The 57,671-nt window shown below is 54.6% G+C and carries 53 protein-coding genes and 5 pseudogenes (2 of these 58 only partly in view); 45 read left to right on the top strand and 13 right to left on the bottom strand.

The window, feature by feature from the left end; genetic code table 11:
* A protein-coding gene (locus tag OMP40_RS32585; protein WP_338131299.1) for a ketopantoate reductase family protein crosses the window boundary here: on the top strand, nt 1–639 show its 3' portion. The gene continues 306 nt to the left of window position 1, outside the view; only the last 639 of its 945 coding nucleotides appear in the window; its start codon lies off the left edge, out of view; the stop codon is at nt 637–639.
* Nucleotides 640–690: 51 nt separating this feature from the next.
* On the opposite strand, the gene OMP40_RS32580 is transcribed toward OMP40_RS32585, so the two are convergent.
* From OMP40_RS32580 to OMP40_RS32570, 3 genes and pseudogenes are all read right to left on the bottom strand, one after another.
* Nucleotides 691–840: an ATP-binding protein gene (locus OMP40_RS32580; protein WP_277538179.1), complete on the bottom strand. Its 150-nt coding sequence runs from the start codon at nt 838–840 to the stop codon at nt 691–693.
* Nucleotides 841–1,017: 177 nt separating this feature from the next.
* On the bottom strand, nt 1,018–2,196 hold the full coding sequence (locus OMP40_RS32575; protein ID WP_420872100.1) for a histidine kinase dimerization/phospho-acceptor domain-containing protein: 1,179 nt from the start codon (nt 2,194–2,196) through the stop codon (nt 1,018–1,020).
* Nucleotides 2,197–2,429: 233 nt separating this feature from the next.
* Nucleotides 2,430–3,166: pseudogene (locus OMP40_RS32570) on the bottom strand (response regulator transcription factor).
* A gap of 172 nt (nt 3,167–3,338) precedes the next feature.
* On the opposite strand from OMP40_RS32570, the gene OMP40_RS32565 reads away from it, so the two are divergent.
* The 22 genes and pseudogenes from OMP40_RS32565 to OMP40_RS32465 all read left to right on the top strand — a co-directional run bounded on the left by OMP40_RS32565 (nt 3,339) and on the right by OMP40_RS32465 (nt 25,910).
* Nucleotides 3,339–6,332: an efflux RND transporter permease subunit gene (locus OMP40_RS32565; protein ID WP_277537487.1), complete on the top strand. Its 2,994-nt coding sequence runs from the start codon at nt 3,339–3,341 to the stop codon at nt 6,330–6,332.
* A 12-nt stretch (nt 6,333–6,344) separates the two neighbouring features.
* Nucleotides 6,345–6,668 carry a YbjQ family protein gene (locus tag OMP40_RS32560; protein WP_277537485.1) on the top strand — a complete coding sequence of 108 codons (324 nt, stop codon included), beginning with the start codon at nt 6,345–6,347 and terminating at the stop codon, nt 6,666–6,668.
* A gap of 176 nt (nt 6,669–6,844) precedes the next feature.
* Nucleotides 6,845–7,330, top strand: coding sequence for a cupin domain-containing protein (locus OMP40_RS42615; RefSeq protein WP_420872065.1), 486 nt, complete (start codon nt 6,845–6,847; stop codon nt 7,328–7,330).
* A complete protein-coding gene (locus tag OMP40_RS32555; protein WP_277537483.1) occupies nt 7,240–7,803 on the top strand; it encodes a helix-turn-helix transcriptional regulator in 564 nt (187 codons plus the stop codon). The genes OMP40_RS42615 and OMP40_RS32555 overlap by 91 nt, the downstream gene beginning before the upstream one ends.
* 71 nt (nt 7,804–7,874) lie before the next feature.
* A complete protein-coding gene (locus OMP40_RS32550) occupies nt 7,875–9,023 on the top strand; it encodes a Gfo/Idh/MocA family protein (protein WP_338131349.1) in 1,149 nt (382 codons plus the stop codon).
* 395 nt (nt 9,024–9,418) lie between these two features.
* A pseudogene (locus OMP40_RS32545) lies at nt 9,419–10,445 on the top strand (glycoside hydrolase family 130 protein).
* Nucleotides 10,446–10,593: 148 nt separating this feature from the next.
* Nucleotides 10,594–11,916, top strand: a complete 1,323-nt coding sequence (locus OMP40_RS32540; RefSeq protein WP_277537481.1) for an extracellular solute-binding protein — start codon at nt 10,594–10,596, stop codon at nt 11,914–11,916.
* 127 nt (nt 11,917–12,043) lie between these two features.
* Nucleotides 12,044–12,424 carry a carbohydrate ABC transporter permease gene (locus OMP40_RS32535; RefSeq protein WP_277537480.1) on the top strand — a complete coding sequence of 127 codons (381 nt, stop codon included), beginning with the start codon at nt 12,044–12,046 and terminating at the stop codon, nt 12,422–12,424.
* A complete protein-coding gene (locus tag OMP40_RS32530) occupies nt 12,414–12,923 on the top strand; it encodes a carbohydrate ABC transporter permease (RefSeq protein ID WP_277537478.1) in 510 nt (169 codons plus the stop codon). Before OMP40_RS32535 ends, OMP40_RS32530 begins: the two co-directional genes overlap by 11 nt.
* A 299-nt stretch (nt 12,924–13,222) precedes the next feature.
* Nucleotides 13,223–13,765: a carbohydrate ABC transporter permease gene (locus OMP40_RS32525; protein WP_277537476.1), complete on the top strand. Its 543-nt coding sequence runs from the start codon at nt 13,223–13,225 to the stop codon at nt 13,763–13,765.
* Nucleotides 13,766–13,806: 41 nt separating this feature from the next.
* Nucleotides 13,807–14,232, top strand: coding sequence for a hypothetical protein (locus OMP40_RS32520; protein WP_277537474.1), 426 nt, complete (start codon nt 13,807–13,809; stop codon nt 14,230–14,232).
* Between the two features lie 226 nt (nt 14,233–14,458).
* Nucleotides 14,459–15,610 (top strand): histidine kinase, encoded by a 1,152-nt coding sequence (locus OMP40_RS32515; RefSeq protein ID WP_277537472.1) that lies wholly within the window; start codon nt 14,459–14,461, stop codon nt 15,608–15,610.
* Entirely contained in the window at nt 15,588–17,159 is a 1,572-nt protein-coding gene (locus OMP40_RS32510) for a response regulator (protein WP_277537470.1), read from the top strand. The genes OMP40_RS32515 and OMP40_RS32510 overlap by 23 nt, the downstream gene beginning before the upstream one ends.
* Before the next feature lie 26 nt (nt 17,160–17,185).
* A complete protein-coding gene (locus tag OMP40_RS32505; RefSeq protein WP_277537468.1) occupies nt 17,186–19,516 on the top strand; it encodes a glycoside hydrolase family 3 N-terminal domain-containing protein in 2,331 nt (776 codons plus the stop codon).
* On the top strand, nt 19,513–20,298 hold the full coding sequence (locus OMP40_RS32500; RefSeq protein ID WP_277537466.1) for a Gfo/Idh/MocA family oxidoreductase: 786 nt from the start codon (nt 19,513–19,515) through the stop codon (nt 20,296–20,298). The genes OMP40_RS32505 and OMP40_RS32500 overlap by 4 nt, the downstream gene beginning before the upstream one ends.
* A gap of 192 nt (nt 20,299–20,490) precedes the next feature.
* Nucleotides 20,491–21,171, top strand: a complete 681-nt coding sequence (locus OMP40_RS32495; protein ID WP_277537465.1) for a response regulator transcription factor — start codon at nt 20,491–20,493, stop codon at nt 21,169–21,171.
* On the top strand, nt 21,164–22,537 hold the full coding sequence (locus tag OMP40_RS32490; protein WP_277537463.1) for a sensor histidine kinase: 1,374 nt from the start codon (nt 21,164–21,166) through the stop codon (nt 22,535–22,537). Before OMP40_RS32495 ends, OMP40_RS32490 begins: the two co-directional genes overlap by 8 nt.
* Before the next feature lie 41 nt (nt 22,538–22,578).
* Nucleotides 22,579–23,478: pseudogene (locus OMP40_RS32485) on the top strand (efflux RND transporter permease subunit); the annotation flags it as partial.
* Nucleotides 23,447–23,842, top strand: a pseudogene (locus OMP40_RS32480) (efflux RND transporter permease subunit); the annotation flags it as partial. The pseudogenes OMP40_RS32485 and OMP40_RS32480, both read left to right, overlap by 32 nt.
* A gap of 58 nt (nt 23,843–23,900) precedes the next feature.
* Nucleotides 23,901–24,578, top strand: a complete 678-nt coding sequence (locus OMP40_RS32475; RefSeq protein ID WP_277537462.1) for an efflux RND transporter permease subunit — start codon at nt 23,901–23,903, stop codon at nt 24,576–24,578.
* Nucleotide 24,579: 1 nt separating this feature from the next.
* Nucleotides 24,580–25,593 (top strand): efflux RND transporter permease subunit, encoded by a 1,014-nt coding sequence (locus OMP40_RS32470; protein ID WP_277537461.1) that lies wholly within the window; start codon nt 24,580–24,582, stop codon nt 25,591–25,593.
* Complete coding sequence (locus OMP40_RS32465; protein ID WP_277537459.1) at nt 25,590–25,910, top strand: hypothetical protein; 321 nt, start codon at nt 25,590–25,592, stop codon at nt 25,908–25,910. The genes OMP40_RS32470 and OMP40_RS32465 overlap by 4 nt, the downstream gene beginning before the upstream one ends.
* A gap of 199 nt (nt 25,911–26,109) precedes the next feature.
* Here OMP40_RS32465 and OMP40_RS32460 read toward each other — a convergent pair whose 3' ends face one another.
* The 5 genes from OMP40_RS32460 to OMP40_RS32440 form a co-directional block, all read right to left on the bottom strand.
* Nucleotides 26,110–26,346: an aldo/keto reductase gene (locus OMP40_RS32460; protein ID WP_277537457.1), complete on the bottom strand. Its 237-nt coding sequence runs from the start codon at nt 26,344–26,346 to the stop codon at nt 26,110–26,112.
* A 49-nt stretch (nt 26,347–26,395) separates the two neighbouring features.
* A complete protein-coding gene (locus tag OMP40_RS32455) occupies nt 26,396–27,076 on the bottom strand; it encodes an aldo/keto reductase (RefSeq protein ID WP_277537456.1) in 681 nt (226 codons plus the stop codon).
* A gap of 233 nt (nt 27,077–27,309) precedes the next feature.
* Nucleotides 27,310–27,504, bottom strand: a complete 195-nt coding sequence (locus OMP40_RS32450; protein WP_277537454.1) for a hypothetical protein — start codon at nt 27,502–27,504, stop codon at nt 27,310–27,312.
* A 592-nt stretch (nt 27,505–28,096) separates the two neighbouring features.
* The gene (locus OMP40_RS32445; protein WP_277537452.1) at nt 28,097–28,282 is read right to left on the bottom strand and encodes a TetR-like C-terminal domain-containing protein; all 186 of its coding nucleotides are present in this window, start codon (nt 28,280–28,282) and stop codon (nt 28,097–28,099) included.
* A gap of 155 nt (nt 28,283–28,437) precedes the next feature.
* On the bottom strand, nt 28,438–28,674 hold the full coding sequence (locus tag OMP40_RS32440; RefSeq protein WP_277537451.1) for a TetR family transcriptional regulator: 237 nt from the start codon (nt 28,672–28,674) through the stop codon (nt 28,438–28,440).
* 246 nt (nt 28,675–28,920) lie between these two features.
* Between OMP40_RS32440 and OMP40_RS32435 the strand changes: the two genes are divergently transcribed.
* Together OMP40_RS32435 and OMP40_RS32430 are read left to right on the top strand one after the other, a co-directional pair.
* Complete coding sequence (locus OMP40_RS32435) at nt 28,921–29,571, top strand: aldo/keto reductase (protein WP_338131348.1); 651 nt, start codon at nt 28,921–28,923, stop codon at nt 29,569–29,571.
* On the top strand, nt 29,534–29,857 hold the full coding sequence (locus tag OMP40_RS32430; protein WP_277537450.1) for an aldo/keto reductase: 324 nt from the start codon (nt 29,534–29,536) through the stop codon (nt 29,855–29,857). The genes OMP40_RS32435 and OMP40_RS32430 overlap by 38 nt, the downstream gene beginning before the upstream one ends.
* Nucleotides 29,858–29,875: 18 nt before the next feature.
* Here the strand turns inward: OMP40_RS32430 and OMP40_RS32425 are convergent, their stop codons facing one another.
* Complete coding sequence (locus OMP40_RS32425) at nt 29,876–30,457, bottom strand: TetR family transcriptional regulator (RefSeq protein WP_277537449.1); 582 nt, start codon at nt 30,455–30,457, stop codon at nt 29,876–29,878.
* Between the two features lie 111 nt (nt 30,458–30,568).
* Between OMP40_RS32425 and OMP40_RS32420 the strand changes: the two genes are divergently transcribed.
* The 3 genes from OMP40_RS32420 to OMP40_RS32410 all read left to right on the top strand — a co-directional run bounded on the left by OMP40_RS32420 (nt 30,569) and on the right by OMP40_RS32410 (nt 32,259).
* A complete protein-coding gene (locus OMP40_RS32420; RefSeq protein ID WP_338131347.1) occupies nt 30,569–30,838 on the top strand; it encodes an NmrA family NAD(P)-binding protein in 270 nt (89 codons plus the stop codon).
* Nucleotides 30,738–31,508 carry an NmrA family NAD(P)-binding protein gene (locus OMP40_RS32415; RefSeq protein WP_338131298.1) on the top strand — a complete coding sequence of 257 codons (771 nt, stop codon included), beginning with the start codon at nt 30,738–30,740 and terminating at the stop codon, nt 31,506–31,508. Before OMP40_RS32420 ends, OMP40_RS32415 begins: the two co-directional genes overlap by 101 nt.
* A 130-nt stretch (nt 31,509–31,638) precedes the next feature.
* Complete coding sequence (locus OMP40_RS32410) at nt 31,639–32,259, top strand: TetR/AcrR family transcriptional regulator (protein ID WP_277537447.1); 621 nt, start codon at nt 31,639–31,641, stop codon at nt 32,257–32,259.
* 496 nt (nt 32,260–32,755) lie between these two features.
* Here the strand turns inward: OMP40_RS32410 and OMP40_RS32405 are convergent, their stop codons facing one another.
* The 3 genes from OMP40_RS32405 to OMP40_RS32395 all read right to left on the bottom strand — a co-directional run bounded on the left by OMP40_RS32405 (nt 32,756) and on the right by OMP40_RS32395 (nt 36,977).
* Nucleotides 32,756–33,676, bottom strand: a complete 921-nt coding sequence (locus tag OMP40_RS32405) for an alpha/beta hydrolase family protein (RefSeq protein WP_277537446.1) — start codon at nt 33,674–33,676, stop codon at nt 32,756–32,758.
* Between the two features lie 186 nt (nt 33,677–33,862).
* Complete coding sequence (locus OMP40_RS32400) at nt 33,863–35,455, bottom strand: response regulator transcription factor (RefSeq protein ID WP_277537444.1); 1,593 nt, start codon at nt 35,453–35,455, stop codon at nt 33,863–33,865.
* Nucleotides 35,448–36,977 carry a sensor histidine kinase gene (locus OMP40_RS32395; RefSeq protein ID WP_277537442.1) on the bottom strand — a complete coding sequence of 510 codons (1,530 nt, stop codon included), beginning with the start codon at nt 36,975–36,977 and terminating at the stop codon, nt 35,448–35,450. Before OMP40_RS32395 ends, OMP40_RS32400 begins: the two co-directional genes overlap by 8 nt.
* A 166-nt stretch (nt 36,978–37,143) precedes the next feature.
* Here OMP40_RS32395 and OMP40_RS32390 point away from each other — a divergent pair, with 166 nt between their 5' ends.
* The 7 genes from OMP40_RS32390 (at nt 37,144) to OMP40_RS32360 (ending at nt 48,687) form a co-directional block, all read left to right on the top strand.
* Nucleotides 37,144–37,476: a hypothetical protein gene (locus OMP40_RS32390; RefSeq protein ID WP_277537440.1), complete on the top strand. Its 333-nt coding sequence runs from the start codon at nt 37,144–37,146 to the stop codon at nt 37,474–37,476.
* 120 nt (nt 37,477–37,596) lie between these two features.
* Nucleotides 37,597–38,985, top strand: a complete 1,389-nt coding sequence (locus tag OMP40_RS32385) for an ABC transporter substrate-binding protein (protein ID WP_277537439.1) — start codon at nt 37,597–37,599, stop codon at nt 38,983–38,985.
* An 81-nt stretch (nt 38,986–39,066) separates the two neighbouring features.
* Nucleotides 39,067–39,939 (top strand): carbohydrate ABC transporter permease, encoded by an 873-nt coding sequence (locus tag OMP40_RS32380; protein WP_277537437.1) that lies wholly within the window; start codon nt 39,067–39,069, stop codon nt 39,937–39,939.
* A gap of 23 nt (nt 39,940–39,962) precedes the next feature.
* Nucleotides 39,963–40,784, top strand: a complete 822-nt coding sequence (locus OMP40_RS32375) for a carbohydrate ABC transporter permease (RefSeq protein ID WP_277537435.1) — start codon at nt 39,963–39,965, stop codon at nt 40,782–40,784.
* A gap of 73 nt (nt 40,785–40,857) precedes the next feature.
* Nucleotides 40,858–41,169, top strand: a complete 312-nt coding sequence (locus OMP40_RS32370) for a hypothetical protein (protein ID WP_277537433.1) — start codon at nt 40,858–40,860, stop codon at nt 41,167–41,169.
* Nucleotides 41,156–46,834, top strand: a complete 5,679-nt coding sequence (locus tag OMP40_RS32365) for an S-layer homology domain-containing protein (RefSeq protein WP_277537432.1) — start codon at nt 41,156–41,158, stop codon at nt 46,832–46,834. The genes OMP40_RS32370 and OMP40_RS32365 overlap by 14 nt, the downstream gene beginning before the upstream one ends.
* A 257-nt stretch (nt 46,835–47,091) precedes the next feature.
* Complete coding sequence (locus OMP40_RS32360; RefSeq protein WP_277537430.1) at nt 47,092–48,687, top strand: response regulator transcription factor; 1,596 nt, start codon at nt 47,092–47,094, stop codon at nt 48,685–48,687.
* On the opposite strand, the gene OMP40_RS32355 is transcribed toward OMP40_RS32360, so the two are convergent.
* Nucleotides 48,645–49,085: a hypothetical protein gene (locus OMP40_RS32355; protein ID WP_277537428.1), complete on the bottom strand. Its 441-nt coding sequence runs from the start codon at nt 49,083–49,085 to the stop codon at nt 48,645–48,647. The two genes, OMP40_RS32360 and OMP40_RS32355, sit on opposite strands and share 43 nt — an antisense overlap.
* Before the next feature lie 205 nt (nt 49,086–49,290).
* On the opposite strand from OMP40_RS32355, the gene OMP40_RS32350 reads away from it, so the two are divergent.
* From OMP40_RS32350 to OMP40_RS32305, 10 genes and pseudogenes are all read left to right on the top strand, one after another.
* Nucleotides 49,291–50,451 (top strand): sensor histidine kinase, encoded by a 1,161-nt coding sequence (locus OMP40_RS32350; protein ID WP_277537427.1) that lies wholly within the window; start codon nt 49,291–49,293, stop codon nt 50,449–50,451.
* A 130-nt stretch (nt 50,452–50,581) separates the two neighbouring features.
* The gene (locus OMP40_RS32345) at nt 50,582–51,598 is read left to right on the top strand and encodes an extracellular solute-binding protein (protein WP_277537425.1); all 1,017 of its coding nucleotides are present in this window, start codon (nt 50,582–50,584) and stop codon (nt 51,596–51,598) included.
* On the top strand, nt 51,540–52,046 hold the full coding sequence (locus OMP40_RS32340) for a type 2 periplasmic-binding domain-containing protein (RefSeq protein ID WP_277537422.1): 507 nt from the start codon (nt 51,540–51,542) through the stop codon (nt 52,044–52,046). The genes OMP40_RS32345 and OMP40_RS32340 overlap by 59 nt, the downstream gene beginning before the upstream one ends.
* 93 nt (nt 52,047–52,139) lie before the next feature.
* Nucleotides 52,140–53,027 carry a carbohydrate ABC transporter permease gene (locus tag OMP40_RS32335; RefSeq protein ID WP_277537420.1) on the top strand — a complete coding sequence of 296 codons (888 nt, stop codon included), beginning with the start codon at nt 52,140–52,142 and terminating at the stop codon, nt 53,025–53,027.
* Nucleotides 53,028–53,083: 56 nt separating this feature from the next.
* Nucleotides 53,084–53,855, top strand: a pseudogene (locus tag OMP40_RS32330) (carbohydrate ABC transporter permease).
* A 25-nt stretch (nt 53,856–53,880) separates the two neighbouring features.
* A complete protein-coding gene (locus OMP40_RS32325) occupies nt 53,881–55,155 on the top strand; it encodes a glycoside hydrolase family 127 protein (protein ID WP_338131297.1) in 1,275 nt (424 codons plus the stop codon).
* 10 nt (nt 55,156–55,165) lie between these two features.
* A complete protein-coding gene (locus OMP40_RS32320) occupies nt 55,166–55,723 on the top strand; it encodes a glycoside hydrolase family 127 protein (protein ID WP_338131296.1) in 558 nt (185 codons plus the stop codon).
* Nucleotides 55,724–55,776: 53 nt separating this feature from the next.
* Nucleotides 55,777–56,610 carry a sialidase family protein gene (locus tag OMP40_RS32315; protein WP_277537416.1) on the top strand — a complete coding sequence of 278 codons (834 nt, stop codon included), beginning with the start codon at nt 55,777–55,779 and terminating at the stop codon, nt 56,608–56,610.
* Between the two features lie 259 nt (nt 56,611–56,869).
* Nucleotides 56,870–57,493 (top strand): RICIN domain-containing protein, encoded by a 624-nt coding sequence (locus OMP40_RS32310; RefSeq protein ID WP_277537415.1) that lies wholly within the window; start codon nt 56,870–56,872, stop codon nt 57,491–57,493.
* Nucleotides 57,494–57,530: 37 nt separating this feature from the next.
* Nucleotides 57,531–57,671 carry the 5' portion of an RICIN domain-containing protein gene (locus tag OMP40_RS32305; RefSeq protein WP_277537413.1) on the top strand. 93 nt of this gene lie beyond the right edge of the window, so the window shows 141 of its 234 coding nt (coding positions 1–141); it begins with the start codon at nt 57,531–57,533; its stop codon lies off the right edge, out of view.

Here is a 57,671-nt window from a genome sequence, read left to right as displayed (position 1 = left end):
GAATCGGCGTTGTTAGCGCTCAAAGACAATCAAAGCAAAAATATAGTTACCATGATTAGCAACTCAATTGGATTTTCTTCGTGGCTGGATATCGTCGGAGATAGACTTTTACCGGCTTTTCCCGGAGTTGGCGGACAGATCAAAGAAGGAATACTGTATGCTCGAATTCCTCCAAAGGCGCTAATGGCTACTACGTTCGGAGAAATTAACGGTTTAGTGACAGAACGTGTAGAAAAGCTCGTAAAAATATTTGAAACAGCAAAGCTTGCCTGCGCAATGAATAAGGATATGAAATCGTATCTAATCACACATTCGGTATCGGACATTGCCTTGCTTAGCGTTTTACATCTTGACGATAAAACAGTTAAAACCAGAAAAACGGCACACAAAATTACCGTCACTTTAAAATCGTATTTAAGGGCATTACAAAAAGCCGGCGTTGCTATTAATCCGGCTACATTTAAAATTGTGCTTAAAATTCCGGATTTGATTTTGGATTTTTTCTTTATGATTTGGCTGCGGACTAAAATGGTGAGGGATATGAGGTTGCCGGATTATGCTGGAAATGCAAACAACGAAATCGTGCATCTGAATAACGATTTATTGAAGTTTTTAAGGCCGTATAATATCACGCCATAAGAACGAAAACAGATGCGAGCTGTGCCGGCGTCTGTGCGCGCCACTCTACTGTCAGCAGGGCAACAGAATCTCGATTTCCGTGCCTTGCCACACCTTGGAATGCACCTGAATTTCGCCGCCGTGCGCTTCTACGATGGTTTTGGCAATGCTCATCCCGAGTCCGGAGCCTTCCGTCGATTCTTCCGTATTCGTCCCCCCGATAGTAGCGGTTGAACAGATGATGCAGCGTCTCCTCGTCCATTCCTTTGCCGTTATCGATTACTTTTATGCATGCCATATGGTTTTTTTTTGCCGATCGATATGGTGATGACCACGCCCGGAGGGTTATGCTTGACGGCGTTGGACAGCAAGTTGTCCATCAGCCGCTGCAGCCAAGTCTCATCTGCCTTTACCAGGATGGGATGCTCGTTCCCAACGTAGCGAAATTGATATTCGGACATCGTGGCGTCGTTGACATACTTTAGTACGGAGCGACGCACGAGTTCGTCCAAATCCATCTCCCGGGGCTCCATGATCGATTTTCCTTGTTTGAGCCGATGAATCAAAGAAAAGTCGGAGATCAGCTCGAGCATATAATCCCCCCTTCTCGCGGATCGTCGCGCCCATGATCCGCATCTCTTCGTGGCTCCATTGTGTGGGCAAGCTCTCGAGCATATACCCATAACCTTGAATCGTGGCCAGAGGCGTGCGCAGATCGTGGGAGATCCCCGACATCCACTCCGTTTGCGCCTTCTCCAGCCTGATCCGTTCCTTCTCCGCTTGAGCCAATTGATGAGTCATCCGATAGAAGGATTCAATGACCTCCTTATAGAGCCTGTAACGGATTCGCAGCTTGCCACTGCGGCGAAATACTTTAGGCAAATCCTTGGCGGTCAGTACCTGGTCGTACTGTCCTCGATCCATACGTTCGAACCAGCCTGCGAACAGAATAAGCGGCTGACCGTAACGGTAGCCGTGCCAGACGGAGATGGACAAAGCCAAGAGCAGGATCAGTGCGGCAAACCAGACAAGTTCACGGGTTGTCGTCCCCAGCACCGGATGCTTTAGCGGACCGCCAGAGGGATTGGGGGTATAGAGAATCCAGGTCATACCGCTCGGATTGTCCTTGTGGGCGACAATTTTCGTATCGTAGTTGCTGGGGGATTGCGCGATGGCCAGGATATCCAGCGGACGATAGGCTTTCTGCGCGAATGCTTTATCGCCGATGGCTTGCAGGGTATGACTCCCAGCGTCGATGATTTGCAAATAGCTGCCGTTGGCGTTCAGAATCCGGTCCAAGACAGGAATTGCATCGCTCCGCACGGTTCCATGTTGTCCGTAGGCATCGAACCAGGCATGGAGCTGGTTAAGTTCGGAACTACGGTAGCCCAGCATGTAGAGAAGCGGTTCTTTGAAAGTAAAATTGAGTTCGGTGTGTACGGCATACGTCCCAAACGCCCGTGTCTCTTGAATATCGAGCAATTGTGCGGTGGCGTAGGAAGTCGGCAAATCAGGGGACGAAGTTGTATTGACGGCGTAAATCACTTCGCCTCCGGCACCGACTACCTGCAGCCACATTCCGTTCTGTTCGATTAATTTGTTCCATTTGGGGGAGATCTCAATGGTCCCATCCTTGAATTGGGCTTCTTGCGCGATCAACTGCAGGGCGCCAACCGGAAAATTCCGACGAAGCTCTTTATTGGACATGTTCTGGAAGAACAGGATAAAAGCAACCAAAGAAATGGTCACGATCAGCAGGGCGTAGAAGATCAATTGATACGTGAAATGGAAAGCCATACGATGCTGCATCCTCATCGCTCCTGCGTCTCCTTCGCCAGCTTGTAACCAAGCCCCCCGTACGGTGAGCAACTGCTTCGGATTGCCGGGATCGGTCTCGATCCGCTCCCGAATGCGCCGGATATGCACCATGACCGTCGAGTCATCGCCCTGTCCGTTGATCCCCCCATACCTTGTCGTAGAGCTGCGTCTTGGAAAATACGACCCCGGGAAACTTGCAGAAGTGCAGCAGCAGCTGGAATTCCTGCGCAGGGCAAGGAACCGGCTGTCCCTCCACGATCAACTCGCCTTCTGCCTCGTTGACGGTGAAGCGGCTGAACCGATAAATCCCCGGTTCGAGCCGCTTTCCCGAACCGGAAGCGGGAACTTCAGGCTCCAGACGGCGAATGCGCGCCTGAATTCTGGCGGCCACCTCCAGGGGATTGAAGGGCTTCGTAATATAATCGTCTCCTCCCATCGCGAAGCCCCGGAGGACATCGAGATCGGAAGCTTTAGCGGTCAAAAACAAAATATGCGGATTCCCGTATTCGCGAAGTTTGGAGCAGAGCTCCAGGCCGCTGCCGTCCGGGAGCATAATGTCCAGAAGAACGATATCGGGGGACACTTTCGCCGCCAGGTCGAGCGCTCCCGCGAATGTGGAAGCCGAATACAGCTGATGAAACCCTTCTCTGCGCAGCACCATTCGCAGCATCGTGACAATCGAAGGCTCGTCGTCGACGATGGCGATACGAATATCGGATACATTTGTCATCGTTTTCACCCTTGTCCATGGTAGCACATTCACTTTAACAGAACCTAAACGACGCGGGGAATCGTTCATCTGTTGTTAAACGATTCGTTTAGGTTTCGTTTCAATGAGGTTGGTAGGATAGGAATCGAGCAATAGACACCTATCGATAGGAATCGGAAGGAGAAAGAATCAGTTGAAAAGATTTTTAGAAGGCGTATTCCGCAACAAAGCGGCGATCTCGATTGTTGTGGTGATGGTGCTCGGCATCGGAATCTTTAGCTACTTCAAGCTTCCCATGGAACTTATGCCGGAGTCGGACAGCCCGCAGGTAACGGTTAGCGTAATCGGGCCGGGGTATGACGCCGCCACGATGGAGCGGCAGGTGACGAACTCGCTGGAGCAAGCATTGTCGGCAATCAAGGGCAAGGCCGATACGTTCTCGACTTCGGGAGACGGCTTCTCCCAGATTAACCTGGTCTTCGATACCGAGACAAACATGAAGCAAGCCAAAGCGGATGTCGAGCAAGCGGTGAATGCCGTGCAGTTGCCGGAGCGCATGTCGCCTCCGTTCGTGGTACAGTTCGACACGTCCATGATTCCGATCTCGTTCGTCTCGCTCACGTTTGCAGATGGGACAAGCGAGGCGCGGAAGGAAAAGCTGGAACAGCAGGCGATCGACGCCTTCCGTTCGATCGACGGAGCCGGCGAGATTCAACTGTCCGGCAAGTCGCTGCCCTTCGTCGGCGTGTTTCCGAACACGGAGAAGCTGGCGGCCAAAGGAATACCGCTTCAGTCTCTTTACGCCGTGCTGCAAGGCCGCAACGCCTCGTCTTCCGTCGGCCAGCTGTCGCTGGACGGGGCAGTCGTCAACCTGAATGTCGCCTCCGGCCTTCAAGGCATCGAGTCGCTGAAGAAGCTGCCGGTCGCAAACGGAGTCGCCCTGGGCGACGTGGCGAACGTCAAACTGCTGAACGACCAGGAAAGCATCAATCGTCTTAACGGCAAGGACTCGCTGATGATCACCGTATCCAAAGCGGCCAGCTCCAACGCGGTAAGCGTGGGCAAAGGCGTGGAGAAGATCATCAAGCAGATGAACGAGGATAACCGGGATGTCGAGCTGAAGCTGATGATAAGCACGTCCGAGCAGGTCGTCCATTCCGTCAACAGCATGATGCAAGAAGTGCTCATGGGCGCCTTGTTCGCCGCGATCGTCATCCTTCTGTTCATGCGCAACGTCCGGGCGACGCTCGTCACGATCGTCTCGATCCCGTTGTCGCTGGCCATGACGCTATATTTGCTCGATTTGTCGAACATCACGCTCAATATTTTGACGTTGGGCGGCGTCGCCGTCGCGGTCGGACGTCTCGTGGACGACAGCATCGTCGTTATCGAGAACATTTTCCGCCGCTTGCAGAAAGAGTCGTTCTCTGTATCGGTCGTCATCGACGCCACCAAGGAAGTGTCGAGGGCGATCACCGCTTCGACGTTAACGACGGTCGCCGTGTTCCTGCCCATGGGGCTCTTGCGCGGTTCGCTTCAATCGTTTCTGCTGCCGTTCGCCTTGACCGTCGCCTATTCGCTGCTGTCGTCGCTGATCGTCGCGCTGACCGTCATTCCGCTCTTGAGCGCCAGCGTTCTTCGCAAGGCGTCGATCAAGGAGCATCTGCCATCCAAACGATTTGCGGCGTTCCTGCACTGGAATTTACGGCACAAGTGGGTACCGATCCTCCTCGCGTTCGTGCTGCTGATCGGCTCCGTTGGCGTCTACTTCACGATGCCGAAGGGCGCAATCGATACTTCCGACGCCACGAATCTTAACGTGACGCTCGAATATAAGCCGGATACCCCGACGGATCAAGTGTTCGAAAACGGTAAAAAGCTCGAAGCGTTCCTGATGAAGCAGGAAGGCCAGGAGTGGGTCAACATGAGCCTGGGCAACAGCGCCGACGCCGCCAAGTACGGAAGCGTCCAATCGCCGACCCTCGTATCTTATTTGCTGCAGGTGAAGAAAGGCGGCGCCGCCGACGAGATCGTCGAGGCCGTCAAGGCGGAGCGCCCGAACTACCCTGGAGCGGAGCTGAATGCCGGCTTCGGAGGCGCGGGAGGCACGAGCGTGTTCGTTGACGTATCCGGAGACGATCCCGGCCTGCTGACGAAGACGGCTGACGAGATCGTCGCCAAGATCAAGCCGATTCCGGATGTGCTCAAAGTCGAAACGAACCAGGAAGAGAAGAAGACGGTGTATACGCTGCAAGTGAATCCGACCGAAGCCAATGCCGGTGACATCGCCTCCCAGCTGCAAGGGATGCTCAATCCGGTGCAGATCGGCGAGGTACAGACGGAAGGCCGCTCGCTGCACGTCTCCGTCCAGCCGGTGCTTGCTCCGAAGTCCGAGCGCGATCTGGATGGCCTTACCGTCCTGACCGACGCCGGTTCGAAGCCGGTATCCAGCGTAGCGAAGTGGGTCAAGGAAGAGAAGCCGACTGAATTCTACCATAAAGACGGGAAGAGCTATATTCGCGTTACGGCGACGGTCGATCCGAGCAAACTGTCCGTCGTCGGCGGCAAAATATCGCTGGAGATGAAAGACGTGAAGCCGCCGGAAGGCGTCAATATTTACGTAGGCGGGGCTTCCGCCGACCAATCTTCCGACTTCACCAGCCTGTTCGGAATGATGCTCATCTCCATCGGCATCGTGTACCTGATCATGGTCTTCACGTTTAAGACGCTGCGAGCGCCGATCGCCATTCTCGCTTCGATCTTGTTCGTGCCGATCGGAGCGGTGCTAGGCCTGATCGTCACCGGCGTGACGCCTGACTTCACCGCGATCTTCGGCGTCGTCATGCTTATCGGCATCGTCGTCACGAACGCGATCGTGCTGATCGACCGCGTGAAGCAGAACGAAGAAAGGATGACGATCCGCGAAGCGCTGCTGGAAGCGGTCGGCACCCGGATGCGCCCCATTCTGATGACTGCGATTGCGACCGTATGCGCCATGCTGCCGCTCGTGTTCGGCGTGTCGGAAAGCGGAAGCATCGTCTCGCAAAGTCTCGCCATCGTCGTCATCGGCGGCCTTATCGTCGCCACGCTTCTCACGCTAGTGATCGTGCCTTGCATCTACGAGCTGCTGTTCTTCCGCAAGTCCCGTCGTCAGCGGACGGCTGCCCGGCAAACGGCCTCGTTCTGAACATATAGGAGAATGATGATCATGTTGGTTGCTACAATCGATAACATCCCCGGTAAAAATGTGGAAATCGTCGGACTGGTAAGAGGCGTTATTGTTAGTTCAAAGCATATTGAAAAAGATATTATGGCCTCGCTAAAAGAGATAAAGGGCGGGGAGATCAAGTCGTACACAGATATGAAGGATGCTGCATTCGATGCGGCTACGGAAAGAATGGTTAAAGAGGCCCAAGAGCTGGGAGCGGACGGAATTATTGGCGTTCGCTATACGGCCAAGTTTGTTAAAGATGCGACCGTCAGCATTTGCTCCTATGGAACGGCCGTCAAATTTGTGAAGTAGAGGCACGAGGAAAAGCGAAGCCCTTGAATGCGTCTCTGCGACGGTTCAGGGGCTTTTTTGCATGATCGGGGTGCTCTTGACTCCTGGCAAACGTGCGCTTAAGGTGATTAGTAATATAGCAAGCACTCGCTAATGGAACCCTTGAAAAAAGGAGCGCCGGGCCGAGAGGGGATACGATGGATCAAGAAGTGACGTATGAACAGAAAAACAATCGAAAAGACTTTCATTTCGACCATATTTATTTCGAGAATCCGCAGCGGTTCGGATCGATTCGTCTCTTCCAGGTTGGTGACCTAAGCTGTCAAGGCGGGTACGTCGTTAACGAACACGAGCAATTCTGCTACGAGCTCAGCTATATCGTCTCCGGCCGGGGATGGTTCAAGGCCGGCGGCGCGTCGCATGCGGTAAAGGAAGGCGACATCGTGCTTAACGTCCCGGGGAAAAACACGCCTGCCGGGCGGACGATGACGAACCGTTCCGGTATTATTATGTCGGGTTCGATTTTGCGGAAGGCGAGGCAGGCGAGGAAGGCGAGAAAGGCGAACCGTCGACCCTGGAGCCGATCCGGAAAATGTTCGATCGGACGCCGCAGCCCGTCGTTGCGAACCTGCTGGGCATCGAAGCTCCGTTCGCCGGCATCTTCAAGGAGCTGGTCAACCTGAAGAGCTATTCCTCCTTCATGATCGGCTCGTATTTGCAGCAGCTCGTCGTACTGGCCTACCGCAGCTTCCACGACAGCGGGGAGACGGCGTATTCGCCCATGCTGCAGGGCAAGGACATGACGAAGCCGGTCCACGACGTGATCAAGTACATTGAAGACAATTGGCTTCGGATCACGGAGCTCGGCGCGATGGCGGAGGAGCTGCACTACAGCTACTCCTATTTGTCGCATCAATTTTCCAAAGAAGTGGGGCTTACGATTCAGGAGTATTACAATCGCAAGCGATTCGAGCAAGCCGTCAAGCTGCTGCGCGAAGGCCGGCTGACGGTCACTCAGATCGCGGACCAGCTCCGCTATCAATCGATTCATTCGTTCAGCAAGGCGTTCCGCCAGCACTTCGGCATCTCTCCTACCGAATACCAGTCCATCGCGACAAGCGCAAATCAGGTCCAACAGAATGGCGAATCCGGCTAAATCCGCGCAGCCTTAGACGTGGTATGCTGGCTTCATGCCAATCGATCCGGAGGGATGCACGAGTGAGCAAAATGAAAGTAGCCGTCATCGGCTGCGGCATGATCGCCAGAACCCAGCATATTCAGCATTATCACGATAACGACAAGGCCGCTATCAAGATGCTCGTCGATCCGTTGGAGGAGCGCGCCCGATCGCTTGCGGCCGAATTCAACGTGCCCCATACATCCGCGGATTACAGGGCGATCCTGGAAGACGACGAGATCGAAGCCGTATCGATCTGCACGCCGAACGACACGCATGCGCCGATCGCCATCGATTGCCTGAACGCCGGCAAGCATGTGCTCTGCGAGAAGCCGGCCGCGCTGAACATGGAGCAAGTCCGCGAGATGCAAGCGGCGGCGAATCGCAACGGCCGCATATTGAACATCGGCGTCGTCAACCGCTACGCTGCCGGGGTCAACCGGATCAAGGACATGATCGAAGGCGGCGAGCTCGGACGCGTTTATCACGTCTACTGCTCCTTCCGCTCGCATCGCTCGATTCCGGGACTGGGCGGCCCGTTCACGACGAAGTCGAAGTCGGGCGGCGGCGTCTTGATCGACTGGGGCGTCCACTTCCTCGATCTCATCTTCTACAGTCTGGGACAGCCTGGCGCCCGAACCGTATCCGGCGAAATTTACGGCGAGCTGGCAAAGGACATGAAGGCCTACGCGTATGTGAATATGTGGGCCGGTCCGCCGAATTATAACGGCACGTACGACGTAGAAGATTTTGTTACCGGCTTGGTTCGCACGACAGGTCCGACGATCAGCCTCAATGGGGCATGGGCGCAAAATATCGGGGGAATCCGCGATGTTCGTGGAGTTTCTGGGCGACAAGGCCGGCGTCAAGCTCGACTACGGCAGCGGCGACTTCAAAGTATACGGCGCCAAGGACGGCATGCTGCTGGAGACGAGCCCGTCGTTCGCCAAGACGGACAAGTTCGCCTCGGAGATCGACGATTTCCTGCGCTCCGCAGCTTCGGGCATCAAGGGCCGTGCGAATATCGATCAGGTCATGACCACGTCCGAAGTCATGGACGCCCTCTATCGTTCCGCCGCGCTCGGGAGAGAAGTAACGCTGTAATTCAGAGCTTGCTGAGCCATGGATGCGAATCCATGGCTTTTTTTTTGACCAATTGGAAGCCATCAAATTCGGTGTTGGTTGCTGCCCAATTTTAGTTTGCTTCAGTAGCAACCCAAGAAACCCGCTCCGCGGCCGTTTCAACAGCGATTGGCTATAGGCCGCGAGCACGGGCGGCTGTGGAGGCGTTGGCGCGGTTGGTTGTGCGTTCAGGCGGGCGCGGGCTGTCCGTCGATCGTGCACGCGCTTGATGCAAGGACCGTCAGGAAGAGCTGCGATCTTCCCTGACGGTTTTACTCGTATGCGCTTTGCAAGGGTTCGGAGGCCATGCATTTAGATGGGGAGCTGACTTGCTGCCCGGAAAAACGCAATCATTCGCATTTATCGGACGTTTTCTGAAGCCTGTCGGATATTTTGTCCAAGCCTGCAGCGCTATAATGATAACGAATTGCGATCCATCCAGGCCAATCATCCGTCATACCAGGAGGTAGTCATGCTTAACATTACCAGACATCCCGAGAATCCGATCGTCGTTCCCGGATTGTTCGAGTGGAGAAAAGCAACCGTATTCAATCCCGCCGTCATCATCGACAATGGAAAATTTTATATGATCGAACGTACGGCAGGATCCTTGACGCCCTGCAAAAACTTCCTGGGCCTGCTGGAAAGCGAGGACGGCGTTCACTTCAAGCATGTGGTGGACGAGCCGGTCGTGACGCCGGACATGCTCGGCTTTCCTTACGGCAGCGTGCAGGATCCGCGCATCGTCAAGATCGACGATACGTTTTACTTGAATTATGCGCTGCGTCCTTGCGCGATGAATTATTATCCGACGGGCACCGGCATACCGGAACGCGCCATCCCTCAATACCCGGACGGCTGGGGCGATGAGGACGTGCATTGGCGGACCCGCTCGGGCATATTGACCTCCAAAGATTTAATCCATTGGGATTACTTGTGCGATACGACGCCGTTGGAGATTAACGACCGCGACAATATTCTGTTCCCCGAGAAGATTAACGGCAAGTTCGCGCTGCTGCGCAGGCCCGAAGAATACGTAGGCGAGGCTTACGGGACGAAGCAGGCGGCGATGTGGATCAGCTACTCGGATGATTTGATCCATTGGGAAGCGCCGAAGCTGCTGGCCACGGCAGGACCGGAAGCATGGGAGCAGAAGAAGATCGGCGGCTCCACGCCCCCCGGTGCGGACGGATAAAGGCTGGCTGGTCCTGTACCATGGCGTGGACTACGATACCGTCTATCGAGTCGGCGCGTTGCTGCTGGACCTCGACAATCCCGAGAAGATCATTGCCAGGACGAATCATTTTATTATGGAACCGGAAACCTACTACGAGAAATTCGGCTACCAGATCCCGAATGTCATCTTCCCGACGGGCAACGTGGTGAAGGACGGTCTCCTGTATATCTACTACGGCGTTACGGATACGGCCATTGCGCTCGCTACCGTTCCGCTGGACGAGCTTGTCGACTATGTGCTGAACGAAAATGATCAAGGTTAGTTTAAAAAAATCGGATGTTATCGTAAGTTTGTGGGATTCAGGACTTTATGATAACGCTTTATACTAAATCTATAACATAGAATGGTATGAAAACGAACATTGTATGTTATAAAATACGCTACAAAAATGCAGAAAAGAGGGTTCGCCAATGAAAAAGAGAAACGGCATCAAGGGAATCGCACTGCTCTCCGTGGCAACGACGCTGGCTTTGGCAACGGCCGCCTGCGGCAATTCGAACGACGCGAATAACGGGGAAGGCGCTTCGTCGAGCGACGGCGGAGGCAAAGGAACCGTAACGTTGACCATGATGCATCCATGGACCTCGCCGAATGCGGATAATGATGTATACAAAGCGCGCATCGCCGCGTTCGAATCGGAGCATCCGAATATCAAGATCAATCAGGACGGCGTGGCTGCGGCGCAATACAAGACGAAGCTGTTCACGCTCGCCGCGGGCAACAATCTGGCCGACGTCGACGTCGTATGGCCCGGCGCGGACCTCGACCCGCTGGTGAGCGGCGATCTGCTGCTGCCCCTGAACGATCAGATGGACAACTGGAATCAGCTCGTACAGGAAGACGCACTGGCCGGCTTCAACAAGAACGGCAACCAGTATGCCGTGCCGACCAAGCAAAACTTCGTCGATATCATCTATTACAATAAGGAAATGTTCTCCAAAGTCGGCTATGACACGTTCCCGGCTACGTACGAGGAGTGGATCGACGCGATCAAAAAATTGAAGGCGGCGAAAATCACGCCGATCTCCCTCGGCAACAAAGAGCAATGGCCGCTTCAATCCTCGTATATGTCTACGTTGACGCAGCGCTTCGCAGGCGACGACTTCCTGCAGAACGTCGTGGACGGCAAAGCGAAGTTTACCGACGAAGACTTCGTCAAAGCGGTGGCTGTCATTGACGAATTGACCAAGCTCGGAGCCTTCAACTCGGACGCCAACAACATGGATTCGGTGCAGGCACAGGATTATTTCATCCAAGAAAAAGCGGCCATGCACATTACGTCGGCGACCGTGAATACCAGAATCCGCATCGATAACCCGAATGGCAGCAAATTCGGCATCGCGTTGTTCCCGAGCGTGCCGGGCGGCAAGGGCGATGCCAAGAAGGCGGCCGGCGTGCCGCAGTTCGGCATCGCGATCAAGAGTGGCCTGAGCAAGGAGAAGCAGGACGCGGCGCTCGAGTTTATGAAGTATTTCGTGAGCGAGGATCTGTACAAGGACCTGTCCAAGGCAGGCATCATGGTACCGACGAAGAAGAACGTGGCGGGCGATGGCGAGATCAATCCTTTCCTGGAGGAACTGATGAAGTTGACCAGCAACGGTTCGACCAGAGTGTTCGACTCGGTCATCCCGACCCAGCCTTCCAAGGAATTCGAGAACGGCCTTCAAGCGCTGACCATCAAGCAGGGCACGCCGGCAGACGTCGCCAAAAAAAACGCAGGCCGCGCTCGATAACCTCAAGTAAAACGGCCGGCTGTCCGGACCGGCGTTTCAACTTAAAGAGCGATGGAGAAAACCCGTGCAGCGGGTTTTCTCCGTTCAAACGAAAACGCCGCTGCCGCGAAGAAACGGAGGCGAGAAAATGAATACGTTAAAGGGAACGAGAGCCGCCATCTTCTTCGGCATGCTTCCCGCACTGCTCATCTATTTATGCATTGCCATCATCCCGATCTTCGTATCGCTATATTACTCGTTTTTCAACTGGGACGGCATCTCGGCCAAATCGGCTGTCGGCTTCGACAATTATGTCCGCATTTTCAACGACTCCGTTTTTTGGCTGTCCGTGAAAAATAATGTCATCATCATGGTGACGGGCTTAATCGGCCAGATTCCGCTGGGCTTGCTGCTGGCGCTGCTGCTGAACCGAAATTTGAAGGGCTCCACCTTTTTCAGAACGGTCGGCTTCATGCCTGTCGTTATCTCCTCCGTGATGGTCTCTTTGATCTGGGGGGATGATTTATAATTCGGAATACGGATTTCTCAACGCGATGCTCGGGTTTTTCGGCCTCGACAGCTGGCAGCGCAATTGGCTCGGCGACACTTCGATCTCGATGTATTCCGTCAGCCTCGCTTATATTTGGCAAAATTGCGGGCTTTATATGGTCATTCTGCTGGCCGCGCTCCAGAACATTCCGGGCGAGGTCAACGAGGCGGCGGAGCTGGACGGCGCGACCGGGCTCAGGCGGGTGTTCCGCATTACGATCCCGATGATTCGCTCGACGCTGCTCGTCGCAGTCGTTTACAGCATCAGCAATTCCTTTCGGGTATTCGATCTCGTGCAAATCCTGACGGGAGGCGGTCCCGCCCATATGACGGAAGTGATGACCATCTACATGTACAACCATGCCTTCGTCAGCAGGCAATTCGGATACGGCAGCGCGGCATCGATGCTGATCCTGCTGTTCAGCCTGATCGTCGTGAGCGTAGTTAACCGTCTGGGACGAGAAAAAGAGATATCATGAAAGGGGGGAATCGCATTGAGCGACAATTCGAAAGGGCTTCGGGTGCTGACGTATGTTTTTCTAAGCGCATTTGCGTTATTCAATATCGTCCCCCCTCTTCTATATGATCGTCGATTCGTTCAAGACGGAACCGGAATACGCGGCGAGCCCGTTCTCCTTGCCGACGAAGCTGCATTTCGAGAACTATTCCAAAGCCTGGGATATCGCGAACATGGACACCTATTTCATGAACAGTCTGATCATTACGTTCGGTTCGCTGCTCATCACGGTGCTGCTCGGCTCGCTGACGGCGTTTTTTTTTGGCCCGGTTCAAATTTCGGTTTCGCAAATCCACGTTCGCGATCTTTCTGCTGGGCATGCTGGTGCCGATTCACGCCACGCTGATCCCGATCTTCCTGATCATGAAAAATATCGGTTTGCTGGATACGTACTGGTCGCTTATACTGCCTTATACGGCATTCCATCTATCGTTGACGATCTTTATCCTCGAAGGGTTCATGCAAGGCTTGCCGAAGGATCTGGAGGAATCCGGCGTCATGGACGGCGCCGGCGTATACCGGATCTTCTGGTCGATTATACTGCCTATTGCGAGGCCGGCCATGGCGACCGTCGTCATATTGAACTTCATCTATAACTGGAACGAATATTTATTCGCATTGGTGCTGATCAGTTCGGAAGCGCTCAAGACGCTGCCGCTCGGCTTGGCCAACTTCGTCGGCGTCGAGACGGCGAGCATGACGCTCCAGATGTCCGCGCTTGCGATTGCGCTCGTGCCGATCATCGTTTTTTTATTTGCTGCTCCAGAAGCAGTTGGTGACAGGCATGACAGCCGGGGCGGTTAAAGGCTAACGATCAGGCGTCCGGACAAACCGGGGAGGGTGCGATGAGAAGGTATGCCCGAAGCGCTCGAAGCTTTGGACTTAAACGAAAAGCGGTCATTATTTTCCTGCTCCTGGTCATCCTTCCGACCTTGGGGGTGGGCGTGATCGTCCAGCTTCAGTTTAACCAAATCTTGAGGAAGCAGTTCAAGGATACGACGATTCGCAACCTTGACAGCGTGGTCAGTCAATTGGAAGAACAGACATCCACCGTCGAGGATATCGCCGATTACATGATTCTTAGTCCGGACCTGAACGAATATTTGCGGCCGTGGCCGGAGCTGAGCAACGAACGTTCCGAGAACCTGAAGCGGGCGATCGAAGGCATGCTGACATTCCACCTGTTCTCGAAGAAATATATTCGCTCCTTTAGCATCGAAGGGTTCAACGGCCATAATATCGATATGGGGGGAGCCTGTCATTGCCGATGAGGGAAAATGGCTGAAGCAGGCCGCATTCCGGAAAGGCGGCATCGTCTGGACGGACGGCTATGCCGTTCGGAGCGGATGGGACGGTGAATTCCGTGTCGTATCGCTGGTACGCAAGCTCAATGCCTTCGCTCAAATCACGCGGCCCCAAGCCAATCTCGTCATTCGCCTGGATGAAGCCAGCATCATCGGGCTGCTGGAGAAGGGGCTGTACAAAAATTCGGGCCAAGTGTTCGTCATCGGCGCGGAAGGCGAACAGGTGCTGCGATCCGACGATTCGGAGCCCGCGAGCTTCGATCCGAACGACGTGATGGAGGCGTTCGCCAACGGGGACGCCCGTTATATGAAATATAAGGCCGATAACCGGAGCTATATGGCTTTTTACCGGCCGATGGAAAATACGGGATGGAACATTATCGCGATGATTCCCGAATCGATCGTCAATCGGGAAACGGCGACCGTTCGCAATGTGATGGCGGTCATTCTTGCTGCCATACTGCTCCTGGGCATCAGCGCGCTTGCCGGATTCCAGTATACGATCATCAGGCCGATTCTGCGGCTCAAAAACGAAGCGAATCGCGTCAAGCTGGGCGATTTTACGGCACGGGTGCCGATCGGGTCGAATGACGAAATATCCGAGCTGAACCGCAAATTCAACGAGATGGTGCTTACGATTCAGGAGCTTATCGAGCATAAGTACAAGCTCGAGCTGCGGGAGCGGGAATCCGAGCTCAGACTGCTGCAAAATCAAATGGATCCCCATTTTTTATATAATACGCTGGATATGATCCGTTGGACCGCCAGGCTGGAAAAAGCGGGAAAAACGAGCCAGCTGATCGAGATGCTGTCCAAGTTTTTCCGTCTGGCGCCAAGCAACGGCAACTACGTCACGACCGTTCAACAGGAATTGGAATTCGTCCAATCGTACTTGTATTTGCAGGAGCGCCGGCTTGGACAAACCTTCCGGTATTCGCTCTTTATGGATGCTTCCATCGCCGCGGCGCCGATGTTGAAAACGACGATTCAGCCATTGGTCGAGAACTTCCTGAAGCACGGACGGAATCGGGGCCGTGCCGTCAACCGGATTACCGTCAAGTGTTATGCCGTGTCCAAAGAAATTTGGTTGGACGTTCAGGACAACGGACGCGGCATCGAACCCGGCAAGCTGGAAGCGATTCGGCACGCGCTCCGAAGAGGGCGCACGGATGAGAGAAGCGCCGGCGCGTTAAGCAACATCCAGGAGCGGCTCTCGATCTATTTCGGCGAAGGCTATGGGCTGGAGATCGTATCCAGTACGCCGGACGGTACTCTGATCCGATTGAAAATTCCCGACAGGGCGGATGGCGGTGAGATCGAAGATGGCGGCAACAACCGGACATAAAGCGAAAATGCTGATCGTCGACGACGAACCGGTCATCTGCGAAGGACTGCGGCTCACGATCGACTGGGAATCGCTGGGCGTCGAAGTCGTCGGCGTCGCTTACGATGGAGAAGAAGCTTTGCAGTTGACGCGCGAGCATGGCGCGGACATCGTGCTGACGGACATTCGGATGGAAGAGATGGACGGCTTGCAGCTGGCGGAACGGCTGAAGCAGGAGTTCCCTCGCATCCGCGTCGTGATGATCAGCGGGTACGAACATTTCGAATATGCCAGGCAAGCGATGCGGCTTGGCGTCACGGACTACTTGCTCAAGCCCGTCGACGTCGACGAGCTGGTGCAGGTGGTAAAGGGGATCATAGACGAGCTGGAAGAGGCGGAGCCGTCCTCGAACGGGGACGAGGAAGCGCTTTGGTTGTCAGCCGCGCTGCGGTCGTCCCCTTCCTCCGAGCCGACTGCGCCGCCGCAATCGATAAATGGCGAATGCTTCCGCCTGATCGTCAGTCAATTGTCCGATTTTGCCGTGCTTTATTCCGGTATGCCGGAAGACGAATATCGCGACATTCAGAGGCAATGGCTGGCGTTGATCGAGGGAGAATTGATGGCTCGCGATATTCGCAGCGTGTCCGTATTCGATCATCGGAACGTTCTCTGTACGTTAGCGATGTCGGATCGTCTTCAGGATGAGGAGCCGTTGAGACGGCTGCTGGAAGAGACGATGCAGGCATGGACCGGAGCGGGGCGGCTTTATTGCGCGGCCAGCGCTTTCTTCTCGATACTGGAGCAGACGGCTTCCGCGAGCGCCGAAGCCGGGGAGCTGCTGCAATGGCACGATCTGACCGACATGGCGGCGCTGCTGCCGCAAGACCGCTTTTTATTATCGAAGGATCGACCCAAATCGGATTACGACTGCAAGGCCATCCTGGACAGGCTGGTCTCGTTCTTGTTCAAGCAGGACGCGGCCGGAGTCGCGGCGCTCGTCCACGAGATGTTCGCATCGCTGGCCGCCGAGCGAAGATTGCTGCCGGAAGCGGTGCAGATCTATGACGAATTGCTTGCCCTGCTGCGTCAACGGCTGCGCCAGAGCGGTCTGACGGATCTGGAGCATGGCCGTCATTCGCCGATCGACCTTCATGCGAACAACGCGTACGCGGCCATCGAAGCGATCGCCGTGGAAGAGATGCGGCAAATGATTCGTTTGATCGATCTGAACGGCCTCGACAAGTCGCATTGGATTATCGAAAAAGCGAAGCAGTACATGACGGAAAATTATGACCGGGATCTGAAAGCTTCGGAGGTTGCGGGCTGGCTGAAAATTACGCCGGGCTATTTCAGCTTGCTGTTCAAACAAAGCACGGGCAAAAGCTTCAAGGAATACTTGAATGCGTTTCGAATCGACCATGCCAAGCATTTGCTGGCCACGACGCACGACAAGGTGTTCGAGATCGCGGAGCGCGTCGGCTACAAGGAGTACAAATATTTCGTATCGGTGTTCAAGTCGTACACCGGCATCACGCCGAAGGAGTACCGGGCGTTTAAAGCGAACCGTTAATCGGAGGCAGGGAAGGGGAATCACGGGTGGACATCTACAAGGATCCGTCGTATTCGATCGAAGAGAGAACCGAGGACTTGCTGGCGCGCATGACGCTCAAGGAGAAGGTCGGCCAGCTCAATCAGCATATGTACGGCTGGGATGCCTACCGTCGCGAAGGCTCCAGCGTTCAACTGACGGAGGCATTCAAGCGGCAAGTGGCTTTCGGAGACGGCATGGGAGCGCTGTACGGACTGTTTCGCGCCGATCCGTGGTCGGCGGTTACATATAACAACGGCATTCCGACGGCGGATAGCGCCCGAGTCGCCAACGAACTGCAGCGATATGTCAAGGAACATACCAGGCTCGGCATTCCGGTCCTGCTGTCCGAGGAGTGCCCGCACGGCCATCAGGCGCTGGACGGGACGCTGCTGCCCGTCAATCTGAACATCGGCTCCGCTTGGAACCCGCAATTGACGGAACGCGCCTATGCCAGAATCGCCGCAGAGATCCGGGCGCGCGGCGCTCATCTCGCGCTTGTCTCTACGCTGGATATTTTGCAGGATCCTCGGTGGGGACGATCCGAGGAATGCTACGGCGAGGACCCTTACCTGGCTTCGCAGCTGACGGCCGCCGTCGTGCGCGGACTGCAGGGCGCGCGGCCGGAAGAGCTGAGCGCGCCGGACAAGGCTGCTGCCGTCTTGAAGCATCTTTGCGCGCAAGGTGCCGGCCAGGGCGGGCATAATGCCGGGCCCGCGGCGATCGGCGAGCGGGAGCTGCGCGAGATCCATCTTCCGGCCGCCAAAGCCGGTGCGGATGCAGGGGCGGTCGGCTTTATGGCCGCCTATAACGAGATCGACGGCATCCCTTGCCACGCGAACGAGAAGCTGCTTACCGGCATCCTGCGCGAAGAATGGGGTTTCGACGGCATCGTCATGGCCGACGGCTGCGCGATCGATCGGCTGCTCGCCTTAAGCGAAGATCATGAAGAGGCGGCCGCGACCGCGCTGTCGGCGGGGGTCGATCTGAGTCTGTGGGATACCGCCTTCACGAAGCTGGAGGCGGCGGTTCGGCAGAGCAAGGCGGACGAAGCGTTGATCGACCGCGCCGTTCGGCGCGTGCTGCGGCTTAAATTCCGGCTGGGGCTGTTCGAAAATCCGTATGTGGACGAAGGGCTGCCTGCAGCCGTCGTCGGCGCGGAGGAGACGCGCGAACTGAACTTGCAGCTGGCGAGGGAATCGATCGTCCTGCTGCGCAACGGGGAAGCGGGGCAACAGGGCGTCCTGCCCCTGGACGGCTCGGCGAGACGGATCGCGGTGATCGGCCCGAACGCGGATGCCTTGTACAATCAATTGGGGGACTATACGAGCGTTCAGCGGGGCGGGACCGGGACAACCGTGCTTCAAGGCATCGCGAAGGCGGCGCCTGCGGGCACCGAGATCGTATATGAACGGGGCTGCGGCATACGCGACGGATCGCGGGAAGGCATCGCTGCGGCGGTCGCCGCCGCTCGCGGCGCCGATATCGCCGTCGTCGCGATCGGCGGCAGCAGCGCGCGATCCTTCGATGAAGCGTTCGACAGCAACGGCGAGGCGATCGTGTCGGCAGGGCAGCCGTCGGAGATGGACTGCGGCGAAGGGGTCGACCTGGCCGATCTGCGGATGGGCGGCGTCCAGGAGGAGCTGGTGCGCGCGATCGCCGCGACGGGGACGCCGGTCGTCGCCGTCGTGATCCAGGGCCGCCCGCATGAGCTGTCGGGCCTGGCGGATCACTGCGCGGCGATCTTGTGCGCCTGGTACCCGGGCCCGGAAGGCGGCCGCGCGATCGGCGAAATTGTGTTCGGCAAGGTCAATCCGAGCGGCAAGCTGCCCGTCTCGCTGCCGCGATCCTCGGCGCAGCTCCCGGTCTATTACAATCAGAAAAATCCGGGCCGTTCGCGCCCTTACGTCGATATGCCGGCTGCCGCCTTATATCCTTTCGGATACGGACTCAGCTACACGACGTTCGAGTACGGCCCAATCTCGCTGTCGCGCGAATCGGTCGCGGCCGAGGAGATCGAAGCGGGCGGAAACGTGGAGGTCCGGCTGACGGTATCGAACAGCGGCGATTTGGCCGGCGCGGAGACGGTTCAGCTATACATTCAGGCCGGCGGATCGCCGATCACGCGCCGGACGTGGGAGCTCAAGGGGTTCCGCAAGGTGTGGCTGGAGCCGGGGGCGGAAGAGACGGTCGTCTTCCGGCTGGGCAAGGAAGAGCTGGCGATCTGGGATCGCAGCATGACGTTCGCCGTCGCGCCGTGCCGGTTGACCGTGCGGGCGGGGGGCGGCAGCGCCGGTGGCGCCGAAGCGAATCTGTTGATTAGGAGGCGAAACGATTGAAGAAGATCGGATTCATCGATTATTATTTGGACGAATTTCATGCGGACAAGTATCCGGCCTGGATCGAGCAAGCGTCCGGCGGACAGATGCAGGTGAAGTATGCTTACGCCATGAAGGACAAAGAGGACGGGGTGACCAATCGGGACTGGTGCGACAGTCGCGGGATCGAACTGCTGGATTCCATCGAAGAGGTCGTCCGGTCGAGCGATTGCCTGATCGTGCTGTCCCCGGACCATCCCGAGTTCCACGAAGAGCTGTCGCGCTTGCCGTTGCAGTCGGGCAAGCCCACCTATATCGACAAGACGTTCGCGCCGGATCGGGTCACGGCCGTCAAGCTGTTCGAGCTGGCCCGGCTGCATGGAACGCCGATGTACTCGACCTCCGCGCTGCGCTTCGCCGAGGAATACGCCGCCGTCGACAAAGACGGCATCGCGGCGATCTCAAGCTGGGGACCGGGCCGATTCGAAAATTATTCGATTCACCAGATCGAACCGATCGTCCATCTGATGGGATGCCGCCCGCAGCGAGTGATGTATACGGGCACGCCGGCGGCGGCCTCGTTCGTGATCGATTTCGGCGGCGGCAAGCAGGCGAACATCCATCATCTCGGCCGGGGATGTCCGTTTGCGTTAGGATTGACCTACGAGAGCGGAGAGTGCGCGTTCATCAAGCAGGAATCCGATTTTTTTCGCCGCCTTTACCCGCAACCTGGTATCCTTCTTCGAATCGGGCAAGCCCGCGGTCGATCCGAAGGAGACGATCGACGTCATTGCCATCATTGAATACGGCGGCCTGGCCGCGCAGCGGCCGTTCGAATGGGTGGAAATTCCCGGACAGGAATAGGCGATTGTGTCCCCGGAATCGGCGGACAAACCAATTGGCGTGCCGACGCGCGGTATGACGCGTGCTATAATGAGGCTGAGCTTGGCGCAGGCGGTCCGAGAAACCGTCTGGGCGAAGAGGGGGGAAGCCGCATGATATCCATATTGGTCGCCGACGACGACATTCATATTCGGGAATTGATCGCGCTCTATTTGTCCATGGAAGGCTATCGGATCTGCCAGGCGAAGGACGGCAGACACGCCTCGAAGCTGCTGGAAACGCAGTCCTTTCAGCTCGCCATCATCGACATTATGATGCCGGGCAAGGATGGCTGGGCGTTGTGCCGGGAAATCCGCGAGCGGTACGATTTGCCTATCTTGATGGTGACGGCCAAGGGAGAAAGCGAAGACCGCGTGAAGGGCTTTCAAATGGGCACGGACGATTACGTCGTCAAACCGTTCGATGTTCGGGAGCTGATCCTGCGGGTCAAAGCGATATTGCGAAGGTACAAGGTCAATGCGACCGGTATCGTTCAGATCGGCGGTGTCACGCTGGATGCGCGGACGTTGGGAGCGACCTGGAGAGGGGAGCCGATCAGCTTGGCGATGAAGGAATTTCAATTGCTGTTTAAGCTGGCCGGCAGCCCCGGACAGGTCTTCTCTCGCGAGCAGTTGATCGGAGATATCTGGGGACTGGATTTCGATGGCAGCGACCGGACGATCGATACGCACGTCAAGAAGCTCCGCAAGAAGTTCGAGAACGATCCGCCTCCTTTCGAGATCGTGTCCATTCGCGGACTGGGGTATCGACTGACGGGAGCTGCCGATGTTTAAGACGCTGTATGTCCGGGTCATCATTACGTTTGTGCTGACGGTGACGTTCAGCCTGGCTGTTTCGTTCGCGATCACTTACCGGATTAACGAAGACCGTATTTTTCGCGAGCTGGAGGACAATCTGATTCAATCCGGCAAGGCGGTGATCCGACAGTTCCAGTCGGGCCGTGAGGGCGGAATGGACGAATACCTTTCGCAAATATACGCCTTTCGCTCCCAGGCGGCGCTGTTCGGCAGCGACGGGACGGTCAAAGCGTTCGGCAACGCCAAACCGGGCAGCTTCGCCAGTCCCGAAGAGGTGCAAAAGGTGCTCAACGGAGGCATTCACCGCTTCGACTTTTCCAAACGGGGACTGTTGGAGAATCGCTCCGTCGGTCTTCCCTTCGAATCGAACGGCAAGCAGTATGCCCTGTTTTTGAAGCCGCAATACAAAGGAGCGCTGCTGCGGCTTAGAAACGCGCTGCTCACTTCGCTGCTGCTTGTGCTTCTGATCGGCAGCTTGTTGTTCGTGCTCGCCATCCACTGGCTGGTCAAGCCGATCAAGAAGCTGACGGCGCTGACTTCACGCATCGCGGCGGGACATTTCGATGAGCGCGTGCCGGACAGGCGGCAGGACGAAATGGGTGAGCTGGCCCGCAGCTTTAACCGGATGAGCGGGGAACTGAGCCAGCTGGAACGGATGCGCAAGGAGTTCGTCTCCAACGTATCGCACGAATTCCAGTCTCCGCTGACCTCCATCAAAGGCTTCGCCGTCGCTGTCCGCGACAATCGGCTGACGGAGGCGCAGGCGAAGCGCTACTTGACGATCATTGAAGACGAGAGCGAACGGTTGGCCCAGCTCAGCGGCAAGCTTCTCCGCCTGTCGATGCTGGAGAGCGAGAAGAACCCGCTTCGACTTCGGGAATACGAATTGGACGAGCAGATTCGCAAGGTGTTTTTGTCCCTGCAGCCCCAGTGGCTTGCGAAAGGTCTGGAAGTCGATCTGTCCGGACTGAAGCCGGCGCGAATCGTCGGGGACGAGGAGCATTTGGAACAAGTGTGGCACAATTTGCTTTCGAATAGCGTCAAATATACATCTGTCGGCGGAGAAATATACGTCACGATGGAAGTTACGGACGAACAGGCGAGCATCGTGTTCCGCGACAACGGGCAGGGCATTGAAGCGGGCGATTTGCCCCGGATTTTCGACCGGTTTTACATGGGAGACAAAGCCAGGGACCGTGGAGAGAAAAGCAGCGGGCTGGGACTGGCCATCGTCCGCAAAATCGTCGAGCTGCACGGCGGTTCCATTGCTGCGGATAGCCGGCTGGGCGAAGGCGCGGCTTTCACGGTTGTGTTGAAGAAGGACATTACCAGGACACAATAGCGGTTTATGATGGGCTTCAAACCGGAGGGAGAGAAGCTCACATGAACCGCTTTTTTCGTTTTGTCCTTAACAATCGATCTACTGTTATTTTGCTGGCTCTGGTGCTGGTCGTATACGGCATCGTGTCGGCTTTCTCCATCAAGCAGGAGAAATACCCGGACGTGGAAATGCCTTCGTTTGTCATGCAGGTGCAATATCCGAACCACTCGGCGGAGGAAGCGGAGCGTGACGTCACCGTCCCGTTAGAAAACGTCGTGGGCGGTTTGCGCCCGTACGACTCCCTGACAAGCCAAACGTCGGCCGGCAGCGCGGTCATCCAGGCTTCCTACGAATTCGGCACAAATATGGATGCGTTAGAACAGGAGGCGGAAACCGCCGCAGCCAAGCTTAACCTGCCCCAGGACGCGAAGTTGACGTTTAAGCGAATCTCCGCCGATTCTCGTCCGGTGTACCAGGTGGCGCTTGCCTCCGCTGACGCCGCTAAGCTGCAGCGACAGATTGAAAATGAATTGCTGCCGGAGCTCGGCGGGATCGAGGGCGTCAGCTCCGTCGACATTAGCGGTGTGCACAATAAGCGGCTGGACATTCGGGTCGACGAGGCCAAAGCCGCCGCAAACGGGCTGACGTTGTCCGATATCCGCGGCGCTCTTTCGCAAGCGAACTATTTGTTGCCGCTCGGTTCGATCGCGGAGAACGGGAGCCAGACCGTAGTCAGCCTGGAAGGTCATGCGGCGGATCTCGAAGCGATCCGCTCGCTGCCGATTCCTTCCAAGACCGCATCCGCTTTGAAGCTGCAGGATATCGCGCAGTTGACCGAGCAAGAGCAAGCCGCCAATATCGTGAGATATAACGGACAACCTGCCATTTTGCTGGAGGTTTACAAAACCCAGGACAGCAATACCGCGGAGGTTGTGGATCAAGTCAAGCGAAAGCTGGACGACTTCCAAAGGGAAGCCGCTTTCGACTCCAACACGATCGTCGATCAGGGGGGCGGACGTCAAGGCGTCCGTCGAGTCGCTGCTGCGCGAGGGAGCATTCGGTGCGCTGTTTACGATTTTAGTTATTTTGTTATTTCTCCGCAACGCGAGAGCGACCGTGATCGCCGTCATTTCGCTTCCGCTGTCGATCCTCGGCACGATCGCGGCGTTGAACGGGCTGGGCTATTCCTTGAATATTATGACCATGGGCGGCATGGCAGTGGCGGTCGGACGCATCGTCGACGACAGCATCGTCGTCATCGAGAACATCTTCCGCTGGCTCCGCAAGGAACCGGACAAGAGCCGCACGGAAATTCTAGTGTTCGCGGCTAAGGAAGTGGCGGGTGCGGTTTCGGCTTCCACCGTGGCCACGGTCGTCGTCTTTTTTGCCGCTGGCTTTCGTCGACGGCTTGGTCGGGGCGTTTTTCCAGCCCTTTTCGGTTGCAGTCGTCGTATCCATCCTGCTGTCGCTGCTCATTGCGTTTTTACTTATTCCGGCGCTTGCGGCGCTGTTCTTTACGAAGCTGCCCAAGCACCGGGAGTCCGGCCGTCTTACCCAAGGCTATATCAAGCTCCTTCGCGGCGCGATCGCCCGCAAATGGATCGTGCTCACGCTGGCGGTCGCGTTGCTCGCGGGCTCGGCGGGTTTTGCGGGCGTCATCGGGAAGTCGTTCCTGCCCTCCGAGCCGTCGGACGAACTGCTGGTCCGGTTGGAACTTCCAGCTACGGCCATGCTGGAACAGACGGATGAGATGGTCCGCGCGGCGGAGGCGCAGCTGAAAAGCCGGGAGGAAATCCGTTACGTTCAAGTTTTCGCCGGACAGTCGAACGCTGTGAAAGCGATGCAGCAGAGCAAGTCAGGGAATAACACAGCCGAGCTGGCGGTGGGGCTTCGGGATGTTGACGAACGGTCCGGCGTTCGCGGCGACTTGGAGCAAAGTTTGAACAAGCTCGTGCAGGACAAGTATCCGTCAGGTAAAGTCACCGTAAAAAGAACAGAAAAAAGACGGCCCCCCGTCCGGCGACAACGTAGAGGTCACGCTTTACGGCGACAATATGCCTGATTTGCTGACAGCGTCCCAACAAGCCTTTACGCTGATGGCCGCCAACACCAATTTGAAAAATCTCTCCTCGACAGCCTCGCAGCTTCAGAACGAATATACGCTGACCTTGAGCCAGGAGGCCCGGCAAAAAGGAATCAGTCCGGCGCTCGTCTACCAGCAGGCCAAAGATCGTCTCCAACCGATGTCGGCCGGCAGCTTGAATATAGACGGCCGGGTGTACGAGGCTACGATCCATTATGATCGCATAATTTCCGGCAAGGACGATCTGCTGGGCATGAAGCTCGCTACGCCGGACGGACCGATGACCCTCGGCGACATCGCGGACGCAACCGCGGCGACCGTTCCCGCTTCCATTCAGCATCAGGACGGCAAAACGGCGGTAAGGCTTGCGGCCACGGTCGATGGAGAAGGCGTCGGCCAAGCGACTGCGGCACTGAAAAAAGACTTGGCCGCATTGTCGCTGCCGGCAGGCGTGAGTTGGGAGGTCGGCGGCGGGCAGAAGCTGATGCAGGATGGATTCCGGGACTTGGGAACGGCAATGGCGCTGGCGGTCGCGCTCGTATTTGTCGTCCTGTTCCTCACTTTCGGCGGCTTCCTGACGCCGATCGTGATCCTGTCTTCGCTGCTGTTTGTGCCGTTCGGATCGCTAGGCGCCCTGTATTTGACCGGCGAGACGCTGTCGATGAGCGGGATGATCGGCATGCTCATGCTGATCGGCATCGTGGTCACCAATGCCGTGGTGCTGCTGGAGCGGATCGAAGCCAACCGCCGGTCGGGGATCGCGCTTGGCGAAGCGGTTATGGAAGCCTGCAGCGTCCGTCTGCGCCCGATCGTCATGACGGCGCTGGCCACCGTCTGCGCCCTTATTCCGCTTGCCCTGTCCCATTCGGGATCCGGCCTAATTTCCAAAGGCCTGGCCATCTCCGTCATCGGCGGTTTGACCACCACTACGCTGCTGACGCTCGTATTTATTCCCGTCTTGTACAGCATGCTCGGGAGGTGGAGAAGGCTATGAATCGGAAGCGGCGCATAGTTTTGATCGTCGTCGTAGCCGTACTTGCGCTGGCCGTGGGGATGGCGGCGTCCAAGCCTTCGGAAGCCAAGTACAAGCGCTGGGCGCTGAACCAGGTGTCCCGGAAAGCCGAGCATAAAAGCGTTCTGATGGGTCTGGGCATCTCGCTCTTCGGAGCGCGTATGATCGACGAAGGAACGACGATGACCGATTACGGACTTTTTCGGGTGTTCGAAACCGAGATTCAGGGCAAGCGGCTGAAGGTGGCGGGAGCGCTCGGGATGCTGATTCCGCTCGGAAAACCGGAAAAGACGGAATAAGCGGCCTCCGATCAGGAGGAAGTAGGATCCGGCGGGAACCGAATATAGGACAAGGAAGTACCTTACGAAGAAAGTCCGGAAGGGGGTACCCGGCAAGCGACTGCCATTTGTCAATAACAATGATGTCTATCGAAAGGCAGCGTCCGAAGGTAGCAGTGAGTCGTGCTTGCCGGGTTCCTTTTACTTTTTCAGCCCCTATCTAAATTCTTACGCCATTCCTGAAATAAATCTTTGGAAAACTTCCGCCTGAGATTTTGGATTCAGGGATTGCTTGCTCGACTCTGTTTATCTCTTCGGCATTTAATTGAATGTTAACAGACTTCATCGAGTCCAGTAGCGTTGTCCGTCTTGAAGCACCTACCAGCGTAATCAGGTCATCCCCTTTGGATGAGAGCCATGCGAGGACAAGTTGCGGAATTGAGATCTGTTTCTCCACTGCAATTTTGCGCAGCGCCTCTACCAGACTTAAGTTATTGTCTATATTTTCATCCGCAAAAAAGAGGGAGCCTGGAAGTATAGGGGCTTGATTTGCTTTTTGACCAGTTCCCGCTTAGCAGCCCATGTGCAAGAGCGCCAAAAGCAACAATTCCAATCCCAAGTTTTCTGGCCAAGGGTACAATTTCTTTTTCAATGCTTCGATTAAATAAGGAATATTCCATTTCAATAAAATGGAGGGGATGAACGGAATGAGCTCTCGTAATCGTCTCGGCATCAACCTGCGTTAGTCCGATATGCCTGACGTATCCGGCTTTAACCAGGTCGGCGATTGCTCCAATTGTTTCTTCTACGGGGATGCCAAGATCGATTCGGGCTGGTTGGTACAGATCGATGTAATCCACATTTAACCTTTTTAGCGTGTAGGCGATATAGTTTTTAATCGTAAGGGGTCTGACATCCAACCCGTACATAGAACCATTCGGTGCAGCAAGCATGCCGAATTTGACCGACAGGTACGCCTTGTCTCTCTTCTGACCTTTAAGCGCTTCCCCAATAATCGTCTCATTTTTACCAACACCGTAAAAGTCGCCTGTATTTAAATGCTGGATTCCTGCATCGAGCGCTTCATGAATCGTTGCTATATACTCATTTCGATGATCATCATGGATCATTCCGCCGCAGCCTAAACCCAGTTGATCGTAGCTAAGACCATTCATTTTATCGTTCATTGAATTTGCTCCCTTTCAATTGTTTTTTAGCCGTTGACTGCTGTCAAAAATTTTTTTTCAAGGATCTCATCGTAATCGTTTTTTCTTCCTCTGTTAATTCTTGGGTAAATAGACGAAGCATTTCTTGGATCTTCTCGTGAATCTCAGGCAATATATCCTTCGCCTTTTCGGTAAGATATATCCTGTAAGCTCTGGTATTGCTTTCATGTTGTTTCTTATATAGATAACCTAGATCAACGAGTTTTTTTTATCGTTCTTGCCGACATCGCTTTATCATTGCCGACTTCTTCGCTCAGTTTGTTTTGATTAATACCTTCATTTTTTTCTAAAATAATCAAATAGGAGAAGGAACCGCTGCTTAGTTCATATTTTTCGATAAGCTTGTCCAAAATAAGTTGCGTATTCCGGAAAATTTTACTGTTGAGCATGATGAAATGCGTGTTTTCTTGGCCTTGTGATATGGGGGATCACTCCTCAATCATTGATGTTGACTAGTCAACAAGATAATAACACCCGACATGTTGACTAGTCAACTGTAGGCGGTCATCAGACCTGCAATAACAGCGGGGTCTTGCGCGATGATCCTCTGTACAAGCCATATAACGAATTGCAGAAGGAAGCCACTTTCAAATTTTAAGATCCATGGATATGAAAAATTGATCATTTCCTGGAATAGGTGGCCGAGATACCTTCTGGAAGGCAAGACATTGCAAGCCCGGGAGGGAAAGGCTCATAAATAGCAAGCTGTACGGAGTGGAAGAACAGCGGCACGATCTATTTCGCGACTGGGCGTGCCGAGGCGGTCGAACTTGCTAACCGTATTATCGTCACGACGAATTTTCGCAAGTGTCACTTTGCGCCGATGGCGGCGGTGCAATTGCTTATCAAGTACGACCTACTGTTGTCGGAGAAAGCGAAAATCCGGTTGTTCGATTTACGGCGGGCTGGCCGCGCAGCGGCCATTCGAATGGGTGGAAATTCCGGGAAAGGAATAGGGATCCGCTCCCGGATCTTTTTTTATCACTCAACCAGATAAGACGACTTACGGATAAATCTGCTTAATAGCCTTGCTACAACTTCAGGCGGAAGTGCGCGATCCGTCATAAACCAATGCTGAATCACGCCAAACTGCGCGTTTCCCAGATAAGAAACCGCATAATCAGACGATTCGTCTTTACCGTTCGCACTTTTTTTTAAAATTTTCATACATGCGCGTGCCTGTCAAATACTGAAGCCTGTCCCTCAATTCTGCTGGGGCTCCCGAACAAATCAGCGTCTTGAACAGAGCGGCATGCAAATGTAAATATTGAAATGCTTTGATGAGTGGAGGATAGGCTTGATCCGGATGATTCATCAGGTCCTCATAGTCGAAAGGTTCGAAAACGCTCAGCAACCCTTGAAAAAAAAGCCGTTTCCTCAATCAAATGAAAAATATCTCTGTAATGCAAATAAAATGTGCCCCGATTAATGCCTGCTATTTTGCAAAGATGCTTAACGGTCAATCCTTTTATGCCTTCTTCTTTTAGAATACGCAATAATGCTTGTTCCATTAGCGCTACACTACGAATGACCCTAATGTCGGGATGAGCTTCAGTCAACGGTTTTCCCCCTGCCAAGCGAGAAGTGTTAATCGACACTTCTCTTTTATTGTTTATTGAATAGCCTCTCCTGCTTCATTATAATGAGCTCGTTGGATGTGATCAACACGTGTTCATTTTCTGTATATTAAAGAGTTGGAGGGGAGAACGTGGAATATCGCTATCTTGGAAGGACGGGAGTAAAAGTCAGTGCGTTTTCATTAGGGGGGAGCGAGCTTCGGATCAAGAGCAAGCGAAGAAGAAAGCATAAGGATAATTGATGAAGCGCTAGAATTCGGGATCAATCTGATCGATACCTCCAATATTTATGGAAAAGGGGAATCGGAACGAACGATCGGCAAAGCGATTAAGAACAAGCGGCAGATTGTTGTTTTGGCTACAAAATTCGGTGCCGAGACTGCCGACAAAGTCAATCAAAGCGGCGCTTCGCGTCGATGGATACGAACGGCCGTCGAACAAAGCCTATCGCGATTGCAAACCGATTATATCGATCTATATCAGCTTCATCTGCCTTTCGAATTTGTTGCCTATGAGGAAATATTATGGACTTTAAACGATTTAGTGAAAGAGGGGAAGATTCAACACATCGGCACTTCGAATCATCTGGGATGGCAAATCGTTCAAGCGCAAAACATTAGCGACCGTTATGGCATTCAACGAATTGCCAGCGAGCAGACACCCTATTCCATCATTAATCGAAAAATGGAATTTGAACTTGCTGAAGTTGCGCAACGCTATGATCTTTCTCTATTTGTATATAGCCCCTTATCCGGTGGTTTACTTACGGGGAAATACAAGGCTGGCCAGGCTGCGCGAAGCGACTCGCGCGCTGCAGTACTAAAAAGGGTATGCCGATACGTTGGACCCGCAATCGGCCGACAACAAACACAAATTTGAAGTGATCGATCAGCTGCAGCAGTTGGCCCATGAATCGGGCATTTCGCTGGCGGATATGGCTATCGCATTTACCCAAGCTCATCCTGCTGTCACCTCTACGCTCTGGGGACCGCGTACATTTGAACAGTTAAAGTCCTATATGGCTGGCGCGCAGACCAGACTGGGCGCGGATGTGCTGGACGCGATCGATGCCATTGTACCGCCGGGCAGACGCATCGATGATAAAGAGCAGACATGGATGCCTCACTGGATGAATACTGAAAAACGCAGGAGGCATGTTTATTGATAAAGCGAAAGCGACAACCTACTCGACAACGGGCGCTAAGCTTGCCGCTATAACGATCATTACGTTTCTTGCGCTTGACTCCATGCTGCGATTCTCAGGTTGACGAGACCACTGCAGGGCTGACCCGAATATACTCCAGCTTACGCAGATGGCCGTAGCGTTCAACACTTCGCCTGCGACTTCCGAGTCCGACACTTCGCTTAGCCACTGTATGAGAAGATTGAACAGCTCCTTCTGCATCGCCGCTTCAAATAGGGGCTCGAATCGGCCATTTGCAGGCGCGAAATTTCTGCGAAACCGATCGAGAAATCGGTACACGGCCAGAATGAGGGTGTGTAGACCATTCATATCCAAAATTGAAGCGTCCTTTAATTCCGACTCGAGCGTCTGCTTAAACTTGAATCTCATCCATTGCTCAAGGAAAGCGTATTTGTCATCGAAATGATCGTAGAAGGTGGCGCGATTTACAGACGCCCGCTTCGTGATATCCTGCACAGAGATTGCGTACACATCGTTCGTTTCTTCGAGAAGTTCCTGAAAGGAACGGATTAATAAATCGTGTGTACGCTTTGCTCGCGGATCGTTAGCGTTAACTGGCATCCTTCATTCTCAACTCCACTTCGTATCATTCCCCCAAATGTCTAAAAGGCTACAAATGGACGAGCATGTCGTTTATCCGACGGTGGCAAGGGTTTGTCGATTGCGACGGTTATGTGCATAGCTTACAGTATACCTGCAGCTAAAACAACACTGTCGTTTTGGTTAACCCATTCTTTTGGAGGTGTTTGTATGATTGTTGTAACAGGAGCTACCGGACAACTCGGCCAAGCCGTCGTTGAGAAGTTGCTTCAAAGGGTACCCGCAGACCATTTGGGTGTGAGTGTCCGAGATATCGAGCGAGCGAAGGAGCTTCAAGAACGCGGGGTTCGCGTCAGGCGGGGGGGATTATACGGATCTCGACAGTTTGCTTCACGCATTTGAGGGGGCGTCGCAGGTTCTTATCGTATCCAGCAATGTCTTGGGGGATGAGGCTGTTCGTCAGCATCGTACCGCAATCGACATGGCCAAAGAGGCAGGCGCCGGACGAATCCTCTACACCAGCCATATGAGCTCGTCGCCAGCGTCGCTTTTTCCTCCCGCGGTGGATCATGCCGCTACGGAGGATGCGCTGCAAGCTTCGGGGATTCCATTCACGTCCCTTAGAAACGGGTACTATACCGCGTCATTACCCTGGTTTATCCGCGACGCCCTTAAGACGGGAGAGCTGGTTGCGCCGGAGGACGGGCCGGTTGCCTGGACGACCCACGCCGATCTGGCCGAAGCGACGGCTTCGGTCCTGATCGAGCAGCATCTGAGCGGGTTAACGCCAAGTCTCACGGCTTCGGAGGCTTTAGACCTGAAGGATATTGCTGCTATTCTGACAGAGTTGACCGGCCGGTCCATCCGCCGTGTCGTCGTGTCCGACGACGCGTTTCGCGCCCGATTATTAGCCCAGGGCTTGCAAGACCATATGGCCGATATGTTCTTGACGTTTTTCCTGGCCAGCCGAGCGGGCGAATTCTCCCCAGCCGACCCAACGCTTGGGCGTCTGATCGGAAGATCGCCCGTTTCGGTGCGGGAGTTTTTAACGAGCTCGCCCCACCTGCTGTGAAGGTAGTGAAGCAGGGTCGTTCCCCCATGTGGTCAACAATCCATAGTTGAGTCAAGTTCATGTTAATAGTATGATTATTCGAGTACAGGAATGGACGGCGAAAAGACTTAATGGGATGGGGGACGACTGGATGAGCGATAAAACGGAAGTCCCCAACATTGACTTGGAGACTCACGAACCTGCGAATCGACGCGTACGCGCCGACGCGCAGCGCAATATCAATGCTTTGCTCCAGTCCGCGATGACGGTGTTCGCGACTTCGGGCGTGGACGCGCCGGTACGGGAGATCGCCGATAAGGCCGGCGTTGGCGTCGGCACGGTTTACCGCCATTTTCCGCAGCGCTCGGACCTGATCGTGGCCGTCTTCCGCAATGAAGTCGATACTTGCGCGGATGCAGCGGCCGATTTGTCCGCCAAGTATGAGCCTGCCGAGGCGCTGGCGCGATGGATGCAGCGATATGTGGACTTCATTGCAAATAAACGCGGACTCGCTTCGGCGCTTGGCTCGGGCAATCCTGAGTACGCAACGCTGCCTGCATACTTTGAAAAGCGGCTGAATCCCGTGCTGCGAAACTTGCTTGATACCGCGGCGGCTGCCGGTGAACTGCGCGCCGACGTCGAGCCCTATGATTTGCTGCGGGCTGCCGCGAGCCTCTGTACGGGGATACACAACGGCGATGCTAAGTTTACTCGGCAAATGGTCGCTCTGCTCGTAGATGGGCTGCGCTACCGCGCAAGCGCGTCCTCCTAGTACAGCACGGCGTAAATCATCAATCGATAAAAGTGCAGAATTTTCACCTCAAACAGGCTCTTCGGCCTCGCGGACCGGTCTAAATGGTGCTGTAAAGGAAAAAAGTTACTCTCCAGCCTCGCGAACCGGTCCAAATTGTGCAGTAGGGGCAAAAAGTTACTCTACAACCTCGCGAACCGGTCCTAAAGGTGCTGTAAAGCAAAAAAGTTACTCTACAGCCTCGCGAACCGGTCTAAATGGCGCTGTAAAGGCAAAAAGTTACTCTACAGCTTCTCAAACCGGTCCAGCAGGTGCTTCATAACCAAACCTTATTTAATAGATCGATGATTTAAGCATGCATGTACTAGCGCTTGTCGCTCTGATCTGGCTAAAAGCAAATATGCCGCCATTAAGAAAGGCAAATGAACCCGATTGCGTTTTCCGCAACCTGATTCATTTGCCTTTTTCTGTTCGACGGCAGTCCTCAGACATAAGGCATAGTATGCTTATTAGCGTTTCATTTCCATTCGACTCGACCGACTGGATTGGATGCGGCCATCAACGCTTCACGGGCTTCAGGCCAGGAGTGGTCCTCCGGATAAAGCGCGGAGCGGAGATAGGCCAAGGCAAGCGCCCTAAGCGAAGCCACGCCATCGGGGTTCTCGTCCGTCGTGTCTTTGGCGTTGTACGCATGGATGCCGCCAAGCGAGTGCTCTGCCCCGAAAAGCGTGAGCAGACTCTTGCTGCCCGGGCTCAAGGAGTACGGATCGGTGAACCAGTCCGGCCCCCGAGTGGACAGTGGGGACTGGTCTTGGTCCCCCGCCACCACAAGGGTAGGCGTGCGCATATTCTCGAAGCTGGGGTGCATGAAGGGGAAGTACTCAGCCGCGAACGGGCTCAAGTCGGCTCCGCCCTTGCCGGGCGTGGCAAGCAATACGCCCGCCTTGATCCGCGGGTCGGTCATGTCTTCTCCCGGTATCCCCTCGGAATCGAGGACTCGAGCGCCGAGCAGCATGCTTGCCGTCTGGCCGCCCCAGGAATGTCCGGCTACGGCGATGCGATCTCGATCGAGACGCCCACTAAGGCCGGGAACGGAAGCTTCAATGAGATCAAGCTGGTCGAGGATGCGTGTCATGTCCTCGACTCGGATACGCCAGATCAACGGCGTACGCGGATCGTCCGGAGGAAGGTTCAGCGTCCTCGAGTCCAGATGGGTGGGTTGAATGACTGCGAAGCCATGAGAAGACCAGAAATCGACCAATGGGTCGTAGCTTCCGAGCGACTGGCCGAAGCCGTGCGAGAATACGATAATAGGCAATTCGCTCCCACTGGCTGGCGCAGACACACGAACCTGCAGATCCTCTCCACGGCCCGGGGCGGACAGGATGACCGGCTTCACAGAGACGACTGGCGTTGGTGCGCTATTTTTGATTTCCATCTTGCTAACATCTCCTCTTTTACATCAGATTGGGTTCGTCGCCTGTTGCTTGTAAGACTGACATAAGCGGAACGATGTTCCAATTATAAACGGAACTATGTTCCGTTTGCAAACTTTTTTTTTGTGATGCTGTAAATGAGCGTTTAAAAATAAAAAAACTGCCAGGATAGGCAGTTTATACGGAATTCAGTTTATATTTTTTTGGGGCTTATTCCGGTATATTTGGTAAACACATGGGTGAAGTAAGCAGGGGTGTCTATTCCGACCGCACTCGCTACTTCTAATACTTTTTTTGGAAGGGTCCTTGAGCAATTTTTTGGCGATTTCGATCCGATGCTTGTTGATGGCATCGACGATGGATTCGCCGGTTTCCCTTCTGTACAAGCGGCTTAGATAGCTGCTGTTGACATGAATATGGTCTGCGATGACCTGCAGGCTCAAATTTCGGTTGAAGTTCTCCCGGATATACTTTTGCGTCTCAACGACAATATAGTTATGCTGCCGATCGTTGACGGACAGGGCATCCGAGAGGTCGACGATTAACTTTTCGATGATGTGCAGCAAGCTGTGAATGCTCCTGCTTTCCTGAATTTGTTTGTAGAGCGAGGGCTCGTCGCCGGTCGAATAGGAAGAGAGGGGCTTTCTTGCTTCCAATCGATTGTAGCAATAAGAGCCGATCAGCAAGCATGCGGCTTTGATGTTCTCGATCGGTTCTTTGACGCTCCTATAGTTTTCCATCAACTGATTGAAGCGCCGGATGGCAGTGTCGTATTGGCCCTCTTGCAGACCTTCGATAATTTGCTGGGCGACATCGTAAGGTCTGGATTCCAGCGAAGGAGCCTGACCCGATCGGGGCGCATAGAATGATACATGATTTTCGTTATAGAAGCTGCCTTCCATCGCTTGACAAGACTCGGCGTAGGCCGATGAGAGCGTTAAGATGTCCCGATGCCTGCTGCTGATCCCGATACTCGCGGAGAATCGCATGAAGCTCTCGGCCATGAATAGAATCTCGTGGCAAATCGACAAGAGCGTCCGGGTGCAGTCGGAGGCAGGGCGAGCCGGAAAGGACACAAGGGCTAGAAGCGAGCTATGATTGAGTACGAATGTATAATGCGGATCCGCTTCAAATGCGAGAAAGAAAAATTGTTGGATGGAATCCGCGAATTTGCGAAATTCTTCGGAGGCGCTCATCCCGTTGGGGTCCGCATCGTCATGAATCTCGATATCGATGACGTAATAATGCTCTAGCTGGATGGCAAGCTTCGCGATTCCGTTCAGAAGCTCGGCTTCATCGGTGATAATACCGTATACGGCATCCTTCAGGAACTTCTCGCGCACTTCGCTTCTACTATCCTTGATGATATTCTCCAACTGGATCAGCTTTCGTTCGTGATCCTTTTCCTTCACAAGAAGCTGCTTGGCTTTGTTTATGGCATCAGGAATTTTCTCGCTTGGGTTTGTTTTCACGACAAAATCGACTGCTTGATATTTGACTGCGGATTGCGCGTATGTAAAATCGGCGAAGGCCGTCAATAAGATCACTTTGATTTGCGGAAAGTTTTCATAGACGAATTTGGATAGCTCGATGCCGTCCATGCCGGCCATTCGGATATCCGTCACGATAATGTGCACCTCATGAACGGCCAGTCGTTCGGCGGCTTCGAGCCCGTCGCTTGCCTCGCACACCACTTCGCAATCCAGAGCGTTCCAGTCTATGAAGTTGACGAGTCCCTTGCGGATGACAGCTTCGTCATCGACGATCATGACCTTATACATACGATGATTTCCCCCGATCTACCGGTATGCGAACCGTTACTTTGGAGCCTTGATTGACGCGGCTCTCGATATGGATGCCATAGGCTTCTCCGTATATGAGCTTAATTCGTTTATGCGTGTTGATTAGGCCGATGTTATTGTGTCCGGGTTTTCGCGAGACAGCGCTTTCGCGATTGTCATTGTTCCATTCGATATCGTCGCTGTCAAACCCCAATCCATCGTCGGCGATCTCGAAATAAATGGAATCGTCTTCCTTGCGGATCCATACGGTCAGCGCGCCTTTGCCGACCTTTTTTTCCAGCCCGTGAACGATGGCATTCTCCACAAGAGGCTCGATGCTCAGCTTGGGAAGCAGCAGGTCGAGTATCGATTCATCTTCAACTTGGATCGAGTATTCGATTTTATCGTCAAACCTTTCTTTTTGTAAATATAAATAAAATTGAATGAATTCAAGCTCTTGACGAATCGTGATCATGTCCGATCCGCTGGCATAAATACCGGCTTGCAGCAGTTCGGTCATCGCGGTCACCATTTTGTACACTGTCTCGTCTTTGGACAACCGCGCCTTATAGCCGATCGTGATCAGCGTATTGAATAAAAAATGCGGATTCATCTGCGATTGAAGAAATTTAATCTCCGACTCCTTGACGAGCAGTTGCTTCTCGTATACCTGGCCGATCAAATGCTTGATCTCGCCGGTCATCTTGTTGAAGGTAGCGCTTAGAAGATTGAGTTCGACATCCTTGTAAGTCGGCATGGCGGTATTGTAGTCGCCCATCTTGACCTTGTTGAAGCTATGAAACAAATCGCGAATAAAGCGGGTGAATCGAAGCGATAGGAGAATGCCGGCCGCAGTGGATACGGAGGCGATCAGCACGATGATCCATATATAATTGCGAATACTGTCGGATAATTTGGAGAGGATCTGCTTTCTGGGAATGCCGACGATAAAGGTCAGCCCGGTGCCGCCGATGCTTTGCGAAGCGAATAAGTACTGGCTTCCGTCCAGATTGACTACGCTCGCCGAGGGACTGTCCTTAAGATTCAGTATCGACGGCTGCACTTGACGACCGAGCAGTTGCTTATCCGAACTGGAATACACGATGCCTTGACTGTCGACGATGTAGGCCATGGAACCCGGGAAGCTGACGAGCTCTGCGTATTTGGCGGACAAGTCCGCCTCGCTCGTGCCGAAGATCAGAACAAGCCGCTGCTTCGGAATGTCGATATTAGAGACGATACGAGCGAAGTAAACGGTCGGATCGCTCGCGGTCGGCGGCACAATTTCCTTGCCCCTGACCTTGCTGCCACTGACGGTCCGATAGACGTTTAGATTGTGCCGGTTGGTCTGTTCGATATTGGGCTGCGACTTCAGAACCGAGATGAAGTTATCTGCATCGAAAAAAACATAGGCGGTCGACAGCAGACTGATATTCCAGGCATTGTTGAACATCAGGCTGTACTTGAGATCCTCCTCGATCTCGCTTTTGTTCAGAAACTTTTTTATAAAAGTCGTCCCCAAGGGAGACGTCCTCGACGGACCAGTTTCTGACCGCTTTGTTGGACAGAAAATGAAGCGACGTATTATCAATAATCTGAAATGAATTTTCGATGTTGTCATTGGTCTGATGGATCAGCCGAGACAGGTTTTCGTTCGCGTTTTTGGTCAGCATGTAGGAGGTGCTCCAGTGAAAATAGATGCCGGCCAACGTCATAGGCAGAAGAATGAGAAGGAAAACCGCAAGAACGATCTTGTGCCGGATCGGGATTTTCATCCAAAAGCTCCATTTTTGAAAGGGTTTACAATTACGGGCATTCGGCATGATGACTGCTCCTTGGCGAAGGGTACTGGCGCAAAAGCTATTATAATACCAATTGCGCGCACTCGGGTAGAACAATCCGGCTTATTCGGTCTCGTGACGGTCAGAAAGTCAAGAAAACATAAGGAAGATAAAAATATCGGCAGAACATTCGCGGCGCGAGCTTCGGCCGTTCCTCTCCCAAGCAATAAATCAAAATAACGCAACTCATGATGTCGAAAAATGATTCCCCCTTGTATCTTATAATGATCTCGTAGCGCTACAGGGAGAAACAAGCAAGCGGTTGCAGCAGCGATCGGATATTCGAAGGGGGAAGCAAAATTGAACAAGACTTTTTTCAAAACAGGCGGTGCAATCGCGGGAGCGGTGGTGCTGCTCGCGTCCGTGACGGCGTGCGGATCAAACAATTCTTCATCGCCTAACAGCGGCGTATCGTCGTCCGACAATCCTTCGGCCTCGACGTCCGCTTCGGCGTCGGCTTCAGCGCAAGCGAGCGAGCAGATCGCTCCGAAGGCGCCGGTCAAGATCAAGTATTTGACGTACCGGGTCGGCACGCACGCTTCGGCCAAGCTGGAGGCGGAGCAGATCAAGCAGTTCAACGCGAAGTACGGAAATGAGGTCGAGGTGCAGGTCGAAGAGATTCCGAGCGATTCGGCTTATGAAGACAAACTCAAGATTCTGGCGGCCTCGGGAGATATTCCGGATGTGGTCATGGGCAAAAACGGAATCAACGATATTTTGATCAAGGGCAACCTTGCAACCCCTTTCAACGACTACCTGAGCCAGGACCCCGAATGGGCGAAGGAGATCGGCGACGAGGCGCTTGCGGCCAACACCCGCGACGGCAAAGTGTGGTCGATCAGCGATCAGAAGCAGACCGTCGGCTATTTCTACAACAAGGAAATGTTCGAGAAGGCCGGGATCAAGCCGGCGCAGACCTGGGACGAGTTCATGAGCAACAACGAAAAGCTTAAAGGCGCCGGCTTCGTGCCGCTCGCCCTGATGACAGGCGAAAATGCATGGACGACGAACCTAATTCTGGCTTCGATCGTAGGCACCAGCGGAGAGGCCGGCAACAAGTTCATGAATACGCTGCACCCGTCGGACTTCAATACGCCTGAAATGATCGACGCGCTCGGTAAAGTGAAAACGATGCTGGAAAAATACACGACCAAGGATGCGATTGGCGCCGGCTATGCGAATGCCGCCAACAGCTTCTGCCAGGCCAAGGCCGCCATCATCGCAAACGGACCATGGATGATCGGCGACTTCAGCGATACGACGAAATGCGCCGCGGGCTTCGACCAGAAGGTCGGCATCGCCGCCTTCCCGGGCAACGGCATGATCTCTTCCTATGAGGTCGGCTACATGAACGGCGGCAAAACGCAGGAGACGCGCGATGCCGCCGAGAAGTTCATTCGCTTCAAGACGGGGCTCGAAGGACAGCGGATCGCGCTTGAATTCGGCAACGTCGTGCCGGTATCGGACCAGGTGCAGCCTTCCGATGAGCTGAAGCAGAAATATCCGCTGCTCGTGGAGTCGATCGAGGTCGGCAATCAATCGCAGGTGCACTACGGCTCGTTCGATTCCATCGTTTATCCGAATGTGACGGACGCCTGGAAGCTGCTGTATCCGGAGCTGGTATTCGGCAAGTCGACAGCCGAGGAGATCGCCAAGAAGCTGAGCGAGATCGCCGCCAAAAACAAATAGTCGGCGAAAGCAGCCGGACATCGCGGCCGGACGTTCCCGAATCGCAGGGGGGCGTCCGATCGCCCGAAAGGATTTTGACGAATGACCAATTATAGAGGCTATATCGCTTTGTTTTTAATGCCGACGGTCGCCTTGTTTTTGCTGGTGTACGCCGTATCCATCGTCATCTTGTTCGGCACCTCGTTTACCGAGTGGTCGACAGGCTTGAAGCCCGCCTTCATCGGCTTCCGCAACTTTGTCGACATGTTCGCCAAGGATGCGAGCTTTAAGGACGGCTTCTGGAACACCGCTCTGTGGGTGCTGCTGCAGTCGACGCTTCATGTGCTCATCGGACTCGTCTTCGCCATCATCCTGAATATGAAGGAGTTCTACTGGAAGTTCGCCAGAACGGTGTTCATGTTCCCCAACATCATCTCGGGGGCGGCGGTCGGCATGCTGTTCCTGTGCATGCTCAATCCCAACTTCGGCGCGGTGAACAGCATCGTCCGGCTGTTCGGCGACGGCGAATACGCGCAAAACTGGTTCATGGACTACGCGACGGCCTTCCTGTCCGTCACGATGACCTGGCTGCCCTATGCGGCCGTCGTGACGATTCTCATTCTGGCGGAGATCGCCGCGATTCCGGACAGCCTGTTCGAATCGGCCAGAATCGACGGAGCCAGCGAGCTGAAGATCAACCTCTTTATCGTCATCCCCATGCTTCGCAACATCATCGGCACCTGCGTCATTTTGGCCGGCACGAGCATGCTGCAGAAGATGGACATCATCATGATGACGACCGGCGGCGGTCCGGGCAATACGACGTTAAACCTGCCGATGTACATTTACAAGACCGCCATGATGGACAACAACTTCGGCTATTCGAACGCGGTCGGCGTCTTCCTCATCGGCTTCGGCATCGTTTTCGTATTGCTGGTCCGCTATTTATTCAGAATAGGCAACGCTTCAACATGAGCGGGTCGATTGGAGTAACAGGAATGAAAATCGCCTTCACGATTGGCAAGTATTTGTTCGTTTTCGTTATCGTTCTGCTCTCGCTCGGACCTTTCTTATGGATGCTGATGGCCTCCTTCAAGACGAATGCGGAGATTTTGTCCAATTCGCTGGCCTGGCCTTCCCACTTCCGCTTCTCGAACTATACGATGGCCTTCAAGATCGCGCCGTTATCCCGTTTTTATATCAACAGCGTAATTGTGGGCATTGCCGGGACCGTCCTCAACCTGCTCATCCTGGGCATGTCCGCCTATGTGCTGGCGCGGTTCCAATTCCGCGGGAAGAAGCTGCTCACGGTTCTGCTGTCCTTGTCGCTGCTCATTCCAGGCGCCGCCATGCTGCAGCCGCTGTACCTGACCGTGAATACGCTCGGGCTGTACGACAAGTTGATCGGACTGATCATCGTATATGCGGGGTTCGGCTTGCCGGTCTCGTTATATATTTTGTCGAGCTACTTCCTTACGATTCCGAAGGAGATGGAAGAGTCGGCGTATCTGGATGGCGCGGGGTTCATGCGAACGTTTTTCAAGATTATATTGCCGATCTCGCGGCCAGGATTCGGTACGGCGGCCGTGCTGCAGTTTCTGCTCTGCTGGAACGAATTCCAGTTTGCGATCATTCTCACGACGGGCAACCAGAGCCGGACGCTGCCGCTCGCGCTGTATTACTTCAAGAGCCAGTTCGCGAGCGACTACGGCGTCATGTTCGCCGCCACGATGATCGTCATCGCGCCTAGCATCATCGTCTATATTTTGATGCAGAGACAGGTTGTATCGGGGCTTGCGGCGGGCGCCGTCAAAGGCTGACGAAGGCGAATGCAAGGATGAACCGCTCGCATGACAATCGGACATTCAAACTTTTCGGGAGGTTCTGCTGCAAATGTCATTCAAAAAAATGTTATCGGCCGTTATTGCCGGTACGGTGGCCGTATCCGCTCTCGTTGTGCCGCCCGCAGCGGCGTCGTCGGCAGCGGCATTGCCGACGTTCGCCGGTCCCGGCGCCGTCACGGAGCCGGTAGGCTACTCAACGGGCAATATGATGCGGGCAATCTACGATGCGGATTTGAATGCCGGAGACGGCACCTCGTTTTTCATGGATCGAATGTTAGCCAGACCCGGGGACGATCCTTCCTATGGAACGAACGGGGGGGATGATGTCGCGAGGCAAAACGTTCTTTATGGCGTACCATGATCCTTCGATCATCGGTTTTGGAGGCGCTTCCGCCTATATTGCCCCTACCGAGACCGGCAAGGGAGATAACAAGGCAGGGCCGCAGGCCTATAGCATCGCTTTTTCGTCCGGCAGCTTCGTAGAGGATGTATCGAAGCGGGTCGATTACCCCAGCTACTGGACGAGCGAATACAACGGAAACGGCTTGAAGGTAACGGTTAAAAAGTTTATCACCGATCATAACAGCGCCGTTACGCTGTTAGATATTCAGAATACTTCCGGCTCCGCCAAAACGTTCGACGTAACGGCAAGCTCGCAGCTGGCCAAGTCGGCCAGCGGGAACGAATTGCTCGGTCAGTACAACGCTCCGTTCAACAACACGACCATTTATCCGAAGCTGTCGGGCGACGGGATGACATCCGGCAACGGCAAGCTGAAGCGCACGCTCGCACTGTCTGCAGGCCAGACGCAGAGCATGAAGGTCGTCATGGGCTTTATCACGCCGGAAATTCCCGAATCTGCTGCCGAATACGACACGTTCAAGTCGTATGACAACAACACGGCTTTCAAGAAGCAAGTTCAGACCTATAACGCATGGTGGGCCGACAATGTGCCTTATATCGATGTGCCGGATCCGTATGTGAAGAAGATGGCTTACTACCGCTGGTGGATTGTCCGGTTCAATACGCTTGACGCCAACTCTACCAATTACAAATACCCGGTATATATGGAAGGGGTGCTCGGCTATAACAACTCCATCCCGGTATCTCTCCCATGGCAGCTAGAAGAAGGCCGGTATTTGCGCGATCCGGTCTACAATTACGGAACCTGGCTGCTGGCCGGGCGGACGGCGAAGGGAGCCAACTTTACCGACAATCCGGGCAACCCGCAATGGAAAATGGATCATAGCTTTCAATACATCTCCAAGGCCGGATGGGAAAGCTACAAGGTGTTCGGCGGACAGGCCAGCTTCTTGAATCAGGTCGCGCAATATGGCGAGAACGACGTGAGAACGAACAAGGAGCGGCGCGATTCCAACGGCAACAACTTGCTGGAGGATCAATACGACGCCTGGGACGGAGATACCGTCGCCAATTTCTACGCCGCACACCAGGACAAGGTGGATGCGACGTCGGCGGAGTGGGCGAACGCGCAGGCGGTGGCCCAGATGTATGCCTACGGAGGGAATGCCGACAAGGCAGCCGCCATTCAGACGATGGCGGACGGTTTTCGCGATGCGCTGCTAAACGATTTGTGGGATTCCTCTAGCAAGCAATTTCTGAACAAAACGCTTGACGGGCAGCTTAATCCCTGGAGGGATATCAACAATTATTATGTTTTCCAGCAAGGAATGGTCCCCGTCGACAATCCCGACTATAGAGAAGCTTTAAAGCCATGGAGCGACAACGCGCAGTTCGTCACGACGTTCCCGGCCTACGTCAGCAATCTGCAGGATTACAATGCGGCGAAGGCGCAAGGCAAAAATCCCTCGCGGAACTTTGCGCCTGCCATATCGGCGGTCACGCTCAGCATTTTCGCGAACGCCATCAAACAGTATCCGACCGACTACATTTCTACCGAGATGTACAAAAATTTGCTGTATTGGTATACATGGACGATGTACGTAAACGGCGATTCGAACTATCCCGATGCCAATGAGTATTTCAGCGACTGGAACGGCACCGATATGTGGCGTTCATGGATTCACCACAATTTTCATTCAACGTACAATACCCGATTGATCGAGGATGTGTTCGGGCTGGTGCCACGAACGGACGATTCGATCGAGCTGAATCCGATGGATATCGGCTGGGATCGCTTCGCGGCGAACAACATTCGATACCACAACCGCGACCTTTCCGTCGTCTGGGTCAAACCGGGCAGTCCGACAGCTTATGAAGGCGTGCCGGAAGGCCTCTCGATTTACATCGATGGCAAACGCGTCGCAACGGTGGACAAGCTGGCGCATATCGTCTGGAATTCGCGCACCGGCAACGTAACAGTAGTGAGCGGAACCGCAGGCGTGAGCTACAGCGACTCGGATACCGGGTTGCTGCAGGCAGATGAAGTCAGCTTCACTTCGGGGCGCGTGGCGGAGGTGCTTGCAAGCGCGGCTCAGGATGCCAATCCGGAAGTGATCGATCTGTCGCATGCCGGCCTGAACAGTCTCGGATTCGGCAGCGGCAGCGACGAGATCAAGCGCTATCAGACTTTTACCGCCAATTCGAACGGTGTTTTGCACAGCATTTATGTCAAAGTGAAGAAGACGGGCGGAGCCGGCCAAAGCGATCTGTTGGCAGAGCTGTACGCAACCCAAGACAATGTGCCGACAGGAGCGCCGCTCGCTAGCGGCACGGTATCGGCGAGCGCGATCGGCAACGACTATTCGGTAGTCAACATCCCGCTAGACTACGCAGGCTTGGTCGATAGCGCGAAGTATGCGATCGTGCTGAGCCAAGTATCGCCGTCGTCTTCCCGATATGCATGGGCCGCTACAATCGGGGCGACGTCTCCGTCTCAACAATTGGGCAAGTGGAACGGAAGCGCCTGGGTAGATGAATCCGGCGTTGGCAAAGGTTGGCTGAAAGTATACGCCCAAACGACCAACGAGCCTTCCAGGGAAGCGGCCGTCACATCGACGCGTTACAAGGTTAACGATCAATCGAAAACGATAGACGGCGTCAACGACGATTCATTGGATGATTTTCTGGCAGCGGTTGAGGCTTCGCCGGGCGCTTCCGTCCAAGTCTTTAAGGCTGATCGAACAACGCCGGCGACCGATATTCAGAATGGGTATCAGCTCGTCGTGACGGCGGAGGATCAGGCGACGAGCAACGTTTATACCGTCAGAACGGATATGTCGACCATCAACTTATCGAGCGACGGAAATGCGAATCTCGACTTCGGGACGACGACGGGAAGCCAGGTCAAGCGCTATCAGACATTTATCGCCCGAACCGGCTATCCGAATTTGTCCGGTATTGACCTGAAGCTAATGAACGCGAATGCGCGGGACGATGCGACAGTCGAATTGTACGCCGTGGATGAAAACGGGTTCCCGACCGGCCCTGCGCTGGCCCACGGGGAGATTGAAAAATCGGATATCGTCAACGGCGTCATCACCCATGCCGATTTGGTCTATCAGGGACTGATCGCCGGGAAGACATATGCGATCGTACTTGGGCAAAAGACGCTTAGTTCGGATGGCAATGACTATCGCTGGTATTCATCCGCGAGCATGACCGATCCGAACTGGTGGCAAACGAGCGCCCAAAATCCGAAGGTCAAGCAGGATGGGCAAATAGTGACTTCCGGAAAATACGACGGCAGCAGTTGGATGGACGAATCCCACGTGGGCACATACTGGCTAAAAGTGTATACGTCGGCTGCCGTATACAAAGGAGATTTGGCGAACAAGATCGCGGCTGCGCAAAGCTTGCAAGCGTCGGCATACTCGACAGTCTCGTGGACGGCATTGCAGACCGCGCTTGAAGCGGCCATTGACGTCAACAATAATGTCGGCGCCTCCCAGGCGGATGTCAATGCGGCGCTCGAAGCGCTTCAGTCCGCCATCGACGGACTCGAGCCTTACGTAAATCCCGATGCGTCCGTCATCGATCTGTCCCACGACGGGAATGCGGATCTCGACTTCGGCACGACCTTGGGAAGCCAGGTCAAGCGCTACCAGACCTTTATCGCTCGGGCCGGCTATACGGAGCTTTCCGGCGTCGACGTCAAGATTATGAATAAAAATGCGCTGGATGATGCGACAGTCGAGCTGTATGAAGTCAATGAGGGCGGATTGCCGACCGGAGCGGCTTTGGCTCATTCGACGATTGCCAAGGACCAAATTGGCGGCAACGCTACGATCGTTCACGCGGATCTCGGCTATAAGGGCCTGGTCGCCGGTCAAAAATACGCCATCGTGCTCGGTCAATCGACGATCGCCGAGGACGGAAGCGACTATCGCTGGATGGCGTCCGCCGATACGAGCAATCCCGACTGGTGGAAGCCCGACGCCCAAAATCCGCAGGTTAGGCAGGATGGGCAAGATCTTTCATCCGGCAAATACGATGGCAGCGGTTGGGTCGACGAATCCCACGTCGGAGATTACTGGCTAAAAGTTGATACGAAGGTACAAGCGCCGAACGCACCTACGGGCTTGACGGCAATAGCGGGGAACGGACAAGTGGCGTTAACCTGGAACCCTGCACAACAATCCGTAACGTATAGCGTTTATAGGGGGACGGCTTCCGGCTCGTACGATCCGACGCCTGTCGCGACGGTGAACAGCCCGAACTACACGGCAACGGGGCTGACGAACAGAACGACTTATTATTTTGCCGTGAAGGCAACCAATGAGGCGGGAGCAAGCAGCGACTTTTCCAGCGAAGTCAGCGCAACGCCAACAGCGAACCTTTCCGTGACGTATGACGGCAACGGAGCTTCGGCGGGCAGCGTGCCGCTCGACGGCAAGGCGTATGAGCAGGGGGACACCGTATCGGTATTCGGCAATACCGGCAACCTGGAGAAGACGGGCTACACGTTTGAAGGCTGGAATACGGCTGCGGACGGAAGCGGGACAAACTATGGCCCCGGCGCATCGTTTGCGATGGGCGCGGCGAATGTGACGCTTTATGCGAAGTGGACGTACAGAAGCACGGACGAACACTCCGGGAGCGGTCCATCTTCGACGCCGCAGACCGATACCGTTATTTCGACCAACGGTAAAATAACGCTGCCGGTAGGCAAAAAAGGTGAGCTTAGCTTGGGCGATGCGGTCAAGGTCGTGATTCCCGCCGATGCGATCGGCAAAGAGCTGCAGCTGACGGTCGACATAGTGACAGACACGCAAAGCCTGATCGCAAGCAAAGACACGCTGGTCAGCCCGGTATTCGAAATTCTGAAGAACTTTTCGGAAAACTTCAGCAAGGAGATCACGCTGACCTTTACCTTCGATCCGACAATGTTAAAGAAGGGCCAAAAGCCATCCGTGTTTTACTATGACGAATCGAAGCAAAACTGGGTGGAAGTCGGCGGCTTGACAAACGGCAATACGATCACCGTAAAGGTTAACCACCTTACGAAGTATGCGGTATTCGCCGTAGGCCAGGGGACAGATGGCGCGAACCAGTTGAATCTGTTCGACGATATTGCCGGTCACTGGGCGGAGGCGAATATCAAACAAGCGGTAAGCGCCGGAATCATCAAGGGCTATCCGGACGGCACGTTCAAGCCTAACCGTACCGTGACGCGCGCCGAGTTTGCGGTCATGCTGATGAATGTCCTAAAGCCGCAAGACGACGGAGCGGGCCCGGCGACGTTCGCCGATCGAGAGAAGATCGGCGCGTGGGCGCAGCATGCAGTCGCGCAAGCGGTTCAAGCAAGCATTATTAAGGGCTACGAAGACGGCTCTTTCCGTCCGGATGCCGCAATTACCCGCCCCGAGATGGCGGTGTCAGTGGCAAGAGCCTTGGGCCAGTCAAGCGGAGACGCTGCGGCAACGGGATTCGCGGACGACAAGGACATTCCTGCTTGGGCAAGAGGCGCAGTGGCAGCGATGAAAGAGTCGGGCATCATCGAAGGCAAAGGCGCGAATCAATTTGCACCGGGAGATAAAACGACGAGAGCCGAGGCAGTTACGGTGCTGCTGAAGGTGCTATCGTACAAGAACAAGGACAAGTAAAGCGAATTTGAACAAGGCTGCTTTGAAGTCCATTCGAAGCAGCCTTGTTTTTTGATCAAAAAGCAAATATAAATCCACCTATCTAATGATAATCGGCATTTTGGGATGTCGACGATTTGACTATAATAGAAGAGGCTGCGATCATCTTTAATGCTGGCCGCCGAAACAAACGAATCGGGAATTCAAAGCGCCTCCATAAGAAGGGGCTTTTTTCTATTATTCTTCCGACGACAGCGCGGACGAAAGGGTGGAACGAGATGAAAATACTGGTCGTCGACGACGAGCCGAGACATCGCAGAGGAATGGCAAAAATGATTCACGCCCTGCGGCCCGAAGATCAAGTGCTTGTCGCGAATGACGGGGCAAGCGCTCTGGCGCTCGTCAGGGCCGAACAACCCGATGCCGTGTTAACCGACATTCGGATGCAGAATCTGGACGGTCTCTCGTTTCTGAAAATACTGGAAGACGAACGTCTCCATACCAAGGTGGTCATGATCTCGGCTTACAATCTGTTTGAATATGCCCAGACTGCGATACGCCACGGGGCATACGATTATCTCTTGAAGCCGGTGGAGGCCGAGAAGGTCGAGAACGTACTAAGCCGAATCGAAGAGCAGATAGACGAACAATCCCGGCAGCATTCGGAGGCGGAAGCGTTAAGGCAGCGGCTGAATCTCACTTCCCCCGTCTATCGCAGCCGCCTTGTTATGTCCTGGCTGAATGAAAGCTTGACGGAGGCGGAGCGGAACGAGCTGGATGCGCTCACGTGGATTCACGGGAGCGGCACGGTTGTTTTCTCGGAATTCCGAATCGAACCCGGACACCGGGCGGAATGGGATAAAACGGCATGGCTGCAGCGTTTGGAGCAGGCATGGGCGGCATTCGGCGAAGCGAGCACATTCCCTTTGAACGTGTTGGACGAGACGCTGTACCAGGCGGTTACGATCGTCCGGACGTCCCGCTTAGCCCGGGCAAGCAAGCATGAAATTCGTCGGACGGTCGCCTCCCTGGGAACGCCGTGGGCTGAATACGGGCAGCTCTCCCATGGCGTCGGTCCGGGTTGCCGATGCTTATGGACGGAAGCGCCTCAAGCTTACCGCGCGGCGCAAGGGGCCCGACAATACAACTTCCATGATTGCTGGAACGGCCTTGTGTTCCATGACGAGCTTCGTCCGGTCCGGGCCGCCTTGCTTCTTGACGGGGAAAAGCTGTACGAAGCCCTGCAAGGAAGCGATGCGCAACCGGCCGTCCGGATGTGCCGGGACGCGTTCGATCAGCTTGCCGCTAACGGACATGCGGCGCCCGATCAGATCAAACAATGCGCCGCGCTTACCCTGATGAAGATCAAAAGCCGAATTCGCGACGATGTCGATCGGCAAATTGGAAACGTTCTCACGGAATCGGCTTTAAAAGAGGTTCCGTTTTGCCGCACCTTCAACGATCTGATGGCGATATTGGAAACTCGTCTGCGGGAGGTGCACGATTCGATCGGGCAGTCTCGAGCGGACAAAAGCGAAAGGGTCGTGACCGCGTGTTTGCAATGGATACGGGAACATGCGAAGGAGGAGCTGACGCTTGAGCGGGCAGCCGAGCACTTTTTCTTTAATGCGTCCTACTTCAGTACACTGATCAAAAGCCGGACGGGAAAGACGTTCTCCGAACATGTCACGGAGACCAGAATGCGGAAGGCCAAGGAGCTGCTGGCGGCGAACAGGCTGAAAATATACGAAATCGCCGCCGAATGCGGCTATCAGGACACGAAATATTTTTGCAGAGTGTTCAAAAAGCAATACGGCATGTCGCCGGAAGCCTATAAACATACTTCGCTGCCGCAAAGGAGCGGCGAGGCATGAAAATGACTTTCCGCTCCCGGTTGTTGGCCAGCTATATATTCCTGATCGCCGTTCCGCTGATCGTGCTGGGGACGCTTTTCTATCGGACGGGCCTGCGTGTCGTTACGGAACAAGCGCAGAAGAACGTCTACGAGATCGTCAAGAAAAATAACGAAATTATGGACAACAAGCTGCGGATTATCGAGCAGAACAGCGCGTCCATGTTCGTAGACAAAGACTTGTTCCGGGTTTTTAACAGTTTGAACCCGGACAATAATGCGGATTTGCTTGCCGCCGATCGTCTCGTGTCCGATCGGCTGCGCGGCTATTTCTCGCAGATGGACGACGTGTACGCCTATCAGCTGTGGACGTCCTATTTTACGTTCGGTCAGCCGCTGCCTCAGGGCGATCCGACGCAATCGGATATTTATCGTGCGGCAAGGCAAGCGGGAGGCAAGATGGTCTGGTACCCGACCTACGATTTCGTAAAGATGTTCGACCAGCCGTACTTGACGAAGGGGGGCTTTCGACTTTCGCTATCTTTTCTCCGCGACGCGGGTCCTCGATTTCTCCTATTTAAGCAACTCGACGCTGGAGAAGCTGGATGCGAACGTAGAGCGACCCGTGCTCACGATCAACTTCAAAGCGGACGCATTAAACGCCCTGTACGAGAAAAGCATTCCAGACGGCTCCCATTATTTCGTTCTCGATCCGAACAATCGCATCGTCGCCGGCAGCGAGAATGGCACCATCACGCAGATTTATTCGGACGATTGGGTGAGAGAGGTTCAACGCGACGGCAGCGGCACGCGGAGAATCAAGCTCGACGGCGTCCATACGATCGTCTGCTTCGATCGCTCGCAGGTGACTGGCTGGCTGTCCGTCGTCTTGACGCCCGAATCGACGCTCGCCGGCAGTCTGGTGCCGTTTATCCGTACCTCGATCACGCTGATCGCCGTCATCATGGGAATCGTCTCCCTTCTTTTCGCTTACTTTATTTCGGGCCGAATTACGAATCCGATCAAGAAACTGCTCGGTGCGATGCGGTCGGTGGGCGAAGGGGACTTCCAGACGCAGGTTGCGGTCAGCACGAACGACGAATTCGGCATCTTGCTTCAGCGATTCAATCGGATGAACGATCGGATTCGTGTGCTGGTATCGGAAAATTACGAGATCAAGCTAAAGGAACAGGAGGCCGAGATTCAGGCGCTGAACATGCAGATGAATCCACATTTTCTATACAATACGTTAAACGTCATGAACTGGACCGCCATCGAGAACGATCAGAAGGAGCTTAGCAAAATGCTTGTCTGCTTGTCGAACATGCTGCACTATACTTCGCGGAAGGAATGGGGAGCGGTTCATCTGTCCGAGGAAATCGAATGGATGAAAAACTACTTCTACATCATGTCCGTCCGGTTCGAGGACAAGTTCACGGTCAGTTACGAGATCGAATCGGCGGTGTACCCGTACAAGCTGCCGAGGCCGCTTTTCCAGCCTTTTGTCGAGAATGCGATATTGCATGGCTTCGACCAGCTCGAATCGGGCGGGCGCATCCGCATACGCGGCTGGATCGAGGAGGGCGCGCGGCATTTTGAGATCGCGGATAACGGACGGGGAATGAGCAGCGACACGATCCATGCCATTCTATATCGGGAATCGTCTTCGGTCGGCATTAAAAATACGATCGCCCGGATCCGGATGACGTACGGCGAAGCGTATGGAATCGCCATCGACTCCGCGCCGGGCGCCGGAACGAAAGTGACCGTCCGACTTCCGCTTTAAACACCCAATCGAAGTCCACCATTCCAAATTGGCTCGGGTTATGTAAGCGCTGCATCCGGTCTTATAATGAGAACATCATAGACTGCAGCTATGAATCCTTACGGGTTGAAAATCGAAAGGGGTCCGGAAAATGCCACGTCAAAGGAAATCGTTCTCCGTTCTGCTTGCGTTTCTGATCATGCTCGTTACGATACTGTCCGCGTGCGCGAAGTCCGACTCGAACGCCGGAAACGGCAGCGCCTCCTCCCCTGCCGGCACGGCATCCGGCAACTCGGCTCCGGCCGGCACGGCCAGCTCGGCTCCAACAAGCGAAGGATTGTCAACCGAACCGATCACGCTTCGCATGACGGTATGGGGCGCGCCGGAGGAAGTTGCCGCCTATAAGGTGGCCATCAAGAAGTTCGAGGACAAATATCCGAATATCACCGTTAAGCTTCAGCATATTGCCGCCGACTATGACACCAAACTGACGACGATGGTGGCAGGCAACGACGTGCCGGATATCGCGCAGATGGAATCCGCCAGCATTGCGTTCCCGCTTGCGGAGCAGGGCAAATTTTACAATCTCCAGGATTTTCTCTCTTCGGACACGGAGATCAATGCGGACAGACTGGTTCCGAACATTACGTATTCGCTCGAGCCGGGCAATGTGATCGGCCTGGGGCCGGGCCCCGAGTCGTTCGGGTTGTTTTATAACGAAGATATTTTCAAAGATGCCGGCCTGACGCCTCCGCCGGCTAAAGCGTCGGAAGCATGGACATGGGATGAGTTCATCGAAGTCGCCAAGAAGCTGACGATCGACAACAAAGGCAGGAATGCGCTTGATCCGGCCTTCGATCCTAAAAACATCAAGCAATTCGGCGTGAACTTTCCGACGTGGTGGGGAGGCTACAGCAACTTTATTTTCTCCAACGGCGGGGACTTCATCTCCGAAGACGGGAAAACCTTCGCGCTGAATCAGCCGGCCGCGGTGGACGCCCTTCAGAAAATCGCGGATTTGATCAACGTTCACCATGTCGCGCCTTCTCCGGTTCAAGCGAAAAACATTCCGGCCCCGAACATCGCGCTTCAGACCAAAAAAAGTGGCGATGGCCATCGACGGGCAATGGGTCAGCGCGGGATTGGCGCAATCGAAGTTCAATTTTAACGTCGGCGTATTGCCGATCATGCAAAAACCGATGACGACCGTCGTAAGCGGGATGTTCTCGATGTTCAAATCGACCAAACATCCGAAAGAGGCTTGGGAGCTGCTGAAGGCGCTGATGGACCCGGATTCGTCGATCGACCTCATTACGGCAGGCACGTGGATGCCTTCTTATCGCGACTGGTACACGGATCCGGCATTGCTCGCCAAATGGACGGAAAACCTCGATTCCCGCCCATCGGGCTATAAAGACGCGATCGTTGACGTTCTGTTGAACGACAGCCACCAGACGCCGACGGGCTATGTGAAAAACTTCAACAAAATTATGGACATCGTAAATCCCGCTTTGGATAAAGTATGGCTTGGCCAACAGTCCGCGCAAGAAGCGATGGATGCTATCGCGGCCAAGGCGCAAGCGCAGGTGAAGGGCCGCCGCGACTTGAAGGAATAAGGGTTCAGACAAAGCGATCATCAGGGGGGAGACGGCGTTCTTGCGCAAGACAGCCGTCTTCCCGAGCGGGAAGCTTCAAGATCGGAGGCAGGCATGAGAAAAGGGCTGTTTTACGGATTGTTGTTCACTTCGCCCGCCATACTCGGTTTTATCATCTTCACCTTGGGTCCCATGATTGCCAGCCTGGCGCTTAGCTTGACAGATTATAACGTGTTCAAAGCGCAAACCGCATTCGTCGGAATCGATAATTATACGAAGCTGTTCTCGGGCGAAGACGAACTCTTTTATCAATCGCTAGGGGTTACTTTTTATTTCGTTCTTTTGCGGGTACCTGCCGTTATTATCGTTTCATTCGTCATTGCCCTGCTGCTTAACCTGAACGTCAAGGGAAGATCCATCTTCCGCACGATCATCTACCTGCCCAGCATCGTGCCGGCGGTCGCGTCGGCGATGATCTGGATGTGGCTGCTGAATCCCGATCTGGGCCTGATCAACACCGTTCTCAGCTGGCTGCATTTGCCGACGGGCAATTGGCTGTATTCGGAGGGCAGCGTCATCCCGTCCGTCGTCATCACTACGCTGTGGGGGATCGGCGGGACGGTCATCATCTTCCTCGCGGGGCTGTCGGGCATTCCCAAGCAGTATTACGAGTCGATCGACGTGGATGGCGGCGGGTGGTACAGCAAGCTGCGCCACATTACGATTCCGATGGTCACGCCGACGATTTTCTTCAATACGATTATGACGATCATCGGTTCTTTCCAGGTGTTTAACGAGGCTTATATATTAACGCAGGGCGGACCGAACAATAAGAGCTTGTTTTATGTATTTTATCTCTGGCGAACGGGCTTTCGGGATACCGAGATGGGATACGCGTCCGCGCTGGCATGGGTGCTGTTCGTCATCATCCTCATTTTCACCTTTTTTGTCTTCAAAACCTCGAAGTCCTGGGTGCATTACGAAGGAGGGGAGCGTGCGTGAGGCAATCCAGACTGGCGCTAACCGCAGGTTATACGGCATTATTGCTGATCTCGGCCATGTTTATCGTTCCGTTCCTTTGGCTTGCTGCGAAGTTCGCTCATGAACCTGTCGCAGATCTTCACCATGCCGCCGGAGTGGATTCCAAAACCATTCCAGTGGGACAATTTTCATCGCGCGCTAACGGTTCTGCCGTTCGGCACCTTCTTCACCAATACGCTGATCATCGTGGCCGGCGTGCTGATCGGCACTGTACTGACGAGCAGCATCGCGGCGTTCGGGTTCTCGCGCATTCAATGGAAGGGTAGGGACGCCGTATTCGGCATTCTGATGTCCAGCATGATGCTGCCGGCGGCCGTCACCTTGATTCCTAGCTTTCTCGGCTGGAAAATGCTCGGCTTCTACGACACGTTTTACCCGTTGATCGTGCCGGCCTATTTTGGCGGCGGCATCTTCAATATTTTTCTGCTGCGTCAATTTTATTTAACGATACCGCGGGATTTCGACGAAGCGGCCTTCGTGGATGGCGCGACATATTTTCAAATCTACTGGCGCATCATTTTGCCGCTCAGCCGCTCGGCCATCATCGTAGTCGCCTTGTTCAGCTTCCTCGGCTCGTGGAACGACTTTATGGGACCGCTTATTTATTTGAAAAGCGACAGCCTGTTTACCCTTGCGCTCGGCCTGCAAATGTTCCAAGGCTCCTATTCCGCGCAATGGGATCTGCTCATGGCGGCTTCGGCGGCCGTCGTGCTGCCCTGCGTCATCGTGTTTTTGGTCGGGCAGCGCTACTTCCTTGAAGGAATCACGCTGACCGGTCTTAAAGGATGAAATAACGAAAGAAGGAATAACCCGAATGATACCGACAGAAGCACCGTTGATGAATTGGCAGGGCGTTCCTTTTACGAAGGTGACGATCATGGATCGTTTCTGGCGTCCGCGTCTTGAAGTGCTGAGCAAGGTCACGATTAAAGCCTGCCTGGCGCAATGCGAAAAAACCGGGCGTATCTCGAACTTCGCCAAGGCCGCCGGTCTCATGGACGGCGCGTTCGAAGGCATCTATTTCAACGACTCCGACGTGTATAAAGTGCTGGAGGGCGCAGCCTATCTGCTCATGTCGGATCGGGATCCGGAGCTGGAGGCGGAGATCGACCGAATCATCGCGCTTATCGCCGCCGCGCAGGAGCCTGATGGCTATTTGTGCACCTACTTTACGTTAGTTGCGCCGGAGAGCAAATGGACGGATATGGAAAAACACGAAATGTACAATGGCGGTCATTTAATCGAGGCGGCGATTGCGTATTTCGAAGCGACGGGCAAACGCAAGCTTCTCGACGTCGCCTGCAGGATGGTTGACCATTACGATCGCCTATTCGGCCCCGGCAAGCGTCACTGGGTGGAAGGACATGAAGAAATCGAGCTGGCGCTCGTGAAGCTGTATCGCGTCACGCAGGAGGCGCGTTATTGGCGGCTTGCGCTTTGGCTGCTGGAGGAACGCGGTCACGGTCACGGGAAGGGCGAGATATGGGATAAAGAAGAATGGGGGCCGGCCTACTGTCAGGACGACGTTCCGGTTCGCGACATCGAGAAGGTGACCGGGCACGCCGTCCGCGCGATGTATCTCTACACGGCAATGGCGGACGTCGTCCACGCTTCAGGCGATCGGGCCTACGTGGATGCCTTGCATCGGGTATGGGCGCATACGGTGGAGCGCAACATGTACGTGACCGGCGGGATCGGACCTTCCCAACACAATGAAGGCTTTACCCACGATTACGATCTTCCGAACGAGTCGGCCTACTGCGAGACTTGCGCCGCCATCGCCATGGCGTTCTGGAATCATCGGATGAACCTGCTGTTCGGCGACGCCAAATATGCCGACGTGGTGGAGCGTGAAATGTACAATGGCGCTTTAGCCGGCATCTCTTTGTCCGGCGACAAGTTTTTTTTACGTCAATCCGCTGGCGTCGCAGGGCGGCCACCACCGCGTCGAATGGTTCGGCACGTCCTGCTGCCCGACGAATTTAGCCAGATATCTGCCTTCCATTGGTCAGTATGCCTACGCGAGGACCGACGACGGGCTCGCCGTCAATCAGTTCATGAACAGCGAAGCGGAATTCGAGACAGGTAGCGGGCTAGCCGTGAAGCTGAAGCAAACGACGAACTATCCGTGGGACGGCAGGATCGAGCTAGCGGTTCATCCTGAACGAGAAGAGAGCTTCGTCATTCGATTGCGCGTGCCGGATTGGTGCAGAGGCTACAAGCTAAAGGTCGGCGGCGAGCGCCTCTTCGGAGCCGGGGCGTTGACGGACCGCGGTTATCTGATCGTGGATCGCAAATGGTCGCAGGGAGACGTCATCGTCCTGGAACTCGATATGCCCGTAGAGGTCGTTCGCGCCAGGGAGGCGGTTGAAGCCGACCGCGGTCGGCTTGCCATTCAACGCGGTCCCATCGTGTATTGCGCAGAGCAAGCCGACAATCCGGATTTGACCTACGATGCCTTTGCCCTTGCTGCGCGCGAACCGCTGAATATTCATTACCGGCCGGACCTGCTTGGCGGCGTAACCGTATTGACGGGCCTAGCGGAGGAGGGAAAGCCTTGTCTGCTGATTCCTTATTATGCATGGGATAACCGGGAAGAAGGCTTTATGCAGGTGTGGATTCGAGAGGCGGAAGATAGGCGACTGTATCTCTATTAACGATCGACATAGGTTTGCAAGGGTTTGCAATCCATTCCAATGGAGGAATGCATGTGTCGAAGCTTAAAATTCAAATGGCGCTCATCCTGTTGATTGCCTTAATCTGTACCCCGTTATTCGGAAATGCCGCCAAAGCTTTTGGTCCGGTTGCGGTGTGGTCCGGTTCTTCCGCGCAATCCGCAAGTTATGCCAGAGCCTTGCAATTGCAGTACAACGGATCTAACAACGGGAAAATGTACGCAACCTTCGAAACGTGGACCGGAAATGTGCCAGGCCCCTCTTTTCCCATCTTCGAAAGCACGAACGGCGGACAGTCGTGGTCGCAGGTCGGTACGGTAACGGACGTCAATGCCGGCGCCGGCGAATACTTGCGGGAGCAAGGTTTTTTGTATGAATTGCCGCAACAGGTCGGCAGCATGCCCGCGGGCACGATGCTGCTCGCCGTCAATTCCTTTCCGGATGGAGAACAGGTTCATAACCTTCAGTTGTACAAGAGCAACGATCTGGGCAGGTCATGGACATACGTTTCGACGATTGCGTCGGGGGGCGCTTACGGAGGGGGGATGAACTGGCAAAGCCAAGGAATCTGGGAGCCGTTCCTTTTGGTGGCCAACAACAAATTGATCTGTTACTACGCCGATGAGCAGAGTCCGGACCATAATCAAATGGTGGTGCACCGGACGTCGACGGATGGCGTGAACTGGAGCGGAACGGTTAATGACGTTACGCTTGGAGAGCTCAGGCCGGGTATGCCGGTCGTGACGAAAATGGGAAACGGTCAGTACATGCTCGTGTACGAGATCGTCGGTCTGCCCCATGACCAGGTTCATTTCAAAATCTCCTCGAATCCCGAAAATTGGGGGAAGCCCGACCGATCGGGGAACTAGCGTCAATTTTTCCAAAGGCGAAGTGCCCGGTTCTCAGCCCTACGTCGTGTGGATTCCAGCCGGAGGCCCGAATGGAACGGTTGTCCTGTCCTGCGGCGGATCGGATAAGCTGTTTTTAAATTACAATTACGGGCAAGGCGTATGGACGACGCAGGACGCCGTGTTGCCCGCATCCTACAGCAGAAGTTTAGTTCCGGTCGGAGGAGCGACCGTACTCGCGGTCGGGACTGTGTCGAACAGTGCGACGGGGAATAAAGATGTGAAGGTCGGAACGATCGATATTCGCCCGTCCAACAATACGTTTAATGGCAATGTGTTCATGCTCGTCAATCGAAACGGGAAAACCGTCGATTTGATCGGCGGGGATCCCGCAGAGGGCGCCGTCGTGAACCAGTGGTCGTATGACTCGAACAGCCTCAATCAGCGCTGGTCCATCGTTCCGACAGGCGACGGACACTTTAAGTTTGCTTCCAGGATCAACGGGAAAGTGGCTACCGTACAAAACGATTCGATGTCAAACGGCGCTCAAATCGTCAACGCATCCTACGTGGAAGGAAACACGTCGCAACAATGGGATTTCGTAGACGTCGGGGACGGCTGGTTCAAAATCGTGAATGTCGGAAGCGGGAAAGTCCTTGAAGTCTCCGGGGATTCGACGAACGATAACGCCAAATTGCAGCAATGGGACTGGAACGGGATCAATGCGCAAAAATGGCGATTGCAGCCGGTCGGAGATTATTATATTCAGGCCAAGCACAGCGGCAAGTATATCGATATCGGAGGCGGCTCCGTCTTAAACGGCGCGGTCATTATCCAATGGCCGTTTGAAACGAACAATTGGTTCAAATGGAGATTCGAAAGCGCGGGGGGAGGGATGGTATAAGGTATCCAGTCTGCATGCCCCGGGCAAGGTCATCGATGTGTCGGGAAGTTCGACAAGTCCGGGAGCCTTTACGAATCTTTGGGATTATGTTGGCGGAAGCAATCAGCAGGTTCGTCTCGTACCGCAAAGCGACGGAAGCTTCAAACTGTATTTCAAGCACGACGGATTGCTCTGGGAT

The organism is Cohnella rhizosphaerae, assembly GCF_029525575.1.
In the GTDB taxonomy this organism is placed as follows: Bacteria; Bacillota; Bacilli; order Paenibacillales; family Paenibacillaceae; genus Cohnella; species Cohnella rhizosphaerae.
This window is presented reverse-complemented; position numbering and strand designations above follow the sequence as displayed.

Excerpts from the sequence above, each read along its gene's own strand:
- OMP40_RS32575 (WP_420872100.1), bottom strand. The coding sequence starts at position 2,196 with ATGTGGCTGCAGGTAGTCGGTGCCGGAGGCGAAGTGATTTACGCCGTC.
- OMP40_RS32560 (WP_277537485.1), top strand. The coding sequence starts at position 6,345 with ATGATGATCATGTTGGTTGCTACAATCGATAACATCCCCGGTAAAAAT.
- OMP40_RS42615 (WP_420872065.1), top strand. The coding sequence starts at position 6,845 with ATGGATCAAGAAGTGACGTATGAACAGAAAAACAATCGAAAAGACTTT.
- OMP40_RS32555 (WP_277537483.1), top strand. The coding sequence starts at position 7,240 with ATGTTCGATCGGACGCCGCAGCCCGTCGTTGCGAACCTGCTGGGCATC.
- OMP40_RS32550 (WP_338131349.1), top strand. The coding sequence starts at position 7,875 with ATGAAAGTAGCCGTCATCGGCTGCGGCATGATCGCCAGAACCCAGCAT.
- OMP40_RS32540 (WP_277537481.1), top strand. The coding sequence starts at position 10,594 with ATGAAAAAGAGAAACGGCATCAAGGGAATCGCACTGCTCTCCGTGGCA.
- OMP40_RS32535 (WP_277537480.1), top strand. The coding sequence starts at position 12,044 with ATGAATACGTTAAAGGGAACGAGAGCCGCCATCTTCTTCGGCATGCTT.
- OMP40_RS32530 (WP_277537478.1), top strand. The coding sequence starts at position 12,414 with ATGATTTATAATTCGGAATACGGATTTCTCAACGCGATGCTCGGGTTT.
- OMP40_RS32520 (WP_277537474.1), top strand. The coding sequence starts at position 13,807 with ATGAGAAGGTATGCCCGAAGCGCTCGAAGCTTTGGACTTAAACGAAAA.
- OMP40_RS32510 (WP_277537470.1), top strand. The coding sequence starts at position 15,588 with ATGGCGGCAACAACCGGACATAAAGCGAAAATGCTGATCGTCGACGAC.
- OMP40_RS32495 (WP_277537465.1), top strand. The coding sequence starts at position 20,491 with ATGATATCCATATTGGTCGCCGACGACGACATTCATATTCGGGAATTG.
- OMP40_RS32490 (WP_277537463.1), top strand. The coding sequence starts at position 21,164 with ATGTTTAAGACGCTGTATGTCCGGGTCATCATTACGTTTGTGCTGACG.
- OMP40_RS32465 (WP_277537459.1), top strand. The coding sequence starts at position 25,590 with ATGAATCGGAAGCGGCGCATAGTTTTGATCGTCGTCGTAGCCGTACTT.
- OMP40_RS32455 (WP_277537456.1), bottom strand. The coding sequence starts at position 27,076 with ATGAACGATAAAATGAATGGTCTTAGCTACGATCAACTGGGTTTAGGC.
- OMP40_RS32450 (WP_277537454.1), bottom strand. The coding sequence starts at position 27,504 with ATGCTCAACAGTAAAATTTTCCGGAATACGCAACTTATTTTGGACAAG.
- OMP40_RS32445 (WP_277537452.1), bottom strand. The coding sequence starts at position 28,282 with ATGAAAATTTTAAAAAAAAGTGCGAACGGTAAAGACGAATCGTCTGAT.
- OMP40_RS32425 (WP_277537449.1), bottom strand. The coding sequence starts at position 30,457 with ATGCCAGTTAACGCTAACGATCCGCGAGCAAAGCGTACACACGATTTA.
- OMP40_RS32420 (WP_338131347.1), top strand. The coding sequence starts at position 30,569 with ATGTGCATAGCTTACAGTATACCTGCAGCTAAAACAACACTGTCGTTT.
- OMP40_RS32410 (WP_277537447.1), top strand. The coding sequence starts at position 31,639 with ATGAGCGATAAAACGGAAGTCCCCAACATTGACTTGGAGACTCACGAA.
- OMP40_RS32405 (WP_277537446.1), bottom strand. The coding sequence starts at position 33,676 with ATGGAAATCAAAAATAGCGCACCAACGCCAGTCGTCTCTGTGAAGCCG.
- OMP40_RS32400 (WP_277537444.1), bottom strand. The coding sequence starts at position 35,455 with ATGTATAAGGTCATGATCGTCGATGACGAAGCTGTCATCCGCAAGGGA.
- OMP40_RS32380 (WP_277537437.1), top strand. The coding sequence starts at position 39,067 with ATGACCAATTATAGAGGCTATATCGCTTTGTTTTTAATGCCGACGGTC.
- OMP40_RS32375 (WP_277537435.1), top strand. The coding sequence starts at position 39,963 with ATGAAAATCGCCTTCACGATTGGCAAGTATTTGTTCGTTTTCGTTATC.
- OMP40_RS32370 (WP_277537433.1), top strand. The coding sequence starts at position 40,858 with ATGTCATTCAAAAAAATGTTATCGGCCGTTATTGCCGGTACGGTGGCC.
- OMP40_RS32365 (WP_277537432.1), top strand. The coding sequence starts at position 41,156 with ATGGCGTACCATGATCCTTCGATCATCGGTTTTGGAGGCGCTTCCGCC.
- OMP40_RS32360 (WP_277537430.1), top strand. The coding sequence starts at position 47,092 with ATGAAAATACTGGTCGTCGACGACGAGCCGAGACATCGCAGAGGAATG.
- OMP40_RS32345 (WP_277537425.1), top strand. The coding sequence starts at position 50,582 with ATGCCACGTCAAAGGAAATCGTTCTCCGTTCTGCTTGCGTTTCTGATC.
- OMP40_RS32340 (WP_277537422.1), top strand. The coding sequence starts at position 51,540 with ATGGCCATCGACGGGCAATGGGTCAGCGCGGGATTGGCGCAATCGAAG.
- OMP40_RS32335 (WP_277537420.1), top strand. The coding sequence starts at position 52,140 with ATGAGAAAAGGGCTGTTTTACGGATTGTTGTTCACTTCGCCCGCCATA.
- OMP40_RS32325 (WP_338131297.1), top strand. The coding sequence starts at position 53,881 with ATGATACCGACAGAAGCACCGTTGATGAATTGGCAGGGCGTTCCTTTT.